The 57,671-nt window shown below is 73.6% G+C and carries 43 protein-coding genes (1 of these 43 running past the window's edge); 32 read left to right on the top strand and 11 right to left on the bottom strand.

The features are described from left to right. From ACGFXC_RS16230 to ACGFXC_RS16180, 11 genes are all read left to right on the top strand, one after another. Positions 1-2,210, top strand: the 3' portion of a protein-coding gene (locus ACGFXC_RS16230; RefSeq protein ID WP_393713264.1) for an ATP/GTP-binding protein. The gene continues 217 nt to the left of window position 1, outside the view; 2,210 of the gene's 2,427 nt are visible here — the last part of the coding sequence; its start codon lies beyond the left edge, outside the window; the stop codon is at positions 2,208-2,210. An 86-nt stretch (positions 2,211-2,296) separates the two neighbouring features. Further along, positions 2,297-3,877: a PucR family transcriptional regulator gene (locus tag ACGFXC_RS16225; protein WP_393713263.1), complete on the top strand. Its 1,581-nt coding sequence runs from the start codon at positions 2,297-2,299 to the stop codon at positions 3,875-3,877. Positions 3,878-4,065: 188 nt separating this feature from the next. Next, on the top strand, positions 4,066-5,511 hold the full coding sequence (locus ACGFXC_RS16220; RefSeq protein WP_393713262.1) for an aldehyde dehydrogenase family protein: 1,446 nt from the start codon (positions 4,066-4,068) through the stop codon (positions 5,509-5,511). A gap of 201 nt (positions 5,512-5,712) precedes the next feature. Further along, entirely contained in the window at positions 5,713-7,674 is a 1,962-nt protein-coding gene (locus ACGFXC_RS16215; protein WP_393713260.1) for an acyl-CoA dehydrogenase family protein, read from the top strand. A 61-nt stretch (positions 7,675-7,735) separates the two neighbouring features. Further along, positions 7,736-9,052 (top strand): hypothetical protein, encoded by a 1,317-nt coding sequence (locus ACGFXC_RS16210; protein WP_393713259.1) that lies wholly within the window; start codon positions 7,736-7,738, stop codon positions 9,050-9,052. A 12-nt stretch (positions 9,053-9,064) separates the two neighbouring features. Further along, positions 9,065-10,327, top strand: coding sequence for a 1-deoxy-D-xylulose-5-phosphate reductoisomerase (gene dxr, locus ACGFXC_RS16205; protein ID WP_393713257.1), 1,263 nt, complete (start codon positions 9,065-9,067; stop codon positions 10,325-10,327). Beyond that, on the top strand, positions 10,324-11,625 hold the full coding sequence (locus tag ACGFXC_RS16200; protein ID WP_393713255.1) for a M50 family metallopeptidase: 1,302 nt from the start codon (positions 10,324-10,326) through the stop codon (positions 11,623-11,625). Before dxr ends, ACGFXC_RS16200 begins: the two co-directional genes overlap by 4 nt. A 175-nt stretch (positions 11,626-11,800) precedes the next feature. Beyond that, the gene (ispG, locus tag ACGFXC_RS16195) at positions 11,801-12,958 is read left to right on the top strand and encodes a flavodoxin-dependent (E)-4-hydroxy-3-methylbut-2-enyl-diphosphate synthase (protein ID WP_351818388.1); all 1,158 of its coding nucleotides are present in this window, start codon (positions 11,801-11,803) and stop codon (positions 12,956-12,958) included. A 148-nt stretch (positions 12,959-13,106) separates the two neighbouring features. Continuing rightward, positions 13,107-13,952 carry a GNAT family N-acetyltransferase gene (locus ACGFXC_RS16190; RefSeq protein WP_393713253.1) on the top strand — a complete coding sequence of 282 codons (846 nt, stop codon included), beginning with the start codon at positions 13,107-13,109 and terminating at the stop codon, positions 13,950-13,952. A 98-nt stretch (positions 13,953-14,050) separates the two neighbouring features. Beyond that, on the top strand, positions 14,051-14,623 hold the full coding sequence (locus tag ACGFXC_RS16185; protein WP_393713252.1) for a GNAT family N-acetyltransferase: 573 nt from the start codon (positions 14,051-14,053) through the stop codon (positions 14,621-14,623). A 42-nt stretch (positions 14,624-14,665) separates the two neighbouring features. Further along, positions 14,666-16,369, top strand: a complete 1,704-nt coding sequence (locus tag ACGFXC_RS16180; protein ID WP_393713250.1) for a proline--tRNA ligase — start codon at positions 14,666-14,668, stop codon at positions 16,367-16,369. Between the two features lie 11 nt (positions 16,370-16,380). On the opposite strand, the gene ACGFXC_RS16175 is transcribed toward ACGFXC_RS16180, so the two are convergent. The 4 genes from ACGFXC_RS16175 to ACGFXC_RS16160 are packed head-to-tail and all read right to left on the bottom strand — an operon-like array spanning position 16,381 to position 19,258. Continuing rightward, positions 16,381-17,277, bottom strand: a complete 897-nt coding sequence (locus tag ACGFXC_RS16175) for a slipin family protein (protein ID WP_393713248.1) — start codon at positions 17,275-17,277, stop codon at positions 16,381-16,383. A gap of 43 nt (positions 17,278-17,320) precedes the next feature. Next, entirely contained in the window at positions 17,321-18,223 is a 903-nt protein-coding gene (locus ACGFXC_RS16170; RefSeq protein ID WP_393713246.1) for an aminoglycoside phosphotransferase family protein, read from the bottom strand. 16 nt (positions 18,224-18,239) lie between these two features. After that, on the bottom strand, positions 18,240-18,698 hold the full coding sequence (locus tag ACGFXC_RS16165) for a DUF4439 domain-containing protein (protein WP_393713244.1): 459 nt from the start codon (positions 18,696-18,698) through the stop codon (positions 18,240-18,242). Then, on the bottom strand, positions 18,695-19,258 hold the full coding sequence (locus ACGFXC_RS16160) for a hypothetical protein (RefSeq protein WP_393713242.1): 564 nt from the start codon (positions 19,256-19,258) through the stop codon (positions 18,695-18,697). The genes ACGFXC_RS16165 and ACGFXC_RS16160 overlap by 4 nt, the downstream gene beginning before the upstream one ends. Positions 19,259-19,414: 156 nt before the next feature. Between ACGFXC_RS16160 and rimP the strand changes: the two genes are divergently transcribed. The 9 genes from rimP to ACGFXC_RS16115 all read left to right on the top strand — a co-directional run bounded on the left by rimP (position 19,415) and on the right by ACGFXC_RS16115 (position 32,635). Continuing rightward, positions 19,415-19,912, top strand: a complete 498-nt coding sequence (gene rimP / locus ACGFXC_RS16155) for a ribosome maturation factor RimP (RefSeq protein ID WP_393713240.1) — start codon at positions 19,415-19,417, stop codon at positions 19,910-19,912. 2 nt (positions 19,913-19,914) lie between these two features. Further along, positions 19,915-21,021, top strand: coding sequence for a transcription termination factor NusA (nusA, locus tag ACGFXC_RS16150; protein ID WP_393713238.1), 1,107 nt, complete (start codon positions 19,915-19,917; stop codon positions 21,019-21,021). Positions 21,022-21,154: 133 nt separating this feature from the next. After that, entirely contained in the window at positions 21,155-21,442 is a 288-nt protein-coding gene (locus ACGFXC_RS16145) for a YlxR family protein (RefSeq protein WP_393713236.1), read from the top strand. A 148-nt stretch (positions 21,443-21,590) separates the two neighbouring features. Then, a complete protein-coding gene (gene infB, locus ACGFXC_RS16140; RefSeq protein WP_393713235.1) occupies positions 21,591-24,707 on the top strand; it encodes a translation initiation factor IF-2 in 3,117 nt (1,038 codons plus the stop codon). A 188-nt stretch (positions 24,708-24,895) separates the two neighbouring features. Next, positions 24,896-25,189 (top strand): DUF503 domain-containing protein, encoded by a 294-nt coding sequence (locus ACGFXC_RS16135; protein ID WP_393713234.1) that lies wholly within the window; start codon positions 24,896-24,898, stop codon positions 25,187-25,189. A 40-nt stretch (positions 25,190-25,229) separates the two neighbouring features. Further along, the gene (gene rbfA, locus ACGFXC_RS16130; RefSeq protein WP_393713232.1) at positions 25,230-25,685 is read left to right on the top strand and encodes a 30S ribosome-binding factor RbfA; all 456 of its coding nucleotides are present in this window, start codon (positions 25,230-25,232) and stop codon (positions 25,683-25,685) included. Further along, entirely contained in the window at positions 25,682-26,590 is a 909-nt protein-coding gene (gene truB / locus ACGFXC_RS16125) for a tRNA pseudouridine(55) synthase TruB (protein WP_351818429.1), read from the top strand. The genes rbfA and truB overlap by 4 nt, the downstream gene beginning before the upstream one ends. A 279-nt stretch (positions 26,591-26,869) precedes the next feature. Continuing rightward, a complete protein-coding gene (locus ACGFXC_RS16120; protein ID WP_393713230.1) occupies positions 26,870-31,546 on the top strand; it encodes a hypothetical protein in 4,677 nt (1,558 codons plus the stop codon). A gap of 129 nt (positions 31,547-31,675) precedes the next feature. Next, positions 31,676-32,635, top strand: coding sequence for a bifunctional riboflavin kinase/FAD synthetase (locus ACGFXC_RS16115; protein WP_393713228.1), 960 nt, complete (start codon positions 31,676-31,678; stop codon positions 32,633-32,635). 77 nt (positions 32,636-32,712) lie between these two features. On the opposite strand, the gene ACGFXC_RS16110 is transcribed toward ACGFXC_RS16115, so the two are convergent. The 3 genes from ACGFXC_RS16110 to eccE form a co-directional block, all read right to left on the bottom strand. Then, on the bottom strand, positions 32,713-35,271 hold the full coding sequence (locus ACGFXC_RS16110) for an SCO5717 family growth-regulating ATPase (protein WP_393713227.1): 2,559 nt from the start codon (positions 35,269-35,271) through the stop codon (positions 32,713-32,715). A 157-nt stretch (positions 35,272-35,428) separates the two neighbouring features. Next, positions 35,429-36,151, bottom strand: a complete 723-nt coding sequence (locus ACGFXC_RS16105) for a hypothetical protein (RefSeq protein WP_393713225.1) — start codon at positions 36,149-36,151, stop codon at positions 35,429-35,431. Beyond that, complete coding sequence (eccE, locus tag ACGFXC_RS16100) at positions 36,148-37,422, bottom strand: type VII secretion protein EccE (RefSeq protein WP_393713224.1); 1,275 nt, start codon at positions 37,420-37,422, stop codon at positions 36,148-36,150. Before eccE ends, ACGFXC_RS16105 begins: the two co-directional genes overlap by 4 nt. A 252-nt stretch (positions 37,423-37,674) precedes the next feature. Between eccE and eccB the strand changes: the two genes are divergently transcribed. The 4 genes from eccB to ACGFXC_RS16080 all read left to right on the top strand — a co-directional run bounded on the left by eccB (position 37,675) and on the right by ACGFXC_RS16080 (position 41,386). Next, a complete protein-coding gene (gene eccB / locus ACGFXC_RS16095; protein WP_393713222.1) occupies positions 37,675-39,255 on the top strand; it encodes a type VII secretion protein EccB in 1,581 nt (526 codons plus the stop codon). 11 nt (positions 39,256-39,266) lie between these two features. Then, positions 39,267-40,487, top strand: a complete 1,221-nt coding sequence (gene mycP, locus ACGFXC_RS16090) for a type VII secretion-associated serine protease mycosin (protein ID WP_393713221.1) — start codon at positions 39,267-39,269, stop codon at positions 40,485-40,487. A gap of 212 nt (positions 40,488-40,699) precedes the next feature. After that, entirely contained in the window at positions 40,700-41,035 is a 336-nt protein-coding gene (locus ACGFXC_RS16085) for a WXG100 family type VII secretion target (RefSeq protein ID WP_393713219.1), read from the top strand. Between the two features lie 42 nt (positions 41,036-41,077). Next, the gene (locus ACGFXC_RS16080; protein WP_393713217.1) at positions 41,078-41,386 is read left to right on the top strand and encodes a WXG100 family type VII secretion target; all 309 of its coding nucleotides are present in this window, start codon (positions 41,078-41,080) and stop codon (positions 41,384-41,386) included. A gap of 88 nt (positions 41,387-41,474) precedes the next feature. On the opposite strand, the gene ACGFXC_RS16075 is transcribed toward ACGFXC_RS16080, so the two are convergent. Together ACGFXC_RS16075 and eccCa are read right to left on the bottom strand one after the other, a co-directional pair. Further along, positions 41,475-41,708, bottom strand: coding sequence for a DUF397 domain-containing protein (locus ACGFXC_RS16075; RefSeq protein WP_351829116.1), 234 nt, complete (start codon positions 41,706-41,708; stop codon positions 41,475-41,477). A gap of 117 nt (positions 41,709-41,825) precedes the next feature. Then, positions 41,826-45,791, bottom strand: coding sequence for a type VII secretion protein EccCa (eccCa, locus tag ACGFXC_RS16070; RefSeq protein WP_393713216.1), 3,966 nt, complete (start codon positions 45,789-45,791; stop codon positions 41,826-41,828). 195 nt (positions 45,792-45,986) lie between these two features. Here eccCa and eccD point away from each other — a divergent pair, with 195 nt between their 5' ends. From eccD to ACGFXC_RS16040, 6 genes are all read left to right on the top strand, one after another. Continuing rightward, a complete protein-coding gene (eccD, locus tag ACGFXC_RS16065) occupies positions 45,987-47,513 on the top strand; it encodes a type VII secretion integral membrane protein EccD (protein ID WP_393713215.1) in 1,527 nt (508 codons plus the stop codon). A gap of 174 nt (positions 47,514-47,687) precedes the next feature. Then, positions 47,688-47,975 carry a 30S ribosomal protein S15 gene (gene rpsO / locus ACGFXC_RS16060; protein ID WP_008737721.1) on the top strand — a complete coding sequence of 96 codons (288 nt, stop codon included), beginning with the start codon at positions 47,688-47,690 and terminating at the stop codon, positions 47,973-47,975. 286 nt (positions 47,976-48,261) lie between these two features. Then, positions 48,262-50,484 carry a polyribonucleotide nucleotidyltransferase gene (locus tag ACGFXC_RS16055; protein WP_393713777.1) on the top strand — a complete coding sequence of 741 codons (2,223 nt, stop codon included), beginning with the start codon at positions 48,262-48,264 and terminating at the stop codon, positions 50,482-50,484. Further along, the gene (locus ACGFXC_RS16050) at positions 50,481-51,860 is read left to right on the top strand and encodes a M16 family metallopeptidase (protein ID WP_393713214.1); all 1,380 of its coding nucleotides are present in this window, start codon (positions 50,481-50,483) and stop codon (positions 51,858-51,860) included. Before ACGFXC_RS16055 ends, ACGFXC_RS16050 begins: the two co-directional genes overlap by 4 nt. A 26-nt stretch (positions 51,861-51,886) precedes the next feature. After that, complete coding sequence (gene dapB / locus ACGFXC_RS16045) at positions 51,887-52,639, top strand: 4-hydroxy-tetrahydrodipicolinate reductase (protein ID WP_393713212.1); 753 nt, start codon at positions 51,887-51,889, stop codon at positions 52,637-52,639. Between the two features lie 15 nt (positions 52,640-52,654). Continuing rightward, positions 52,655-53,122, top strand: a complete 468-nt coding sequence (locus tag ACGFXC_RS16040) for a hypothetical protein (RefSeq protein WP_393713211.1) — start codon at positions 52,655-52,657, stop codon at positions 53,120-53,122. Between the two features lie 40 nt (positions 53,123-53,162). Here the strand turns inward: ACGFXC_RS16040 and ACGFXC_RS16035 are convergent, their stop codons facing one another. Together ACGFXC_RS16035 and ACGFXC_RS16030 are read right to left on the bottom strand one after the other, a co-directional pair. Beyond that, a complete protein-coding gene (locus ACGFXC_RS16035) occupies positions 53,163-53,717 on the bottom strand; it encodes a PH domain-containing protein (RefSeq protein WP_393713209.1) in 555 nt (184 codons plus the stop codon). Between the two features lie 48 nt (positions 53,718-53,765). Next, on the bottom strand, positions 53,766-54,005 hold the full coding sequence (locus tag ACGFXC_RS16030) for a hypothetical protein (protein ID WP_393713207.1): 240 nt from the start codon (positions 54,003-54,005) through the stop codon (positions 53,766-53,768). A 481-nt stretch (positions 54,006-54,486) separates the two neighbouring features. Between ACGFXC_RS16030 and dapA the strand changes: the two genes are divergently transcribed. Both dapA and ACGFXC_RS16020 read left to right on the top strand, forming a co-directional pair. After that, a complete protein-coding gene (gene dapA, locus ACGFXC_RS16025) occupies positions 54,487-55,386 on the top strand; it encodes a 4-hydroxy-tetrahydrodipicolinate synthase (RefSeq protein ID WP_393713206.1) in 900 nt (299 codons plus the stop codon). A 120-nt stretch (positions 55,387-55,506) separates the two neighbouring features. Next, a complete protein-coding gene (locus ACGFXC_RS16020; RefSeq protein ID WP_393713204.1) occupies positions 55,507-57,192 on the top strand; it encodes a ribonuclease J in 1,686 nt (561 codons plus the stop codon). The last annotated feature ends 479 nt before the right edge of the window (positions 57,193-57,671 follow it).

Raw genomic sequence — 57,671 nt, 5'->3', positions numbered from 1 at the left:
CGGTCCAGTCCTCGAAGGCTTCCGACCGCGCCCTGATCAACGGAGCCGTCCTCTCCTTCCTGGGCTGTGTGCTCGTCTGGTCCCTCATGCGCAAGGGTTACATCCCCCTCTGGGACGTCCCCCTGAAGCTCGTCACGCCCGAAGGGTGGTGGGCGCCCGGCGCCGGAAGGTGGTGGATGCCCAGCTCCGGCGAACCCGTCGCCGGGACCGGTGGCGTGAGGGCCAAGCCGATCTACGAACTCCTCTTCGACGCGGCGCTGCTCTACGGGTTCGGCCGCCTCGGGAGCTGGCGCACCGCCTGGAACCGGCTCGTCGTTGCACGGGGCGCCGGCGTGCAACTGCTCGCGGCCGCGCTCCTCGCCGCGTTGACCCTGCTCCTCGTCCATTCGTTCGAACTTCCGCTGCGGAACCTCACTGAATCGTTCCTGATCTTCGACGGGACGACGGAGCAGAACCGAGAGCTGCAGGACAATTCCAGAACGATCGTCGACGCCGTGGTGATCCTCGCCTTCGTCTGGCTCGGCTGTGGGTCACGTCTGCTGCGCCGTTTCTCCGCCTCCTCCCACAGGTCCGGACCGTCGGCCGACGGTCCGGCGGGCGGGGGCCGCCGGAGCGCGCCGGCTGCCGAGGATCCGTCGGATGACGTCGTTCTGTACGGAGAAGTGAGGTCCGCCGGACTGGTGGTGGTGACCGACCGGCTGGAGTCCGAGGTGGCTGCCGGGCGGATGAACGATGTCGACTTCGTGCGGATCCGGCGGGCGTGGAGCGGGGTGCGGGCCGATCCGGCGCGGTTGCGGGCCTTCGGGGCGGCCGTCATGGCCGACGGCGGGGGTGCCTGTGCGCACCCCTCCGGGGACCGGGACCTGCCCGCGCGGGCAGCCCGGCACGATCTGCTCGCCCGGCAGGTGCTCCTCGGCACCGTCGAGGACCAGGAGCGCAACCCCTACGCCCGGCGCGGCACCTCCCTCGCCCTCGACCCCGATGTGCTCGGCACCTCCCTGCTGGCCGTCGGGCCCTCCGGGACCGGCAAGAGCGCCCGGCTGGTGCGGCCCGTCGTGGAGTCCCTGGCGCTGCAGGCGCTGGCCGGGCAGGCCGCCGTCGTCGCCGTCGGCGCGGCGGGGGCGCCGCTCGGCCCCGACGCCGCCTACGACGTCGTCGTCCGCATCGGCGACCCCGCCTCCGTGCACGACCTCGACCTCTACGGCGGCGCCGCCGACCCCGACGAGGCCGCCACCCTCCTCGCCGAGGCCTTCGTCGGAGACGTCCCCGGACTCGACGTGCGCCGCGCCGCGACCGCCCTCGCCCAGCTCCTCGGCCCCTTCCGGGCCGCCCACGGCCGCTTCCCCGGCGTGCCCGAGCTGCGCGAGCTGCTCGACGGGCTGCCGGCCGCCCTCGACGCGCTGCGCCACGCGCTCGACGGCACCGGGCAGCAGGCCATGCTCCGCGAGCTCGACGCGCGGGTCCGCCAGTACGGGGCCCCCGGCGACCCCGGCCCGGCCCTCGCCGACCGGCTCGCCCTGCTGGACCGGCCCGCCTTCGCCGGGTTCTTCGACCCCACCGGGCAGGGCCGGCCCTTCTCCATGCGCGCCCTGGAGCACCCGGTCCGGGTCCGCATCGACCTCCCCGAACGCGGTCACGCCGACGCCTCCCGGATGCTGGCCCGGCTGCTCCTCGCGCAGTTCAACGCCTGCGCCGCCGCCCGCGGCGACCGTTCGCTGTTCGCCTTCCTCGCCCTGGACGACGCCTCGCACACCCTGACCCCGGAGACCGTCCGGGGCGTGCAGCGGCTGCGCTCGGCGAACGCCGGGGTCCTGCTGACCCTGCGCGCGCTGGACGACGTACCGGAGGCCCTGCGCACGCCGCTGCTCGGCGCGGTCGGCTGCCGGATGGCCTTCTCCGGGGTCACCACCTGGGACGGGAAGCGGTTCGCCGAGGCCTGGGGCACCGAGTGGGTCGAGACCCGGGACGTCACCCACCGCACCGTCTTCGCCGACCAGCCGCTGACCCGTGCCATCCACGCCTTCCGCAAGCTGGTCACCGGCAAGGCCGTCACCACCGACGCGGTGACCGTGCGCCAGGTGGAGCGCGAGCGCTGGTCGGCCTCCGAGCTGGCGCACGCCGTACCGCCCGGGTGTGCGGTGCTGTCGCTGACCTCCGTCACGGGGGAGCGGGCGGCCCCGCTGCTGGTCCGGCTGGCCGGATCGGGCTGAGCGGACCCGTACGGGGTGGCAGAATCGAGAGGGGCCGTTCGTACGACACGGCGAAATCCCGATCGACCGAAGGCACCTGGTACCCGATGCCGCTCACCCTCGCCTCCCTCCTCCAGCACTCGGCGCTCAAGCTCAGCGTCCGGGCCGGGGAGGGCCGCCTCGACACCCCCGTGCGCTGGGCCCACGTCAGCGAGCTCGCCGACCCGGTCCCCTACATGGAGGGCGGCGAGCTGCTGCTCGTCACCGCCATGAAGCTGGACGCCGAGGACCCCGAGGAGATGCGCCGCTACGTGCGCCGCCTCGCGGCCGCCGGGGTGGTGGGTATCGGCTTCGCCGTCGGGGTGAACTACGAGGAGGTCCCGCAGGCGCTGGTCGACGCCGCCCGCGAGGAGGACCTGCCGCTGCTGGAGGTGCCCCGGCGCACTCCGTTCCTCGCGATCAGCAAGGCCGTCTCGGCGGCGCTGGCCGCCGACCAGTACCGGGCCGTCACCGCCGGCTTCGAGGCGCAGCGGGAGCTGACCCGGGCCGCGCTCTCCGCCGACGGCCCCGCCGACCTGCTGGCGAAGCTGGCGGCGCACGTGCACGGCTGGGCCGCGCTGTACGACACCTCGGGCGCGGTCGTCGCCGCCGCCCCCGACTGGGCCGCGCGCCGGGCCGCCCGGCTGACCCCCGACGTGGAGCGGCTGCGGGAGCGGCCCGCGCCCGCGAGCGCGGTGGTCGGCGGCTCCGAGGACCGGGTCGAGCTGCAGTCGCTGGGCACCGGACGCCGCGCCCGGGGCGCGCTGGCCGTCGGTACGGGGGCCCCGCTGGGCACCGCCGAGCGGTACGCGGTGCACTCCGCCGTGGCCCTGCTCACCCTCACCACCGAGCGCTCCCGGTCGCTGCACGAGGCGGAGTCCCGGCTCGGCGCGGCCGTGCTGCGGATGCTGCTGGAGGGGCAGGCCGAGCACGCCCGGGCGGTGGCCGGGGACCTGTACGGGGCCCTGCTGGAGGCGCCGTTCCGGATCATCGCCGCCGAGCCGGCGCTGCCGGGGACGGCCCAGCCGGAGGGGCTGGCGCTGCTGGCCGACGCGGTGGAGTCGGCGGCCGCCCGGACCGGGGAGACGCTGCTGGTGGTGCCGGAGGAGGGCCGGCTGGTGGTGCTCGCCGCCGACGGGGGCTCGGCGGTGCAGGCCTGCGCCGACCACGCGGAGGCGCTGGAGTCGCGGCGCGGCCGGGACGCGAGCGGCCCCGAGCCGGACGAACTGGTGGTCGGCCTGTCGGCGGCGGCCGGACCGGCGGGGGTGGCGGCCGCCCTCAAGCAGGCCGACCAGGCCCTCGCGGTGGCCCGGCGCAGGGGGCGGCCGCTGGTCGAGCACGAGGACCTCGCGGCGGGTTCCGTACTGCCGCTGCTGGCCGACGACGCGGTACGGGCCTTCGCGGACGGCACCCTGCGGGCGCTGCGCGAGCACGACGCGACCGGCCGGGGCGACCTGGTGGCCTCCCTCCAGGCCTGGCTCTCCCGCCACGGCCAGTGGGACGCGGCGGCGGCCGACCTGGGCGTGCACCGGCACACCCTGCGCTACCGGATGAAGCGGGTCGAGGAGATCCTCGGCCGCTCCCTGGACGACCCGGACGTGCGCATGGAACTGTGGCTGGCCCTGAAGGCGGCCTCCGCGACCCCGTAGCCCCCGCCTCCGCCCCGTGACGCACCGCGGCCGCACCCCGCGCACGGCCGGTCCCGGCCGCGACAGTGACAAAGCGGCGCAGGGCGGCCGGGCGGTGCTCCACCCCGGCTAAACACCGAAACCCCGGTCGAGTCCTACGGTGGTGGGGACAAGGACCCACCGCACACACTCGAAGGGCCGGGATTCGCATGACTTCCACCCACGCCTTCTGGCTCGCCGGCCGCCTGGCCACCGGCGAGGACAGCTTCGACGTCCACAACCCGTGGGACGGCCGCCTGGTCGGCACGGTCAGCGTGCCGACCGACGCGCAGGTCGAAGAGGCCGTGGCCGCGGCGCACGCCGTGACGGCGGAGTTCTCCGCGACGCCCGCCCACGTACGGGCCGCCGCCCTGGACCACGTGTCCAAGCGGCTCGCCGAGCGCACCGAGGAGATCGCCCAGCTGATCTCCGCCGAGAACGGCAAGCCCGTCAAGTGGGCCCGTGGTGAGGTCGGCCGTGCGGTGTCCGTGTTCCGCTTCGCCGCCGAAGAGGCCCGCCGGTTCAACGGCGGAGAGGCCCAGCGCCTGGACACCGACGCCGGCGGCGTCGGCCGCCTGGCCCTGACCCGCCGCTTCGTCAAGGGTCCCGTGCTCGGCATCGCGCCGTTCAACTTCCCGCTGAACCTGTGCGCCCACAAGGTGGCCCCGGCCATCGCCGTCGGCGCGCCGATCATCCTGAAGCCGGCCCCGGCCACCCCGCTCTCCGGTCTGATCCTGGGCGAGATCCTCGCCGAGACCGACCTGCCGGCCGGTTCCTGGTCGGTCCTGCCGGTCGCCAACGAGAAGATGCCGGCCCTGGTCAAGGACGAGCGCCTGCCCGTCATCTCCTTCACCGGCTCCGACACCGTCGGCTACGCCATCCAGCAGTCGGTGCCCCACAAGCACTGCACGCTGGAGCTCGGCGGCAACGCCGCGGCCGTGGTCCTCGCCGACTGGTCCTCCGAGGCCGACCTCGACTGGGCCGCGACCCGCATCGCGACCTTCTCGAACTACCAGGCCGGCCAGTCCTGCATCTCCGTGCAGCGCGTGATCGCCGACGCCTCCGTCTACGACCGCCTCGCCGAGAAGGTCGTCGCGAAGGTGCGGGCCCAGGTCACCGGCGACCCGTCCGACGACGCCACCGACGTCGGCCCGCTCGTCTCCGAGGACGCCGCCAAGCGCGTCGAGGCCTGGGTCGAGGAGGCCGTCGCGGCCGGCGCGAAGCTGCTCACGGGCGGTGGACGCGAAGGCGCCACCGTCGAGCCGACCGTCCTCGCGGAGGTCCCGGCCGGCGTGAAGCTCGCCACCGAAGAGGTCTTCGGCCCGGTCCTGACCCTGCTGCGCGTCGAGGACACCGACGAGGCCTTCGCCGCCGTCAACGCGTCGAAGTTCGGCCTGCAGACCGGCGTCTTCACCCGCGACGTCCAGGTGGCCTTCCGCGCCCACCGCGAGCTGGAGGTGGGCGGCGTGATCATCGGCGACGCCCCGTCCTACCGCGCCGACCAGATGCCGTACGGCGGCGTCAAGCAGTCCGGCGTGGGCCGCGAGGGCGTCCGCTACGCGATGGACGACTACACCTACGAGCGCGTCCTGGTCCTCACGGGCCTCGACATCTGACCTGCTCGTACGGTCCAGAGACCGACGGCCGGAGCCTACTGTGCGGGGGCTCCGGCCGTCTCCGTTTCCCGGGCTCGGCCGGGGCCTTCGCGGGGCGGCCGCGAAGGCACCCGACCGGACCTTTTCCCGCGGGCCCGAAACGGGTACGACTCCGGGGTAGCACCGACCGGCAGTCCCCCGATGCGGTGAGGTGAGCCCCGGATGTCAGCGACGCAGCCCGCACAGCCCGTACAGCCCAAGGTGACCGAGCGCGAGGCACGGCAGGTCGCCGAAGCGGCCCGGGAACAGGACTGGCGCAAGCCCAGCTTCGCCAAGGAGCTCTTCCTCGGGCGTTTCCGGCTCGACCTGATCCACCCCCACCCGCTCCCCGCCGACGAGGACGTCCGGCGCGGGGAGGCCTTCCTGGCCCGGCTGCGGGTGTTCTGCGAGAACGAGCTCGCCGGCGGCCTCGCCGCCCGCATCGAACGCGAAGCGCGGATCCCCGACGAGACGGTCCGCGGGCTGAAGGAGCTCGGCGCCCTCGGCATGAAGATCGGCACCGAGTACGGGGGCCTGGGCCTGACCCAGGTCTACTACAACAAGGCCCTCGCCCTCGTCGGCTCGGTCAGCCCCGCCATCGGCGCGCTGCTCTCCGCCCACCAGTCCATCGGCGTCCCGCAGCCCCTGAAGATGTTCGGCACGCAGGAACAGAAGGACACCTACCTGCCGCGCTGCGCCACCACCGCGATCAGCGCCTTCCTGCTCACCGAGCCCGACGTCGGCTCCGACCCGGCCCGACTCGCCACCACCGCCGTACCCGACGGCGAGGACGCGTACGTACTCGACGGCGTCAAGCTGTGGACCACCAACGGGGTCGTCGCCGACCTCCTCGTGGTCATGGCGCGGGTGCCCCGCAGCGAGGGCCACCGCGGCGGGATCACCGCCTTCGTGGTCGAGGCCGACTCACCGGGCATCACCGTCGAGCACCGCAACGCCTTCATGGGCCTGCGCGGTCTGGAGAACGGCGTCACCCGCCTGCACCGGGTCCGGGTGCCCGCCGCGCAGCGCATCGGCGCCGAGGGGGCAGGCCTCAAGATCGCGCTGACCACCCTCAACACCGGACGGCTGTCGCTGCCCGCCATGTGCGTCGGGGCCGGCAAGTGGTGCCTGAAGATCGCCCGCGAGTGGAGCGGCGTACGCGAGCAGTGGGGCCGGCCGGTCGCCCGGCACGAGGCCGTCGGCGCCAAGATCTCCTTCATCGCGGCCACCACCTTCGCCCTCGAAGCGGTCGTCGACCTCGCCTCCCAGATGGCCGACGAGGACCGCAACGACATCCGCATCGAGGCCGCCCTCGCCAAGCTCTACGGTTCCGAGATGGCCTGGCTGATGGCCGACGAACTGGTCCAGATCCGCGGCGGCCGCGGCTTCGAGACCGCCGAGTCGCTCGCCGCGCGCGGCGAGCGCGCCGTGCCCGCCGAGCAGATGCTCCGCGACCTGCGCATCAACCGGATCTTCGAAGGCTCGACGGAGATCATGCACCTGCTGATCGCCCGCGAGGCCGTCGACGCCCACCTCTCCGTCGCCGGGGACCTCATCGACCCCGACAAGGCCCTCGCCGACAAGGCGAAGGCGGGCGCCCGCGCGACCGGCTTCTACGCCCGCTGGCTGCCCAAGCTGGCCACCGGCCCGGGCCAGGTGCCCGGCACCTACCGCGAGTTCCACCCCGCCGGCCACCCCGACCTCGCCACCCACCTGCGCTACGTCGAGCGCGGCGCCCGCAAACTCGCCCGCTCCACCTTCCTCGCGATGGCCCGCTGGCAGGGCCGCATGGAGACCAAGCAGGGCTTCCTCGGGCGGATCGTCGACATCGGCGCCGAACTCTTCGCCATGAGCGCGGCCTGCGTCCGCGCCGAGCACCTGCGCGCCACCGGTGAGCACGGCCGCGAGGCCTACCAGCTCGCCGACGCCTTCTGCCGCCAGTCCCGGCTGCGCGTCGAGGAGCTCTTCGGCCGGCTGTGGGCCAACACCGACGACCTCGACCGCAAGGTCGTCGAAGGCGTCCTCGGCGGCACCTACACCTGGCTGGAGGAGGGCGTCCTCGACCCCTCGGGCGACGGCCCATGGATCGCGGACGCCGCCCCCGGCCCCTCCCCGCACGAAAACGTGCACCGCCCGCTGCGCTGACCTGCGATCATCGCCGCACCAGGGGAAAGCGGACGGACGTACGAGCGGTACGGAGCACGGCATGGACGAACAGCGGGACAGCAGACGGCGGGCCTGGTGCGTGGCGCTGGTGCTGCGCCACGCACCCCAGCACATCGCCGCGGACCTGCTCCGGCGGCTCGATCCGGCCACCCGCGACTACCTCTGCCGCGACGAACGCCTGCCCGCGTCCGCGGTGACCCTCCTCGTGCGCGACGGGACCGCCCGCGACCGCCACTTCGTCGCCCGCAACCCCTACGTGCGCGGCCGCCCGCTGCCCGGACTGCCCGGCTCCGCCCGCTACGCGGCCCGCCGCACCCCGCACGCGCTCCTGCCGCTGCTGCGCGCCCGGCTCGGCCGGGACCCGGCGGACGCCCCGCCGGACGCGGGGGAACTCATCGGCCTGCTCCGGGCCCACGGCACGCACCGCCCCAGGGTGCCGCTCGACATCCTCGCGCTCGGCCCCGCCCCCGACCCGGAGCCGCTGGCCGCCGCCCATCTGCGCCGCCCGCTGCCGCCCGGGGCGGTGGAGGCCCTGCTGCTGCGCGGGGAACTGCCCCGCGAGACCGTGCGCACCCTGCTGGGAACCGCCGGCGCCGCCGCGTACGGGAGGAACTGGCACCGGCCGGCCGTCCGCGCCGTCCGGATGGGCCTGCTCACCCCGGCCGAGCTGGCCGGCTGCCTCGCCCCCGCCCACCGGACCCTGCTGCTCTGCCGGCTCACCGGGGTCCGCGGCCTGCGCTGGAACCTGTCCGAACAGGCCGAGCTGCGCGCCGCGGCCGCCCGGGAGCTGGCCCCGCTGGGGGACGACCCGCGGCTGTGGGCCGAACTGCTGCGACAGGCCCCGGCCTTCCCCGGAACGCTGGGCGCCCTCGCGCACGGCGTCGCGCACGGCGCCCTGCCCGGGCCGCCGCCGGGACCGCCGCCGCCCGGCCTCGCCGAGGCGGTCCGCGCGCTGGCCCCCGCACCGGTGGAGGCGGTCGGGGAGGTGGAGCGCGAGCTGGCCCTGGCCAGCCTCGCCGTGCCCATGGAGACCGTCGAGGAGGACATCCGCTGGGTGCGCGACTGCCTGGACCGCGGGCTCCTCACCGGCGCCGACGTCATCCGGCACAAGCTGCCCGCCTGCTGGGCCCTGGACGAGGACCACTGGCTCGGCGACGTCGACCACCCCGACCGCTACGACCGCCCCGAGGCCGTGCTGGCCGCGCGCGCCGAGGCCGGCCGGCTGTTCGCGCTGGCCCTCGGGCAGGACGCGGACGCCTGGTGGCGGGTGGCCCGGACCCTGCCGGACTTCGCCGGAACGCTCCCGCACCTGCTGCTGCGCGTCACGGACGGGGACTCCGTGTCCAAGCGCCCCTGAGTTGCGGCAACAATGGGGGGCATGAGCGACAGTCCAGCCCCCCTCGCCGACCCGCACCTCATCTTCGACGCCGCGGCCGGCCGCCGGGACATCGTCATCCTCGGGTCGACCGGGTCCATCGGCACCCAGGCGATCGACCTCGCCCTGCGCAACCCCGACCGCTTCCGGGTCACCGCGCTGTCCGCCGCCGGCGGCCGCGTGGCGCTGCTGGCCGAGCAGGCCCGGCTGCTGCGCGTCAAGACGGTGGCGGTCGCCCGCGAGGACGTCGTACCGGCCCTCAAGGAGGCGCTCGGCGCCGAGTACGGGCCCGGCGAGCCGCTGCCCGAGATCCTGGCCGGACCCGACGCAGCGGCGGAACTCGCCGCATCCGAGTGCCACACCGTCCTCAACGGCATCACCGGCTCCATCGGCCTCGCGCCCACCCTCGCCGCGCTGCGCGCCGGCCGGACCCTGGCCCTGGCCAACAAGGAGTCGCTGATCGTCGGCGGCCCGCTGGTCAAGGCCCTCGCGAAGCCCGGGCAGATCGTCCCCGTGGACTCCGAGCACGCGGCGCTCTTCCAGGCCCTCGCCGCGGGCACCCGGGCCGACGTGCGCAAGCTCGTCGTGACCGCCTCCGGCGGGCCCTTCCGCGGCCGCACCCGCGCGGAGCTGGCCTCCGTAACGGTCCAGGACGCCCTCGCGCACCCGACCTGGGCCATGGGCCCGGTGATCACGGTGAACTCGTCGACGCTGGTGAACAAGGGCCTGGAGGTCATCGAGGCGCACCTGCTCTACGACATCCCCTTCGACCGGATCGAGGTCGTCGTCCACCCGCAGTCCTACGTGCACTCCATGGTCGAGTTCACGGACGGCTCCACCCTCGCCCAGGCCACCCCGCCGGACATGGGCGGGCCCATCGCGATCGGTCTGGGCTGGCCCCAGCGGGTCCCGGACGCGGCCCCCTCCTTCGACTGGAGCAAGGCCTCGACCTGGGAGTTCTTCCCGCTGGACACGGAGGCCTTCCCCTCGGTCGGGCTGGCCCGCCACGTCGGCGCCCTGGGCGGCACGGCGCCCGCCGTCTTCAATGCGGCGAACGAGGAGTGCGTGGAGGCCTTCCTGGCCGGTCGGCTGCCGTTCACAGCAATCATGGATACCGTCTCTGCCGTGGTCGACGAGCACGGGACGCCGGAATCGGGAACTTCCCTGACGGTGGCGGACGTCCTCGAAGCGGAGACCTGGGCCAGGGCCCGGGCACGGGAGATGGCGGCGCGGGCCGCCGTGGAGGCGGGCGCATGACGCTGGTGCTGAACCTGATCGGGGTGCTCGTCTTCGTCGGCGGGCTGCTCTTCTCCATCGCCTGGCACGAGCTCGGCCACCTCTCCACGGCCAAGCTCTTCGGCATCCGCGTGCCCCAGTACATGGTCGGCTTCGGCAAGACCATCTGGTCGCGCAAGAAGGGCGACACGGAGTACGGGCTCAAGGCCATCCCGATGGGCGGCTACATCCGCATGATCGGGATGTTCCCGCCCGGCGAGGACGGCAAGGTCACCGCGCGATCGACCTCGCCGTTCCGCTCCATGATCGAGGACGCCCGCTCGGCGGCGTACGAGGAGCTCCAGCCGGGGGACGAGACCCGGCTGTTCTACACGCGCAAGCCGTGGAAGCGCGTGATCGTGATGTTCGCGGGCCCCTTCATGAACCTGGTGCTCGCCCTGGCGCTCTTCTTCGGCGTCTGGATGACCTTCGGGATCAACCGCACGACGACCCAGATCTCCGGCGTCTCGCCCTGCGTCATCCAGCAGAGCGAGAACCGCGAGGTCTGCAAGAGCACCGACCCGGTGGCCCCGGCCAAGCAGGCCGGCCTGCGGGCGGACGACCGGATCGTCGCCTTCGACGGGCGCCCCGTCACCGACTGGGCCACCCTCCAGAAGAAGATCCGCGACACCATCGGAGCGGCCACCCTCACCGTCGTGCGCGACGGGCAGCGGGTCACCGTCCCCGTGAATCTGATCGAGAACCGGGTCGCCAAGACCGACGGGCACGGCGGCTACGTCAAGGGCGAGTACGTGACGGCGGGCTGGCTCGGCTTCAGCCCGAAGACCGAGATCGCGGCCCTGTCCTTCGGCGAGTCCGTCGACCACATGGGCGAGATCGTCGACGGCAGCATCCAGGGCCTGGTCAAGCTCCCCGCCAAGATCCCCGCCCTGTGGAACGCGGCCTTCGACGGCGCCGAGCGCGAGCCCGACTCCCCGATGGGCATCGTCGGAGCCGCCCGCATGAGCGGCGACATCGCCGCCCTCGACCTGCCGGGCGAGCAGAAGTTCTCGATCCTGCTCAACGTCCTCGGCATGTTCAACCTGTCCCTGTTCCTGTTCAACATGCTGCCCCTGCTGCCGCTGGACGGCGGACACGTCGCCGGCGCCCTGTGGGAGTCGCTGCGCCGCGGCGTCGCCAAGCTCTTCCGGCGCGCCGACCCCGGCCCCTTCGACGTGGCCAGGCTGATGCCCGCCGCCTACGTGGTGGCCGGAGTCTTCGTCTGCTTCACGCTGCTGGTCCTCGTGGCGGACGTGGTGAACCCGATCAAGATCACTTAGCCCCCGCGCCGGGTACACGACGCACACGGGAGCCGGGCACGCATCGTGCCCGGCTCCCTACGTTCGAGTGGCGCACCCCCTCGGATGCGGGGGGAGCGCGCTGATTGGCGTAATCTCGAAGACTGGAGCCCGCCGATCTCGGGACCTCGATCCACACCTTGGGGTAGCACAGCAGATGACTGCCATCTCTCTCGGAATTCCGTCCGTACCCACGAAGCTTGCCGACCGCAGGGTCAGCCGCAAGATCCAGGTCGGTTCCGTGGCCGTCGGTGGAGACGCACAGATCTCGGTGCAGTCGATGACCACCACCCGCACCTCCGACATCGGCGCCACGCTCCAGCAGATCGCCGAGCTGACCGCCGCCGGCTGCAACATCGTCCGTGTCGCATGCCCGACCCAGGACGACGCCGACGCACTGGCCGTCATCGCGAAGAAGTCGCAGATCCCGGTCATCGCCGACATCCACTTCCAGCCGAAGTACGTGTTCGCCGCGATCGAGGCCGGCTGCGCCGCCGTCCGCGTGAACCCCGGCAACATCAAGCAGTTCGACGACAAGGTCAAGGAGATCGCGCGGGCCGCCAAGGACACCGGCACCCCGATCCGCATCGGCGTCAACGCCGGCTCCCTCGACGCGCGCCTGCTCAAGAAGTACGGCAAGGCCACCCCCGAGGCGCTGGTCGAGTCCGCGCTGTGGGAGGCCTCCCTCTTCGAGGAGCACGGCTTCGGAGACATCAAGATCTCCGTCAAGCACAACGACCCCGTCGTCATGGTCAACGCCTACCGCCAGCTCGCCGCGGCCTGCGACTACCCCCTGCACCTGGGCGTGACCGAGGCCGGCCCCGCCTTCCAGGGCACCATCAAGTCCGCCGTGGCCTTCGGCGCGCTGCTCTCCGAGGGCATCGGCGACACCATCCGCGTCTCCCTGTCCGCGCCGCCGGTCGAGGAGGTCAAGGTCGGCAACCAGATCCTGGAGTCGCTGAACCTCAAGCCCCGCCGCCTGGAGATCGTCTCCTGCCCCTCCTGCGGCCGCGCCCAGGTCGACGTCTACAAGCTGGCCGAGGAGGTCACGGCGGGCCTGGAGGGCATGGAGGTCCCGCTGCGCGTCGCGGTCATGGGCTGCGTCGTCAACGGCCCCGGCGAAGCCCGTGAGGCCGACCTCGGCGTCGCCTCCGGCAACGGCAAGGGCCAGATCTTCGTGAAGGGCGAGGTCATCAAGACCGTCCCCGAGTCGAAGATCGTCGAGACCCTCATCGAAGAGGCGCTGAAGATCGCCGAGCAGATGGAGCGGGACGGGGTCGCCTCCGGCGAGCCCACCGTCGCCATCGGGGTCTGAGCGACCCGGATCCGGACAGCACGGCCCCGGCCCCGTTCCCGCAGTTCGGGGGCGGGGCCGGAGCCTTTTCGTGACCCGTGGGGCAGGGCATCCGCAGGCGACGCCGGGTACAGTGCGGAGATCAGCAGACTTGCATGGTGAGGCCCCAGTGTTGACGCAGACCACCACCCGGGTCCTTGAGCCCAGTGATCTCGACGCCGCGCTCGACATCCTCGGACGCGAGCCGGTCGAGAACGCCTTCGTCACCTCCCGGGTCCAGGTCGCCGGGCTCGACCCGTGGCGCCTGGGCGGGGAGATGTGGGGCTGGTACGCCGACGGCGAGCTCCGTTCCCTGTGCTACGCGGGCGCCAACCTGGTCCCCGTGTGCGCCGGACCCGACGCCGTCCGCGCCTTCGCCGACCGGGCCCGGCGCACCGGCCGCCGCTGCTCCTCCATCGTCGGCCCCGCCGAGGCCACCCGGCTGCTGTGGAAGCTCCTGGAACCCAGCTGGGGCCCGGCCCGCGACGTCCGCGCCCACCAGCCGCTCATGGTCACCGAGCAGCCCTCCGCCGCCATCGGCGCCGATCCGCTGGTCCGCCGCGTCCGCAAGGACGAGATGGACCAGATCATGCCCGCCTGCGTGGCCATGTTCACCGAAGAGGTCGGCATCTCCCCGCTCGCCGCCGACGGCGGCCTGCTCTACCAGGCCCGCGTCGCCGAGCTCGTCGGCACCGGCCGCTCCTTCGCCCGCATCGAGAACGGCAAGGTCGTCTTCAAGGCCGAGATCGGCGCCGCCACCCCGCGCGCCTGCCAGATCCAGGGCGTCTGGGTGGACCCCGAGTTCCGCGGCCGCGGGTACTCCGAGAGCGGCATGGCCGCCGTCGTCGCGTACGCCCTGCGCGACGTGGCGCCGATCGTCAGCCTCTACGTCAACGACTTCAACACCGCCGCCCGCGCCGCCTACCGGCGGGTCGGCTTCCGTGAGGTCGGCGCCTTCATGAGCGTGCTGTTCTGACGATCCCTCCCGCCCCCCGCCCCGCCGCCCGCGCCGCGGCCCGGCTTTCCCCGCCCGGGCCGTACCGGAGCGGCACTACCCCGCAGTAAGGTCGCCGCATGCTGCCTACCCCCGGGGGCGACGACCCCGTACGGCCCGCCGGACTCCGCATCGGGCGCCTCGACCTCGTCGGCCGCGTGGACGAGGCCCTGCGCGTCCAGGCCGTGGCCTTCGGGCTCAGCGAGGAGGAGGTCGGCATCCGGCGCTACATCGTCCAGCGCCACATGACCTGCCCCGGCGCCCGCGCGCTCGGCGCCTACACCGACGACGGGGCCCTCGCCGGCTTCGTCTACGGCATGCCCAACGACCGCGCCCACTGGTGGTCCACCATCGTCGAGCCCCACCTGCGCGCCGACGGCGCCGACCACTGGCTCGACGGCTCCTTCGTGATCACCGAACTGCACGTCCACCCCGGCTTCCAGGGCCGCGGCGTCGGCCGCGCCCTCATCACCCGGATCACCGACACCGCCGCGGAACCCCGCTCGATCCTCTCCGCCATCGACACCGACAGCCCGGCCCGCGGCCTGTACGCGGCCCTCGGCTACCGGGATCTGGCCCGCCGCGTCCACTTCCCGAGCGCGAGCCTGCCGTACGCCGTCATGGGCGCCCCGCTGCCGCTCCTGCGGCCCTGAATCCGGTTCCGGGCGCCGCACGGCCCCGGCTAGGCTCCCGGCATGTCAACGCAACACGTGCAGCGCATGTCCCGCCTCATGGCCAAGACCCTCCGCGAGGACCCGGCCGACGCCGAGACCCTCAGCCACCGCCTGCTGGTGCGGGCCGGCTACGTCCGCCGCAGCTCCGCCGGGGTGTGGACCTGGCTGCCGCTCGGCAAGCGGGTCCTGGACAACGTCTCGCGCATCGTCCGCGAGGAGATGGACGCCATCGGGGCGCAGGAGGTGCTGCTCCCGGCGCTGCTGCCGAAGGAGCCGTACGAGGTCAGCGGCCGCTGGTCCGAGTACGGCGACCTGCTGTTCCGGCTGAAGGACCGCAAGGGCGCCGACTACCTGCTCGGCCCCACCCACGAGGAGATCTTCACCCTCGTCGTGAAGGACCAGTGCACGTCCTACAAGGACCTGCCGGTCATGCTCTACCAGATCCAGACCAAGTACCGCGACGAGGCCCGGCCCCGTTCCGGAGTACTGCGCGGGCGCGAGTTCCAGATGAAGGACTCCTACTCCTTCGACGTCTCCGACGAGGGGCTGGCGGAGTCCTACCGCCTCCACCGCGAGGCCTACGTCCGCATCTTCGAGCGCCTCGGCCTGGACCACCGGATCGTCTCCGCGGTGTCCGGGGCGATGGGCGGCTCGGCGTCCGAGGAGTTCCTCGCCCCGGCCGCGGCGGGCGAGGACACCTTCGTGGACTGCCCTTCCTGCGACTACGCCGCCAACACCGAGGCCGTCACCTTCGCGGCGGCCCCCGTCACCGCCGGACACCCGGCGATCGAGGAGGTGGACACCCCCGACACCCCCACCATCGAAACGCTGGCGGCGTACCTGGGCGTCCCCGCCTCCGCGACCCTGAAGAACCTCCTCGTCAAGGTCGACGGCGAGATCACCGCCGTCGGCGTGCCCGGCGACCGGGAGGTGGACCTCGGCAAGCTCGGCGAGCACCTGGCCCCCGCCGTGGTCGAGCTGGTCACCGCCGAAGACTTCGCCGACCGCCCCGACCTGGTACGCGGCTACGTGGGCCCGCAGGGACTCGACAAGGTGCCGTACATCGCCGACCCCCGCATCGCGCCGGGCACGTCCTGGGTGACCGGGGCCAACAAGCCCGGCACGCACGCCCGCAACGTGGTCTGCGGCCGGGACTTCGAGGTCGACCGCCACCTGGACGTGGTCGTCGTCGAGCCGGGCGACCCCTGCCCCGCCTGCGGGAGCGGTCTGCGCCTGGACCGGGCCATCGAGATCGGCCACATCTTCCAGCTCGGCCGCAAGTACGCCGACGCCTTCGGGCTGGACGTGCTCGGCAAGGAGGGCAAGCCCGTCCGGGTCACCATGGGCTCCTACGGCATCGGCGTCTCCCGCGCCGTGGCCGCTCTCGCCGAACAGAGCGCCGACGAGCGGGGCCTGTGCTGGCCCGCCGCCGTGGCCCCGGCCGACGTGCACGTGGTGGCGGCGGGCAAGGCCGTCCCGCTGGCCCTCGCCGAGGAGGCCGCGCAGGCCCTGGCGGACGCCGGGCAGCGGGTCCTGCTCGACGACCGGCCCGGGCTCTCCCCGGGCGTGAAGCTCACCGACGCGGAACTGATCGGGGTGCCCTGGATCCTGGTCGCGGGCCGCCGCTCCGCCGACGGCGTGGTCGAACTCCAGGACCGCGCCGCCGGCACCCGCGAGGAACTCCCCCTGGCCGAGGCCCTGTCCCGGCTGACCGCCCGGGCCTGACCCGTACGCCGCTACGCCGCCCGCCCCTCCGGCTCCACCGGGGGCGGCGGGGGCGGCGGGGGCAACGCCGGGCCGCCCGGGGCGAGTTCCGGCGGGCCCGGCTCCGCGGCCGGCTGCGCCGGAGCGGCCGCCCCGGGCACTGCCGGTGCGGGGGCGGCGCGCTCCAGGAAGCGCAGCAGCTCCACCGGGAACGGCAGCACCAGCGTGGAGTTCTTCTCCGCCGCCACCGCCACCACCGTCTGGAGCAGCCGCAGTTGCAGGGCGGCCGGCTGCTCCGACATCACCGCCGCCGCCTCCGCCAGCTTCTTCGAGGCCTGCAGCTCCGCGTCCGCGTTGATCACGCGGGCCCGCCGCTCGCGGTCCGCCTCCGCCTGCCGGGCCATCGACCGCTTCATCGTCTCCGGCAGCGACACGTCCTTGATCTCCACCCGGTCGATCTGCACGCCCCAGCCCACTGCCGGACTGTCGATCATCAGCTCCAGCCCCTGGTTGAGCTGCTCCCGGTTGGACAGCAGATCGTCCAGGTCGCTCTTGCCGATGATCGAGCGCAGCGAGGTCTGCGCCATCTGGGAAACCGCGAACCGGTAGTCCTCGACCTCGATGACCGCGCTCGCCGCGTCCACGACCTTGAAGTACACGACCGCGTCCACCCGCACCGTGACGTTGTCCCGGGTGATGCCCTCCTGGGCCGGCACCGGCATCGTCACGATCTGCATGTTCACCTTGCGCAGCCGGTCCGCGAACGGCACCACCATCGTGAACCCGGGGCCGCGCACGCCCTCGCGCAGCCGCCCGAAGCGCAGCACCACGCCCCGTTCGTACTGCTTCACCACCCGGGCCGCGGCCCCCAGGTACACCGCCGCGCCCGCGGCAGCCGCGATTCCCGCTGTCAGCAGCTCTTCGACCATGACGGCCCCCTGCCGGACATACACCTCTTACCTACGGTATGCCCTACAACCAGGCCGCGAACTCCAGCAGCAGCTCCGCGTCCCGGCGCCGCCCGGCGGCCAGCGCCCGCACCCCGGACTCCACCGCCCGGAACACCGTCCAGCCCCGCAGCCGGTCGCGGTCCACCTCCAGCGAGTCCGCGAGCCGGTTCACCCGCCGCCGGGCCCCCGCTGCCCCCGCCGAGGTCGCCACCTGGTCCTCCAGCCGGTCCCTGACCAGCCGGGCCAGGTCGTAGGCCCGCTCGCCGACCAGCGGCTCCGGGCCCACCGTCAGCCACGGCGCCCGCTCGCCGGCCAGCACCTTGCCCTGCCGGAAGTTCCCGTGCAGCAGCAGCTCCTCGCCCGGCAGCGCCGTCAGCTCCGCGCGCAGGGCCAGCGCCGTGTCCGCGAGCGCGCGCACCTCGGGGGGCGCCGCGCGCAGCGCCCCGCCCTGGCGCTCCGTGTGCGCGGCCACCGTCTCGAAGGGGTGCTCCGCCGGCGGCTCCACCCACAGCCGCCGCAGCGTGCCGCAGGCCTCCAGCAGGGCCTTGGCGTCCGGCAGCGAGCGCAGCGACACCTCCGGGTGCAGGCGCTCCAGCAGCACCCCGCCGTCGGCCTCGTGGTGGCGCGAGTCGAGGACCCGTACGGATCCGAAACCGCCCCAGTGGGCGAGCGCGGCCAGCTCCCGGTCCGGCCGGGCCCCCGGCGGCGCCAGCTTCAGGGCGGCCGGGGTGCCGTCGGCGTACCGGACGAGGAGCACCAGGCTGCTGCGGCCGCCCGGGGCCTGGACCCGCTGGGCCACGACCTCGCGCCGCTCCAGCGCCTCCTCGGCGAGCCCGGGCAACCGCCCCAGCCAGTCGGTGTCCTGCGCCGTCGCCGGCAGCTCCCCGAGCGCCCGTACGAGCCGCTGAGGCGGTTCGAAAGCCATGCGTGCGTGGTCCCTTTCAGCTGGTCGGGGCTCGGTCGGAGCGTTCAGCGAGCCCAGGGAAGGCTACGCCGACACCCCGCCAGCGTGCCGCGCGCACGGCCGCGGCGCTGAGTGCGTCGGCCGCCTCGCGGCGCAACTGGCCGTCCGCCGCCCGGACCAGATCGGAATAGGCCCCCGCCACCCGGTCCTCGATCACCGCGGCCAGCCGCTCCGTGTCGTCGGGGGTGCGCAGCTCGAACGGCAGGGCGTACGCGGCCTCGGCGGCCACGGGCGCGCCGCCGAGCTCGCGCACCTTGCGGGTGAGCGCGTCGCGCCGCGCCAGGTGGCTGCCGTACGCCTCGCGGGCCTCGGTCGCGCGCTCCGCCGCCACCCGGGCGCCGATCACGCCGTACCCGTACGCGGCCGCGTGCTCGGCGGCCAGGGCGGCCTGGGCGGCCTGCAGCGAGCGGCCGGCGGGGGAGGGTTCGGGCTTCACGAGGCGGCTCCGGGGTTCGTGGTCAGCAGGTACGCGTGGACGGCGCCGCAGGCCGCGACGGAGGCCAGCATCCGGGCCAGCTCCCCGGGCGCCCCGGCCAGCGCGATGGTCCGGGCCTGCGACAGGCTCCGCTCGGCGTCGGCGAGCGCGCTCAGCGCCTCGGCGGGCTGCGGCGGGACGGCGTCCCGGGCGGCCGCCGACGCCCCGGACGGCGCGGGGGCCGGAGCCGACGCCGACGCCGAGGGGGAGGGGGAGCTCCCGCCGCCGGCGGGCTCCGCGAGGGCCAGGGCCGGCGAGTGCGCCGCGACGGCCGCGCGCAGCGGCGCGAGGCGCTCCGCCAGGGCGGGGTGCGCGGCGGCGGTGGCGTCGTAACGTTCCAGCAGCCGTGCGGTGTCACGAACGGCGTCCTCCCGCATCCGCCGTTCGAGTGGTACGCCGCTGCCGGCGCCGGCGGAGTCACCGCCACCGGTGCACCCGGTGAGCAGGGCGGCCCCGGCCGCTCCGGCGGCTCCGGCGAGCAGGCTCCTTCGCGAGGGCCTCACGGGCAGGGTCCAGGGCACGGCGCCGTCCTCGGGGTGGTGTCGGGGCAGGGTGTGATCACGGTACCCGGGGGCCCCGTCCACGGCGCGGACGGCAACACCCTCCGCGACCGGATACCCTTTGACCTGACACGCGACGAAAACCACAACAGCACACGCGGCCGAGGAGTCACCCGGATGAGCACCAACCAGAGCGACAGGCTGCGCGGATTGCTGGAGCCGCTCGTCGCTGCCAAGGGCCTGGACCTCGAGGAGATCGAGCAGTCCAAGGCGGGCAAGCGCCGCATGCTGCGGATCGTCGTGGATTCCGATGAGGGCGTGGAGCTGGACGTCTGTGCCGAGCTGAGCCGTGAGGTCTCCGACCTGCTCGACGAATCGGACGTGATGGGCGAGGACGAGTACGTCCTCGAAGTCAGTTCCCCGGGTGCGGACCGCCCGCTCGGCGAGCACCGTCACTACGTTCGGGCGACGGGCCGCCTGGTGAAGTTCCAGCTGGCCGAGGGCGGGGAACTGATCGCCCGCATCCTCGACGTCGACGACGAGGGCATGGACCTGGAAGTACCGGGCGTGAAGGGCCGCAAGGCGACCGCCCGCCGCATCGCGTTCACCGACATCGCCAAGGCGCGTGTCGAGATCGAGTTCAACCGCAAGGACAAGAAGGAAGAGGAGGCGTAGTCGTGGACATCGACATGAGTGCCCTGCGGGGTCTGGTCCGGGAGAAGGAGATCTCCTTCGACCTGCTCGTCGAGGCGATCGAGTCGGCCCTCCTCATCGCGTACCACCGCACCGAGGGCAGCTTCCGGCGTGCCCGTGTCGTGCTCGACCGCACCAACGGTCACGTGGTCGTGTGGGCGACGGAAGACCCGAGGGACCTCGAAGAGGGCCAGGAGCCCAAGGAGTTCGACGACACTCCGTCGGACTTCGGGCGGATCGCCGCGACGACCGCCAAGCAGGTGATCCTGCAGCGTCTGCGCGACGCCGAGGACGATCTGACCTTCGGCGAGTTCGCCGGCCGCGAGGGCGACGTCATCACCGGCGTCGTCCAGCAGGGCAAGGACCCCAAGAACGTCCTGGTCGACATCGGCAAGCTGGAAGCCATCCTGCCGGTGCAGGAGCAGGTCCCGGGTGAGGAGTACACGCACGGCCTCCGCCTGAAGGCGTACGTCGTGCGGGTGGCGAAGGGCGTGCGCGGTCCGTCCGTGACCCTGTCGCGCACCCACCCCAACCTGGTGAAGAAGCTGTTCTCGCTGGAGGTCCCCGAGATCGCCGACGGCAGCGTCGAGATCTCGGCGATCGCCCGTGAGGCCGGTCACCGCACCAAGATCGCCGTCCGGTCGACCCGCTCGGGCCTCAACCCGAAGGGCGCCTGCATCGGCCCGATGGGCAGCCGCGTGCGCAACGTCATGGCCGAGCTGCACGGCGAGAAGATCGACATCGTCGACTGGTCGGACGACCCGGCGGAGATGGTCGCCAACGCCCTGTCACCCGCCCGGGTGAGCAAGGTCGAGGTCGTCGACTGGGACTCGCGCTCCGCGCGGGTGACCGTGCCCGACTACCAGCTGTCGCTGGCCATCGGCAAGGAGGGCCAGAACGCCCGCCTCGCCGCGCGGCTCACCGGCTGGCGCATCGACATCCGCCCCGACACCGAGGAGACCTCGGACCGGGACGGGGAGGGCTCCGGCGGCCGCGATGGCGACCGCGGTCAGGACCGGGACCGCGGCCAGGACCGCGGCCAGGACCGCGATCGTGGTCACGACCGCGGCCAGGGCCGGGGACGGGAATAAATCGGTACCGGCCGGAGGTTTCCGGCCGGTAGACAGGGACCTGAAACACGGGAAGGTCCCTGTGGATCACAACGACATCCGTTCGATTTTTCACCTGAAGGGGTGAGGTCGCTACGGGGAGGTAGACTTAAGCGTGTCTGGCCGGACGCAAGCCCGCGCATGCCCCGAACGCACCTGTGTGGGGTGTCGGGAGCGAGCGGCCAAGAGCGATCTGCTGCGCATCGTGGCGGTCGGAGACGAATGCGTCCCCGATCCGCGCGGTACGCTGCCCGGCCGGGGTGCCTACGTGCACCCCGCCGTGGTCTGCCTCGACCAGGCGGTCCGCCGCAGAGCGTTCCCCCGGGCCCTCAGGTCCGCAGGACCGCTCGACACGGCGACACTGCACACGGCCCTGGCCGCACAGGCCGAGGCCACACCGTAAGTAGTAGTACGGCACGGATACCCCGTGCGGTCAGGTACCTCGCGAGTTGGAAGTAGGTCGAGATTGCGATGAGCACTCGATGAGTACGCGATGAGTACGCCCATGAAGTAGCGACGGTCCGGCGTAACCCGGACCTAAAAGGAGCGAAGTGGCTAAGGTCCGGGTATACGAACTCGCCAAGGAGTTCGGGGTCGAGAGCAAGGTCGTCATGGCCAAGCTCCAAGAACTCGGTGAATTCGTCCGTTCGGCGTCCTCGACGATCGAGGCGCCGGTTGTACGCAAGTTGACTGACGCACTGCAGGGGCCCGGCGGCAACGCCGGCAAGTCCGCTGCCAAGCCCGGCGCGCCCCGCAAGGCCGCGCCCGCCAAGCCCGCGGCGCCCTCCCCGGCCGCCGCGGCACGTCCCGCTGCCCCGAAGCCCGGTGCGCCGGTGGCCCCCAAGCCGCCCGTCGCCGAGGCTCCGGCCGTCAGCGCCCCGGTGACTCCGGCCGCCTCCGGCCCGCGTCCCGGTCCCAAGGCTCCGGCCGCCCCGAAGCCCGCTCCGGCGGCTCCCGTGGCGACCGAGTTCTCCGCGCCCCCGGCGGCTCCGGCCGCCCCGGCCCGCGCCGAGCGCACCGAGCGTCCCGCCGCGGCCCCCGGTCCCCGTCCGGCGCAGCAGCGTCCGGCGGCCCAGGGCGGTCAGCCCGGCGCCCGTCCCGGCGCCCCGCGTCCGGCCGGTGCCCCCGGTGCCCAGGCCCCGCGTCCCGGTGGCCAGGCCCCGCGTCCGCAGGGCGGCCGTCCGGCGGGTCCCCGTCCGGGCAACAACCCCTTCACCTCTGGTGGCTCCACCGGCATGGCGCGCCCGCAGGCGCCCCGTCCGGCCGGCGCTCCCCGTCCCGGTGCCCCCGGCGCCGGCGGCGGCCAGGGTGCTCCGCGTCCGCAGGGCGGTCCCGGTGGCGCTCCGCGTCCCCAGGGTCCCGGCGGCGCCCGTCCCACCCCGGGCGGCATGCCCCGTCCGCAGGGCGGCGCCCCGCGTCCGGGCGGTGCTCCCGGTGGTAACCGTCCCAACCCGGGCATGATGCCGCAGCGTCCCGCTGCCGGTGGTCCCGGTCCCCGTCCCGGCGGCGGCCCCGGTGGCCGTGGTCCCGGTGCGGGCGGTGCCCGTCCCGGTGGTGCCGGTCGTCCCGCGGGCGGCGGCTTCGCCGGCCGTCCGGCCGGTCCGGGCTCGCGTCCGGGCGGCGGCGGCTTCGGCGGCCCGCGTCCGGGTGGCGGCGGCTTCGGCGGCGGTCCGGCCGGTGCCGGTGGCGGCGGTCGTCCCGGCTTCGGCGGGCGTCCCGGTGGTCCCGGTGCCCGTGGTGGCACGCAGGGTGCCTTCGGCCGTCCCGGCGGTCCGGCCCGTCGTGGCCGCAAGTCCAAGCGTCAGAGGCGCCAGGAGTACGAGGCCATGCAGGCCCCGTCCGTCGGCGGCGTGATGCTGCCGCGCGGTGGCGGCGAGACCGTGCGCCTGTCGCGCGGTGCCTCCCTCACCGACTTCGCGGAGAAGATCAACGCCAACCCGGCGTCGCTCGTCGCCGTGATGATGAACCTCGGCGAGATGGTCACTGCCACGCAGTCCGTCTCCGACGAGACGCTCGAAATGCTGGCCGGCGAGATGAACTACGTCGTCCAGATCGTCAGCCCGGAGGAAGAGGACCGCGAGCTCCTCGAGGGCTTCGACATCGAGTTCGGCGAGGACGAGGGCGGCGAGGAATACCTCATGCCGCGTCCGCCGGTCGTCACCGTCATGGGTCACGTCGACCACGGTAAGACCCGTCTGCTCGACGCCATCCGCAAGACGAACGTCGTCGCGGGCGAGGCCGGTGGCATCACCCAGGGCATCGGCGCCTACCAGGTGGGCACCGAGGTCAACGGCGAAGACCGCAAGATCACCTTCATCGACACCCCCGGTCACGAGGCGTTCACCGCCATGCGTGCCCGTGGTGCCAAGTCGACCGACATCGCGATCCTCGTGGTCGCGGCCAACGACGGCGTCATGCCGCAGACGATCGAGGCGCTGAACCACGCCAAGGCCGCCGGCGTCCCGATCGTCGTCGCGGTCAACAAGATCGACGTCGAGGGTGCCGACCCGGTCAAGGTGCGCGGTCAGCTCACCGAGTTCGGTCTGGTCGCCGAGGAGTACGGCGGCGACACGATGTTCGTCGACATCTCCGCCAAGCAGGGTCTGCACATCGACTCCCTGCTGGAGGCCGTCGTCCTCACCGCCGACGCCTCGCTCGACCTGCGCGCCAACCCCGAGCAGGACGCTCAGGGTATTGCGATCGAGTCCCACCTCGACCGTGGCCGCGGTGCCGTCGCCACCGTCCTCGTCCAGCGCGGTACCCTCCGCGTCGGCGACACGATGGTCGTGGGCGATGCCTACGGCCGCGTGCGCGCCATGCTCGACGACAAGGGCAACAACATCGAGGAAGCGGGTCCCTCGACCCCCGTCCTGGTCCTGGGTCTCACCAACGTCCCCGGCGCCGGCGACAACTTCCTCGTCGTCGACGAGGACCGCACCGCCCGTCAGATCGCCGAGAAGCGTGCTGCGCGTGAGCGCAACGCCAACTTCGCCAAGCGCGTCCGCCGGGTGTCCCTGGAAGACCTCGACTCGGTCCTCAAGGCCGGTCTGGTCCAGGAACTCAACCTCATCATCAAGGGCGACTCGTCCGGTGCGGTCGAGGCCCTGGAGTCCTCGCTGCTCCAGCTCGACGTCGGCGAAGAGGTCGACATCCGCGTCCTGCACCGCGGTGTGGGTGCGGTCACCGAGTCCGACATCTCGCTGGCGATGGGCTCCGACGCCATCGTCATCGGCTACAACGTCCGCGCTGTCGGCCGTGCCGCGCAGATGGCGGACCGCGAGGGCGTCGACGTCCGCTACTACTCGGTGATCTACCAGGCCATCGAGGAGATCGAGGCGGCCCTGAAGGGTCTCCTCAAGCCGGAGTACGAAGAGGTCGAGCTCGGTACGGCGGAGGTCCGCGAGGTCTTCCGCTCGTCCAAGCTGGGCAACATCGCCGGTGTTCTCATCCGCTCCGGCGAGGTCAAGCGCAACACCAAGGCGCGGCTCCTGCGCGATGGCAAGGTCATCGCCGAGAGCCTCACCATCTCCGGTCTGCGCCGCTTCAAGGACGACGTCACCGAGATCCGCGAAGGCTTCGAGGGCGGTATCAACCTCGGTTCCTACAACGACATCAAGATCGACGACGTCATCGCGACGTACGAGATGCGCGAGAAGCCCCGCGCGTAAGCGCGAGGCGCACCGCGGTGTGTCGTAGGCAGCTGTGACACCGGGGCCGGTCGGCGGAATATCCGTCGATCGGCCCCGGCCGTTGCGTGTACGGTTCTGATGACCCGGGCGCGCGGCGGCCGGGAGAACCCTCCGGGTGACGGCCCGGCGGGCCACCTAACCCGAACCGGCGGGACATCCGGAACTGCATGTACGTGGGGACCTTGTCCTTCGACCTGCTCCTCGGCGACGTCCACTCGCTGAAGGAGAAACGCTCCGTCGTCCGGCCCATCGTCGCCGAGCTCCAGCGCAAGTTCTCCGTGAGCGCGGCCGAGGTGGGAGACCAGGACCTGCATCGCAGGGCCCGCCTAGGGGTGGCCCTGGTGAGCGGGGACGCGGGGTTCGTATCGGACGTGCTCGACCGCTGTGAACGGCTGGTCGCGGCGCGTCCGGAAGTGGAACTGCTGTCCGTGAGACGGCGGTACCACGGTGATGAAGACTGACTTAGAGCTTGTCTGCAAGACAGAAGAAGGAGACGGACCAGTGGCCGACAATGCGCGGGCGAAGAAGCTGGCGGACCTCATCCGGGAGGTGGTGGCCGAGAAGCTGCTGCGCGGCGTCAAGGACCCCCGCCTCGGTACGCACGTGACCATCACGGACACCCGGGTCACCGGCGACCTGCGGGAGGCCACGGTCTTCTACACGGTCTACGGCGACGACGAGGACCGGGCCAGCGCGGCAGCGGGCCTGGAGAGCGCCAAGGGCGTGCTCCGTTCCGCGGTGGGCCGGGCGGCGGGAACCAAGTTCACGCCCACCCTGACCTTCGTCGCGGACGCCCTGCCGGAGAACGCCAAGACGATCGAGGACCTCCTCGACAAGGCGCGTTCCTCCGACGCCCAGGTGCGGGAGGTCTCCTCCGGCGCCCAGTACGCCGGCGAGGCCGACCCGTACAAGAAGCCGGGCGAGGACGAGGACGACGAGGACGCAGCCGCGGAATGAGCACCGAAGCAGGGAAGACTCCGGACGGCCTGGTCATCGTCGACAAGCCGTCCGGTTTCACTTCGCACGACGTGGTCGCCAAGATGCGCGGGATCGCCAAGACCCGTCGCGTCGGCCACGCAGGCACCCTCGACCCGATGGCGACGGGCGTCCTCGTCCTCGGCGTCGAGAAGGCCACCAAGCTTCTCGGCCACCTCGCGCTGACCGAGAAGGAGTACCTCGGGACGATCCGTCTCGGGCAGTACACCCTCACGGACGACGCCGAGGGCGAGATCACCTCGTCGGCCGATGCCTCCGGGGTGACCCGGGAGGCCGTCGACGCGGGGATCGCCAAGCTGAGCGGCGAGATCATGCAGGTCCCGTCGAAGGTCAGCGCCATCAAGATCAAGGGCGTGCGCTCCTACAAGCGCGCCCGTGACGGCGAGGACTTCGAGATCCCGGCCCGGCCGGTGACCATCTCGTCGTTCCAGGTCTACGACATGCGGGAGGCCGAGGCCGAGGACGGCACCAAGGTCGTCGACCTCGTCGTCTCCGTGGTCTGCTCCAGCGGTACGTACATCCGCGCGCTCGCCCGCGACCTGGGCGCCGACCTCGGCGTCGGCGGCCACCTGACGGCGCTGCGGCGCACGCGGGTGGGCCCCTACAAGCTCGACCGGGCGCGGACGCTGGACCAGCTCCAGGAGGAGCTGACCGTCATGCCGATCGGCGAGGCCGCCGCGGCCGCGTTCCCGCGCTGGGACCTGGACTCCCGGCGGGCCTCGCTGCTCGCCAACGGAGTGCGGATCGAGATGCCGGACGCGTACCAGGAGGGCCGGACGGTCGCCGTGTACGGGCCGCAGGGGCAGCTGCTCGGGCTCGTGGAGAGCAAGGGCGGCAAGGCGAAGTCGCTGGCGGTCTTCGTCTGAGGCGACGGCGGGCCCTGCCGCTGCGGCGGGCTCTGCGCCGCGGAGCCTCGGAGTTTCGACGTGGAGCGGTGAGGACACATGGACTGCTGTTCACCGCTCCACGACCCCCCTCGGGTAGGTCTTTGTCCACCCGGAGCTCCGTATTCACCCGTCCGTGCAGGCGCTCGGAGTGAATGGAGGGAGCGTAGGGGGGCGCGTTCGCCCCGCGTGCTTTTCGCGCTGATCTTCACTTGCCTACCGTCATGACCACGGGTCCCGCGGCAGGGGAGTGGTGCGGCGATGACGGACGAGGTCACGAGCGGTGAGCGCGGTACCGGGGCGGAGCCCGGTGGTTCCGGCGCGGGCGCGGGTTCCGGCGGGGGCGGGGACCGCGCGGGTGCGGCGGAGCTCGTACGGGTCTGCGACGAGGCCGGGCGTCCGCGCGGCGGCGGGTTCGTCGCCGACGACCGCGGCACGGTGATCACCAGCCACGCGGCCGTCGACGGACCGGCCCCGGTGGTGCTGCACGGCCCGGGGGACCGGCGCTGGCCGGCGCGCCCGGCCGACGTCACCGCCCTGCCGGAACTCGGACTGGCCCTGGTGCGCACCGACGGGCTGGGGCTGCGGCCGCTGCCCGTCGCGATGCGCGAGGTGATCGCTCCGGGCACGTACGTACGCCTCCCCGCCCGGGGCTGGCGCCAGGCGCGGGTGCTCATGGCGGGCGCGGAGGTCACCTACACCGCGGCGGACCGCGCCCACCTGCTCCCCGCCACCGTCGAGCTGGCGATCGGCACGGACGGCCGGGACGCCCTGAGGCACGGCGGCGGTGCCTGCGGGGGGCCGGTCCTCGACGCGGACACCGGAGCGGTGCTCGCGGTCCTCGGCACCGCTCTCGCCCCGGAGCACCGCTCCGGCAGCTTCGCCGTCCCCCTGCGCGCGGCCGCCGCGGCCGCGCCCGGCGGTCCCCTCGCCGACCTCTTGCAACGCAACTCCGCCACCGTGCCGGGCTACGGGGCCGACCTCAACCTCGCCGGCGCGCTGGAGCTGACCGCGATCACCCTCGGCTCGGCGTTCCCCGCGGCCGTCGGGGCCGGGCCCGCGCCGCAACCCGTCCACCGTCCCGGCATCGCCGCCGGACTGGCCGCCTTCACCGCCGGGGACCGCCCGGTGCTCGGCCTGGTCGGCCTTCCCGGCACCGGCCGCACCACCGCCCTCGCCGCCCTGGCGGCCGACCGCGCGCGCGGGCCCCGCCCCGCGCCCACGCTCTGGCTGCGCGGGGCGGACCTGCGCGCGGGCGACGCCTCGCTGGCCGACGCCGTCACGCGGGCGCTCGCGGCGGCGGCCCGCATCGTCGGCGCCGGGGGAGGGGGGCCGGTGGAGCGGAGCACGGCCGAACGGGTCGCCGGGCTCGCGGGCGCCGCCGGGCGGGCGCTGCTGGTGGTGCTGGACGGCCCCGAGGAGATGCCGCCGGAGCTCGCGCACCGCCTCGGGCCGTGGACCGCGGCCACCGCCGGGTGGTTGCGCGGGACCGGGACCAGGCTGGTCGTCGCCGCCCGGCCCGAGTACTGGGAGGGGGCCGGGGCGCTGTACCCGCCCGGGGCGCTGCACACCCCGGACCGCCCGGCCCGGCGGCTGCCGCCCGCGCTGCCCGTCGCGGACCTGACGCCGGCCGAGGCGGCCACCGCCCGCGCCCGCCTGGGGATTCCGGACGACGCCGTGCGGGCGGCGGACGCCCGGCACCCCCTCACCCTGAGCCTGCTCGCCGGGATCCGTGCCGCCGAGGTCACGGCGGGGCGGCCGGGGCGCGACGAGGTCTTCGCGGCGCACCTGGACCTGGTGGCCCTGCGTGTCGCCGTCCGCATCGCCGCCGCCGCCGACGACGACCGGCGCCCCCCGACCGGGGCCTGGCCGGGGGGCGGGGTGGGCCGCGCAGGCACCCCCCGGCCGGGCTCCGGGGCGTCGGCCGGCGGCGCCGCTCCCGGCGGGCCGGGGGACCTCGGGCACCCCGGTGGGCCCGGTGCGGCCGCGTCCCGGGGCGCCGGGCGCGGCGACCCCGACCCGGGTTGCTCCCGGGGCCCCGGGGGCGCCGCGGGCTGTGGCGGCACCGGGGGTGGGGGGTGCGCGAGCGAGGGCGGCGCGGGGTGCGCGGGCCCGGGCGGCCCCGGGCACCGGGGTGCCCCGGATCCCGAGCCCGCCGGGGAGTCCGGCGGCGCTGCGGGGTCCTGGGGTCGGGTGGCCTCCGGGGCTCCCCGGGATCCCGCTGCCGGCGGTGCGGGTGCGGGGTCCCAGCGGAGCGACCGGGCGGGACACGAGGGTGGCGCCGGAGCCGGCGGTGGCGGCGGGGGCGCCGAGGACCCCGGCGGCGTTGCGGGATTCTGGGACACGGCGGCTTCCGGGGCTCCCCGGGATCCTGCGGGTGCCGGTGCCGGTGCCGGGAACTCCGGCGGTACTGCGGGGTCCGCGCGGAGCGACCTCTCGGGGTACGCGGCAGCGGCGGGCGCGCGGGGTGCCGAGGGCGTCGGCGGTGCCGGGCGTGCCTGGGGTGCCGGGCGTGACGGAGGTGCCCTGACGGTCGGCGGTACCGGGGGCGCCGGGCGGGCCGGGACCGGTGGGGGTGCCGAGGGTGTCGGGTGGGCCGGCGGTGCCGGGTGCGCAGGGACTGTCGGGGGCGCCGAAGACGTCGGGCGGGCTGACGGTGACCGGAGCGTCGGCGCTGCCGAGGGTGCCGGGTCCGCTGGGACGGGTCGGGGTGCCGAGGGCGCCGGGGCCGACACGGAGTCCGAAAGTGCCAGGGGGCGCGTGGATGCGGGTGGCTCCGGTCGCACGGGGTTCCAAGACCCGGCGGACAGGGGGTCCCCCGGCGAGGCGGGCGCCATGTCCGAGGGGCCAGGCGCGGGCTGGGACGGCGGGTTCGACGGAGCGGGCGCCGGGTCCGGGATCGCGGGCTCGGGAGCCGGGTGCAACGGGCTGGGCGCGAGCGAGGGTGGCGGGTTCGAGGGCTCGGGAGCGGGCGCCGGGGCCGGGTTCGCGGGCTCGGGTGCCGGGTGCAACGGGCCGGGCGCGGGTTCGGGCGGCGGGTTCGTGGCGGCGGGCGCGGGCCGGGGCGGGGGGTTCGAGGAGGTGGGTGGTGGGCGGGTGTACGGGCCCGGGGTGCGGCGGTTGGCGGTGCGGGTGGCCGGGCGGGTGCACGAGGCCGCGCGGCGCTGCCTCGGTCCCGGGCAGGGGCAGCTGGACCGGGCCGCCTTCGAGGAACTGTTCCCCTGGCGCACCGGCTGGGCCTCCGCCGTGCTCACCGAGGGCCTGCTCGTCCCCGCCGGCGCCGGCTACCGGTTCGCCCACGAGGAGTTCGCCGACTGGCTCCAGGCCGGCCACCTCGACGTCCCCACCGCCCTGGACGCCCTCGTGCACCACGGCCCCGCCACCCCCGGCCCGCCGGTGCCCCGCCACCGTGCCGGGCCCGTCCTGGAGGCCCTGCGGCGGCTCCCGGCCCCCGAGGTCCGCAGCTGCCTGACCCGCCTGGTCGGCGCCCTCAACGCCTTCACCGAACACGGCCCCGTCCACCCCGACCGCGTCTGGTGGGCCGCACGGCTGCTGCGCGGCACCCTGCTCGGCGCCGCCGACGCCGCCCCCCAGCTGCCCGTCCTGCACGCCCTCGCCGAGCACGTGGCCCGGGCCGGCCCCGGCGCGTTCGACGGCCGGTTCTGGAACCGGCTTAGGCTGCCCGAGTCCGACCGCCTCGACCTGCTGCGCCGCCTGCTGCCCTCCGACCACCACTACCTGGAGGCCGCGGCCCGCCGCCTCGCCCGCTCCCCGCAGCTCGTGCTGCCCCTGATCTGCGCCTGGTTCACCGACGAACGCAGGCTCCGCGGCCGCCCCGGAGCCACCGTCGCCACCGCCGCCCAGGCCCTCCTGCACACCCACCGCGCCCTCGCCGTCGACGACCTCGCCGAGGCCCTCGTACGCGCCGCGCACCCCCGGGCCGACGAGCTGCTCGCCGTCCTCGCCGAGGACGAGCCCTCCGCCCTCTCCCGCGCCGTCGACCGCTGGGCTCACGACGAACGCCCCGGCCGGCGGGTGGCCGCGGCCGCGTACGGACTGGCCACCGCCCCGCACGTGCGCACCCCCGCCGACCGCGAGCTGCTGCGCCACGCCGCCCAGGCGCTCCTCGCCCGCCCCGGGGACGTCACCCTGCACGGCAGCGCCCTCGCCGTGCTGCTCCGCGACCCCCAGGTACGGGCCCGCTACCTGCCCGAAGCGCTCGACTGCTTCCGCGACCCCGCGCACGGCAGCCGGCTGCCCGCCACCGCGCTGGTCGCCGCGCTGCCCGTACTGCCCGACCAGGACGCGGTGTTCGCCGCGCTGCGGGCCCGGGCCGACGGGGAGGTGCTCCGCGCGCTGGCCGCGCTCACCACCCCCGGCCTGGCCCGCCGCGCCGCCGACCTCGTACGGGAACACCTCGCGGCCCGCCCCGAGGACGCCCCGCACGCCGCCGCGTTCGCCGACCGGCGCCTGGAGCAGGGCCCGGCCGCCGGACCGGTCCTGCGGCCCCTCGTACTGGACTGGCTGCGCACCGCCCCGCCGCCGGTCCGGGCCGAGCTGGCCCGGGTCCTGGCCGCACCGGGCGGCGAACCCTCGCGGACGCTGCGGGGCGAGCTGGCCGGCGTACTGCTGCGCGAGGAGCCCGATCCGGCGGTCCTGGGCGCCTTCCTGGAGGCCCTCGCCGCCGCGACGCCCGCACGCCCGGAGGAGCGCACGCGCGAGCTGCTGCGCCGCACCGGTCGGCGGCTGCTGTGCCTCCCCGGCGGGCCCGCCGTCTTCGAGCACCGCACGGTCGGGCTGGCCCGGACGGAACCGGCCTTCGGCGCCCTCGTCGGCCGCTGGCTCGCGGACGCCGGGGCGGAGGCCGCGGCGCTGCTCGGGCCCGGAGCCCGGCGCACGCTGGAGGGACTCAGCAGGACCGCACCGGAGGTCACATGAGTCCTCCCGCGGCCCATCGGCGCCCCAGCCGGACGCCGATGCGGGGCCCCGGCCACGGACATGGCAGTCTTAGACCTGCAATCGGCAAGCAGTTCAGGGACTCAACGGTTCGGGCGAGGAGCGGTCACAGTGCAGCGCTGGCGTGGCTTGGAGGACATCCCCCAGGACTGGGGACGCAGCGTCGTCACCATCGGCTCCTACGACGGTGTGCACCGGGGACACCAGCTGATCATCGGACGGGCCGTGGCGAAGGCGCGGGCGCTCGGCGTGCCCTCGGTCGTCGTCACCTTCAGCCCGCACCCCAGCGAGGTCGTCCGGCCGGGCAGCCACCCGCCGATCCTGGCCCCCTACGACCGCCGCGCCGAGCTGATGGCGGGCCTCGGGGTGGACGCCCTGCTGATCCTCCCCTTCACGGCGGAGTTCTCCCAGCTGTCCCCGGCCGACTTCATCGTGAAGGTGCTGGTCGACAAGCTGCACGCGCGGGCCGTCATCGAGGGCCCGAACTTCCGCTTCGGCCACCGGGCCGCCGGGAACGTCGACTTCCTGCGCGAGCTGGGCGCCACCTACGACTACGAGGTCGAGGTCGTGGACCTGGTGGAGCGCGGCGAGGCGGGCGGCGGGGTGCCGTTCTCGTCCACTCTCGCCCGCAAGCTCGTAGCCGAGGGCGACATGGAGGGTGCGGCCGAGATCCTCGGCCGTCCGCACCGGCTCGAAGGCGTCGTGGTGCGCGGAGCGCAGCGCGGCCGCGAGCTCGGCTACCCGACGGCGAACGTCGAGACGCAGCCGCACACCGCGATCCCGGCCGACGGGGTGTACGCGGGCTGGCTGACGGCGGACGGCGAGCGGATGCCGGCGGCGATCTCGGTCGGGACGAACGTGCAGTTCGACGCCACCGAGCGGACCGTGGAGGCGTACGCGATCGACCGCGTGGGGCTGGACCTGTACGGGATGCACGTATCGGTCGACTTCCTCGCCTACGTGCGGGGCATGGCGAAGTTCGAGTCGCTCGAGGGGCTGCTGGAGGCCATCGCGGACGACGTGAAGCGGGCGCGGGTGCTGACGGAGACGTACGACGACGCCGAGCGCTGAGCGCTGAGCCGGGCACCCACGAACGAGAGGGCCCGTACCGTCCCCGGGGACGGTACGGGCCCTCTCGCGCGCGGCCCTCAGCCGAGGCGGGGGTCGCGCGGGGGCTGGCCCGGGGGCTGCTGCCAGGGCTGTCCGGGCTGCGGGTAGGGCTGGCCGCCGCCGTACGGGGGCTGCTGCGGCTGCTGGTAGGGACCTGCGGGCGGCGGGGCCTGCTGGGGGTAGGCCTGGGGCGGCTGGGGCGCCTGCTGCGGGTAGGGCTGGGGCTGCTGGGGCTGCTGCGCCTGCTGGGGCGCGCCCCAGTGGGCTTGCGCGGCCTGCTGCTGGGCGCGTCCGAAGTCCTCGGCGACCAGGGCGGAGAGGGTGAAGTACGCCTCCCGCGTCTTCGGACGCATCAGGTCGAGGTCGACCTCGGCCCCGGCCGCGAGGTGCTCGTCGAACGGCACGACGACGACGCCGCGGCAGCGGGTCTCGAAGTGCTGCACGATGTCCTCGACCTTGATCATCTTGGCGGTCTCGCGGACCCCGGAGATCACGGTGAGGGAGCGCGAGACGAGGTCCGCGTAACCGTGGGCGGAGAGCCAGTCCAGGGTGGTGCTGGCGCTGCTCGCGCCGTCCACGGACGGGGTCGAGATGATGATCAGCTGATCGGCCAGGTCCAGGACGCCGCGCATGGCGGAGTAGAGGAGCCCGGTGCCCGAGTCGGTGAGGATGATCGGGTACTGGCGGCCGAGCGTCTCGATGACGCGGCGGTAGTCCTCGTCGTTGAAGGTCGTCGAGACCGCCGGGTCCACGTCGTTGGCGATGATCTCCAGGCCGGACGGGGCCTGGGAGGTGAACCGCCGGATGTCCATGTACGAGTGCAGGTACGGGATCGCCTGGACCAGGTCCCGGATCGTGGCGCCGGTCTCGCGGCGGACCCGGCGGCCGAGGGTGCCGGCGTCGGGGTTCGCGTCGATGGCCAGGATCTTGTCCTGACGCTCGGTGGCCAGGGTCGCGCCGAGGGCAGTGGTGGTCGTGGTCTTGCCGACACCGCCCTTGAGGCTGATGACGGCGATGCGGTAGCAGGACATCACCGGGGTGCGGATCAGTTCGAGCTTGCGCTGGCGGTCGGCCTCGGCGGCCTTGCCGCCGAAGCGGAAGCCGGAGCGGGCGGGCTTGGGCTTCTGCTTCGCGCGCAGCAGGCGGTCCGAGGACAGCTCGACGGCGGCGGTGTAGCCGAGCGGTGCGCCGGGGCCCTGGCCGGGCTGCTGCTGGTACGGGCCCTGCGGCGGCTGCGGCTGAGCCTGCGGCGGCTGCTGGGGGGCCTGCGGCTGCGGGGCCCAGGCGGCGGCGCGGGGGTCGGCGGGGGCCTGCTGAGGGGGGAATCCGTAGCCCTGCGGGGGTTGCTGCTGCTGCTGGCCGGCGGGCGGGAACCCGTACCCCTGGGGCGGCCCCGAGGAGGGGAACGCGGGCGGCAGCGGCGGCAGTTCACCCCCGGGTCCCCCGAACGGAGGATCCGCGGGAGCGGGCGCGGCGGCGTACGGTCCCTGCGGAGTCCCTTCCGGGGGAGCGGGGGGAGCCGGTACGGGCGCACCGGCATCCGCCGGCCCCGGGAACGGCGCCGGGGCGTCGGCCGCCCCCGCCGGGCCCCGTCCGGCGAACGGCGCGGGGGCTTCGCCCTGGGCCGGGTACGGCGCGGGGGTGTCGGCGGTGGGCGGGGGCGTCGGCGCGGCGGCCGGGCCCGGGAACGGCGGCGCGTCGGCCGGGCTCTGACCCTGGCCCGGGAACGGGGGCGCGTCGGCCGGGGCCGGGCCCTGTCCCGGGTACGGCGCGGGGGCTTCGGCGTCGACCGGGCTCTGACCCTGGCCCGGGAACGGCGGGGCGGCTTCGCCCTGCCCCGCTCCAGGGAACGGCGCGGGGGCTTCGCCCTGGGCCGGGTACGGCGCGGGGGTGTCGGCGGTGGGCGGGGGCGGCGGCGCGCCGGCCGGGTTCTGACCCGGGCCCGGGTACGGCAGGGCGTCGGCCGGGGCCGGGCCCTGTCCCGGGTACGGCAGGGCGGCTTCGCCCGGGCCCGCTCCGGGGAACGGTGCGGGGGCTTCGCCCGGGCCCGGGTACGGCGGGGCGGCTTCGCCCTGGGCCGGGTACGGCGGGGCGGCTTCGCCCTGGGCCGGGTACGGCGGGGCGGCTTCGGCCTGCCCCGCTCCGGGGAACGGCGCGGGGGCTTCGCCCTGGGCCGGGTACGGCGCCGGGGCTTCGGCGGTGGGCGGGGGCGGCGGTGCGGCGGCCGGGTTCTGACCCGGGCCCGGGGGCGGCGGCGCGTCGGCCGGGTTCTGACCCGGGCCCGGGGGCGGCGGCGCGTCGGCCGCGTCCGGCAGGACGTCGGCCGGGGGGCGCGGGGCCGGCGGGGCGATGCGCATCGTCGGCGGGGACACCACGTCCGACGGGCGGTGGGGCTCGAAGCCGCTGCCCTCGGGCAGCCCGGGCAGTCCGGGAACCCCCGGCACCGGCGCGGCCGGCGCGGGCGCGCCCTGCGTGTACCAGGCCGGCGGGGTGTAGTCGATGGTGAACTCGCCCGTCACATCGGGCTCCGCGTCGGACTGATCGTCCGTCGGGACGTCCCACGTCCCGCCGCGCCTCTCGTTCCGATCGCCGCTCACTGGTCCTCCTGGTCTGTCGAACACCGGTCGGCGCCCACCTCGACGCCGCGCCCGCGCTCAGCCTAATCGCGCCCCGCGCTCCGCAAGCCCCGAGGTCGCGCCCCCGCACTCCTGCCTACAGGCCGCCCGGTCCCTGAGCAACCGTCATTCCCGTCCCTCAGTCGATCCGCCGCGCGGCGCCCAGCAGGCCCGTCTCCGTTTCCGTGCCGCGCGTCATCACGAACGTGCGGTCCCGCCGCGTGCACCACAGCGTCACCCCGTCCCCCAGGGTCGGCAGGGACTCCACCGCCGCCCCCGGCAGCCCCATCAGCGCGCCGATCCGCTCCGCCTCGTCGGGGGACACCCGCTGCACCCCCACCAGCGAGGAGTTCCGCAGCAGCCGCGGCGCCGTCGGGCTCAGGTACGGCAGCAGGGTCAGCACCGACTGCCACGGCCCCGCCACCACCCGTCCGCGCGGCGGCCGCATCCCGCAGTCCCGGATCACCAGGACGGGGCTGCCCGCCGACGCGCCCTGCGGCGGCACCCGCCCCACGTCGTGCAGGGTCACGCACTGCTGTCCGCCGCCGGCCGCCTGGGCCAGGGCGGACCACACCTGCCCGCGCCCGGTCTCCACCGCGACCCGGGCCCCCGTCGCGGCGGTCCGCAGCGCCAGCACCTGGGCCGTCCACAGACCACCGATCAGCGTGACCTCGTACGGCGTCGGCCGGTTCACGCCGAGCACCGCCGGACGGCCCTGCGCGTCCACGCCGATGACGACCCCGTCGTCCCCGACGGGCACCGCCAGCGCGTCCAGATCGGCCGCCGCCACCACGTGCCGCTCCCGGCGCGGGCCGGCCAGCCCGAAACCGCCCCGCAGCGGGCCCCTCAGCGGGCTCCTCACCGTGCGCCTCCCAACGGCAGCGAGGCCAGCAGCCCCGGCACCTGTTCCCGGTCGAGCCGGACCAGCCCGGTCTTCACGCCCCGCGCCGTGCGCTCCAGTTCCCGCCGGGCCGCGACGAGCTCCTCGTCGCTGCGCCCGGTCACCCGTACGTGCCCGGTCAGCGTCACGCCCCGCCGTTCGGCAGGGGCCATCGTGAGGCTGAAGTTGGTCGCCAGCGCCGGCAGGGACGTCAGCAGCGCCACGAACTGCGGCAGCCCGGCGTCGCCGCCGCCCAGCTGCGGCCAGCGGGCTATCCAGTACGTGGTGTGCCGCCGGTCGTCGCAACGCCAGGTCCGCGGGGTCTCCTGCGTGCGCCGCCCCGTGCCGGCCGCCCGTCCGGCCTGGGTGATGGCCATCGGGTTCGCGCAGGACGAGGTCGCCAGCGCGCCCGTCAGCTCCTGCTCGGTCAGGACGGTGGCCAGGAACCCGGCCCCGGCGAGCCGGCTCGCCAGCTGGTCCGCCACCCGCACCAGGCAGCGCTGCGCCCCGGGCAGACCGCCCCCGCGAGCGGCGACGGCCTCCGGACACAGCTCCGGGTCCAGCTTGAGGGCGATCCACGTCAGCCGGACCGCGGGAGCGCCGGTCTGCGCCTGGAGCGGGCCGTAGTTGCGGGCCGCCATCGACCGCTCGGGCAGGTGCGGGGCCGGGGCGGGCTGGGTGTGCTGCACCAACTGCGCCGACTCCAGCCGGATCCCGTCCACTTCGAGGACGTCCCGTACGGCGGACAGCGGCAGCGGCCGGTCCGTCCGCCCGGGGCGCAGCGCGGTGGCGTCGGTGTCCACCTGGACCACCGCCGTCAGGAAGGTGCCGTCCCCGACCATCCCGACCGGGCGCCGGTCACGGTCGTTGAACGTCAGGGTCCGCAGCGCCGGATCGGCCTCGACCAGCGGCGCCAGCCCCGGCTCGGTCCCGGCGGGCACGGCGAGCGCGGCGCTCCTGCGCCGCCGGGCGCGCAGCGCGAGCGCGCCGCCGATCCACTCCGGCAGGGAGCGCTGGTGGCGGCGTACGAGGGCCAGCAGGACCAGCACCAGCGCCGCCGCGCCGGCGGGCACCAGCAGCAGCGGCTCCACCACCCACGCCACGAGCAGCGCGCCCGCGGCGAGCTGGAGGAGGACGAGCTGTTGCAATCGGAACGGGCCGAAGCGGCCCGGACCCGACCTCGGTTGCGGCGTCACACCGCCCCGCGCGGGTGCGGTCGCGGCCGCCCGCGGCTCCGTCGCGGTGGCACTCATGCGCGCCCTCCCCCTCTCGGGGGCGGACCGCCGGCCCCGGTGCCCCGCGGCAGCCGCCGCCAGGCCCCGGGCCTCCCCGATCCACCCCAACACGCCCTGATGTCCCCGGTCCGGCCGGGAGCCCGGCGGCTGTCCCAGCCCACCCGCCCCCTGCCGACCCTCCGTCAAGAGGCATAGTAGGTCCCCGGTCCGACGACGAAGGCCCGGGGAGCGGCCCCACCGACCGGGCCGGGCGGGGAGAAGCAGGCGGTCATGGCATCACGACGTGATGAGCTCAACGCGTACACCTTTGCGAAGCGGCGCACGGTGGCCGCGTTCCTCCAGCCCTCCGCCACCGGCTCGGAGGAGGGCGCCCCCCGGCCGCTGCGCGCCGTGGTCCCCTCCGTGGTGATCGGGGCGCTGGTGGTGGCGGGCTTCGGGGCGTGGGGCATGTTCAAACCGCAGGCCCCCAAGGGCTGGGCCGAGCCCGGCACCGCCGTCATCGTCGGCAAGCAGTCGACGACCCGGTACGTGGTGCTGACCACCAAGACCGGCGGCAAGGAGCAGACGCGGCTGCACCCGGTGCTCAACCTGGCTTCCGCGCGGCTCCTCCTCGACCCGCAGAAGTTCAAGGTCATCCAGGTCGAGGACAAGGTCCTCGACGCGGGCGAACCGCCGCGCGGCCCCATCATCGGCATCCCCTACGCCCCCGACCGGCTCCCCGCCCGGCAGGACGCGGGCAAGGCCAAGCGCTGGGCCGTCTGCCAGCAGCCCGGCGGCAACGGGCGCGGGGTGCAGACCGCCGCGTTCGTCCTCGCCGACCGCGAGGCGAAACTCCTCGACGACGGGCGCCGCACCACCGAGGGCCAGGTGCTGTACGTGCAGAGCACGGGCGGGGCCAAGGAGCGGTACCTGGTCGACCCGGCGGGCACCAAGTACCGCTTCCCGGAGGGCAAGCCGGACTCCGGGACGCTCACCACCGCCCTGGTCGGCACCGGCGCCACCCCCCAGCCCGTCACCGAGGAGTGGCTGGCCACCCTCAACGCCGGCGACGACCTGGCCTTCCCGCAGCTGCCCGGCACGCCGGGCGCGAACGCCGCCGTACAGGGGCTGGGCAGCGCCGACGCCAAGGTCGGCATGGTGCTGACCGCGCAGACCGGCTCCGGGACGCAGCACTACGTCGTCCTGCCCGACCGGGTCGCGCCCGTCTCGGAGTTCGTGGCCTGGCTGCTGATCTCCTCGCCCGCCACCGACGTCCTCAACATGCACGGCAAGCCCCACGAGACCGACCTGCAGTCCCTGAACCCCGACACCCCCCCGTTCGAGGACGACGCCCGCTGGCCGCGCCGGCGCGGCCAGCAGGTCAACCGGGTGGCCGACGTGCCCGGCGCCCCGCAGGGCGGCGAGCGCCGCGACACCGTGTGCAACGTGCTGCGTTCCGTCGACGGGCAGGGCGGCCAGACCCTGAGCACCTGGGCCGGGACGGGCTTCCCCGTCGACATCGCCGCCAGCGGCACCAGCTCCTACGTCACCCCCGGCACCGGCCTGCTCTACACCCAGGTCCAGGGCCGCCAGAGCACGGCCGGCGGCGCGCTGTTCCTGGTCACCGACACCGGCCTGCGCTACGCCGTCCAGGCCAACGGCGACAGTGACGCCGCGCAGTCGAAGATCGGGGCTCCCGACCCCCAGGCGCCCGGCGGCGCCGGAGACGGCCGTCCCGAGGCCAGCCAGGCGCAGATCCGGCTCGGCTACGGTGGCGTCGTCCCCGTCAGGGTGCCCATCGCGTGGTCGGAATTCCTCTCCAAGGGGCCGCGCCTGGACACCAACGCGGCGCGTCAGCCCCAGGGTTCGTGAGGAGAGCGGCCGTGCCCCCGACCTTCCGCGCCGTGCTGGTGAGCACCGCGTTCGCCCTCGTCGCGCTGAGCGGCGCCCCCGCCGCGGCCGCCCCCGCGCCCGGGTCCCCGTACGGGCTGGGGCTCGACGGGGCGGGGGAGTGCACCTTCCCCATGAAGAAGCAAATCGCCGACCGCCCCTGGGCCCTCCAGCGGCTCATGCTCGACGCCCTGTGGGCGCGGACCAAGGGCAAGGGCGTACGGATCGCCGTCATCGACACCGGTGTCGACCGGGCCAACCCGCAGCTCTCCGGCGCCCTCGACACCGGCGCCGGACGGGACTTCCTCGACCCCAAGGGCGGCGACGGCACCAACGACACCGTCGGCCACGGCACCAAGGTCGCCGGACTGATCGCGGCCCGCCCCCAGGAGGGCACCGGCTTCGTCGGCGTGGCCCCGGAGGCCACCGTCATCCCCATCCGTCAGAACGACGGCCAGGGCAACGGCAACGCGGCCACCCTCGCCCAGGCCATCGACCACGCCGTGGCCAAGGGCGCCCAGGTCATCAACATCTCCCAGGACACCGACGCCCCGCTGACCCCCGACTCCGAACTGGCCAGGGCCGTCCAACGGGCCCTGGACGCCAAGGTGGTGGTCGTCGCCTCCGCGGGCAACGACGGGCTCTCCGGGCAGAAGCACCGGACCTACCCGGCGGCCTTCCCCGGCGTCCTCGCCGTGGCCTCCTCCGACCGCAACAACGAGCGGGCGGCGTTCTCCCAGCCTGGCGACTTCATCGGCGTCGCCGCCCCCGGGGTCGACATGGTCTCCACCGTCCCCGGCTTCGGGCAGTGCGTGGACAACGGCACCAGCTTCTCCGCGCCCTACGTCGCCGGAGTGGCCGCCCTGCTGCGCGCCGAGCACCCGCAGTGGACCCCGCAGGAGGTGGTCTGGCAGATCCAGAACACCGCCGAACGGTCCGTCAAGGGCCGCGACGACTACGTCGGATGGGGCGTCGTGGACCCGGTGCGGGCGGTCACCCAGGACGCCGAGCCCCCCCGGGCCCCCGTCCCGGACCCGGGCCCGCCCCCGGCGGCCGCCCCCCGCGCCGCCGAGCTGGCGCTCACCGAGACCGCCCAGGAACGCGAGGAGCGGATCGGTACGTACGCCCTCGGCATCGGCGCCGTGCTCATCGCGGTGATCGCCGCCACCGCGACCGTGGTCCGCGAAGCCCGCTCCCGCCGCCGTTTGCAGTGAACGGTCATGGTTCGTCGGCGCAAGCGGGCCACCGGTGTTGGGCGTGTGACCCGAACTGACTAGAGTGACCGCAGGCTTCACGACTGTGACCGGGGGACGCGTGAAGCGGAGGGGGAATCGCGGCGCGTGTGGCTCCGGTCCGCGCCGCGCGGGTCCGCTCCGCCACGCGATCCCCCGGCTCTGCCGGGGAATTGAGAAGTGAGGAGCTTCGGATGACGAACAATTTCGGACTTGCGGACGATCCGGTCGTCAAGGCGGCCAACAAGATCTCCGAGACGGCGAGCGCCGTGACCACCCAGGCCCGCGAGCTGGCCGACATCCTGGCCACCGTCGGCGCGGGCTGGACCGGCGTCGGCGCCGACGGCTTCGCGAAGGCCCAGTCGGACCTCAACATCGACCACGACGAGATCCGCCGGCTGCTCGGCGTGCTGCACCACGCCGTCTCGCAGACCAAGAACCTGACCAACGCCCAGGACGACGAGGTGCGCGCCGCGTTCCAGTCGATCGGTGCCGGCGGCGGGGGCCGTTCCGCCCTCGACGGCATCTGATCGCGGCGTAGTCCCCAGCAACCCAGCGCGAAGGAGAAGAACATGTCGGGCAACGACGGCCACACCCGGGTACGGTACGAGAGCGTCCAGCAGATGGCGGACCGCATCCGCGTCGTCTCGAAGAACATCCTCAAGGACCTCGACGAGATGGAGGCGGCCGTCAAGGTCGTCACCGACACCTGGGACGGTGAGGCGCACATGGAGTACGTCAACCTCCAGACCAAGTACCACCGCAGCGCCGACCACATGCAGCAGGAGCTCGAGAAGGTCGCCCGGATCATCGAGCAGGGCAAGGGCGACTACCGCGCCACCGACGTGAAGGCCTCCCGCCTGTTCACCGAGGCCTACTGAGCCCCGGTCCGCCCGCGCGGACACGCGCAGCGCGAAGGGGGCGCGCCCGCACCGGGCGCGCCCCCTTCGCGCGTGCGCGGGCTCAGCCTCAGGTGAGGTCGAACTCCCCGTCCCTGGCGCCGAGCACGAAGGCCTCCCACTCGGCGGCCGTGTACCGCAGCACCGTCTCGCGGTCCAGCGAGGACCGCATCGCCACCGCGCCCTCGGGCAGCCGGGCGATCTCCACCCGCTCCTCGTCCGGACTGGTCCCGGGCGGCCCCTGCCACTCGACGCCGCTGATGTCGAGCGCGTACAGCTCGTCCTTCTCCTGCTGGGTGCCCATGTGCGGCCCTTCCCTCGGTCGTGCGGTGCTGCGTCGGTCTTCGCTGCCGATTATCGGCACAACGCGCGCTCCGGGGGCCCGTTCCGCCGGAAACGGCCCCCGGTGTGCGGGCGCCGCCTACAGGCCCGGCATCCGGCCCAGCTGCACCAGCGAGGTGCCCCGGCGGCGCGAGACGAAGTAGCCGCGGCCCGGCGGCATCGGCCGCGGCCGGACCGTACCGAGCAGATCGCCCTCGGACGGATCGCCCGACAGCACCACGCCCTGGGCGCCCAGCTCCTTGAACCGCTGCATGAACGGCTCGTACAGGGCGCGCGAGGCACCCGCCGAACCGCGCGCCACGATGAAGCGCACCCCGGTGTCCCGGGCGAAGGGCAGGAACTCCACGAGCTGCGCCAGCGGATTGCCCTGGCTGGTGGCGACCAGGTCGTAGTCGTCGATCACGATGAACACGTCCGGACCCGTCCACCAGCTGCGGTCCCGCAGCTGCTGCGGCGTGACGTCCGGGGGCGGCTGGCGCCGCGAGAACACCCCGCCCAGCGCCTCCATGTGCATCTGCAGCGAGCTCGCCATCGGCGCGTACTCCAGCAGGTACTCCTCCGGCAGCGCCCCGAGCAGCCCGCGCCGGTAGTCGCCCACGACCAGCTTGGCCTGGTCCGGGGTGTAGCGCTCGGAGATCTGCCGGGCGATGAGCCGCAGCAGGTTCGTCTTGCCCGACTCGCTCTCGCCGAAGATCATGAAGAACGGGTCCGTCTCGAAGTCGACGAACACCGGCTCCAGCGCCGTCTCGTCGATGCCGATCGCGATCCCCCGCTCCGGGAACTCCCCGCCCTTGGGCAGCCGGTCGGCGTGCAGCAGCCGCGGCAGCAGCCGTACGCCCGGAGCCGCCGGTCCCGCCCAGCCCGCACGCACCGCCGCCACGAAGGCCGCCGTGGCCTCCGAGAGGCTCTCCGCGTCGTGCGAGCCGTCCACCCGCGGCAGCGCGCCCAGGAAGTGCAGCTTCTCGGGGACCTGCCCGCGCCCCGGCATCCCCGTCGGCACGTTGGCCGCCACCCGCCGGTCGAACTCGGAGTCCATGACGTCCCCGAGCCGCAGCTCCAGGCGGCTCAGCATCTGGTCCTTCAGCGCCGCCCGCACCTCCATGTACCGGGCCGCCGTGATCACCACGTGGATGCCGTAGCCCAGACCCCGGGCCGCGAGGTCCGTGACCACCTGCTCCAGACCCTCGTACTCGCCCCGGAAACCGCCCCAGCCGTCGACGACCAGGAACACGTCGCCCCATGCCTCGCCCGGCAGGTCGCCCGCCGCCCGCCGGCGCCGGTAGGTCCCGATCGAGTCGATGCCGTTCGCCCGGAAGAACTCCTCGCGGCGGGTCAGCACCCCCGCCACCTCCGCGACCGTACGCCGCACCCGCTCCGGATCCAGCCGCGAGGCGATCCCGCCCACGTGCGGCAGCTCCGCCAGCGACGACAGGGCGCCACCGCCGAAGTCCAGACCGTAGAACTGCACCTCGCGCGGGGTGTGCGTGAGGGCGAACGAGGAGATCAGCGTCCGCATCAGCGTCGACTTCCCCGACTGCGGACCGCCCACCACCATCATGTGGCCCGCCGCACCCGAGAAGTCCCGGTACAGCACCTCGCGCCGCTGCTCGAAGGGCTTGTCGATCAGACCCAGCGGAACGACCAGCCCCCCGGGCCGCGTGTACCCCTGCGCGTGCAGCCCGCGCTCCGCGCCCGTCGCCAGCGCCGGCAGCAACTGGTCCAGCGGCGGTGCCTGGTCCAGCGGCGGCAGCCACACCTGGTGCGCGGGCACCCCCTGCCCCTCCAGCCGGCCCACGATCACGTCCAGCACCGTGTCCGCGAGCGCCTCGTCCTCCCGGGCCGGCCGCGCCGCCGGGTACGCCGGGTCCGGGGCCGCGTACACCACCGGCACCGGCGCCGCCGTGAACAGCACCGGCCGCCGCTCCACCGGGAACGGCCCCACCGACAGCTCCGGACCGCCCGAACGGTAGGTGCCCGAGACGTACGCCGCCTTGAACCGGGTCATCTCGTCCGTACCGAACTTCAGGTAGCCCGAACCGGGCACCGAGGGCAGGTGGTACGCGTCCGGCACGCCGATCGCCGTCCGCGACTCCGCCGCCGAGAACGTCCGCAGACCGATCCGGTACGACAAGTACGTGTCCAGCCCGCGCAGCTTGCCCTCCTCCAGCCGCTGCGAGGCCAGCAGCAGGTGCACGCCCAGCGAACGGCCGATGCGGCCGATCTGGATGAACATGTCGATGAAATCGGGCTTCGCCGTCAGCAGCTCGCTGAACTCGTCGATCACCAGCACCAGGGACGCCAGCGGCTCCAGCGGGGCGCCCGCCGCGCGCGCCTTCTCGTAGTCGTGGATGTTCGCGTAGTTGCCCGCCGAACGCAGCAGCTCCTGGCGGCGCTGGAGCTCCCCGCGGATCGAGTCGCCCATCCGGTCCACGAGCGTCAGGTCGTCCGCCAGGTTGGTGATCACCGCCGCGACGTGCGGCATCTGCCCCATGCCGGTGAAGGTCGCACCGCCCTTGAAGTCGGCCAGCACGAAGTTCAGCGTCTCCGAGGTGTGCGTGACCGCCAGCCCCAGCACCAGCGTCCGCAGCAGCTCCGACTTGCCCGAACCCGTCGCGCCCACGCACAGCCCGTGCGGGCCCATGCCCTCCTGCGCGGCCTCCTTCAGGTCCAGCATCACGGGCGCGCCGTCCTCGCCCACTCCGATCGGCACGCGCAGCCGCTCCCCGGCGGAACGCGGCCGCCAGGTCCGCGACACGTCGACGGCGGCCGCGTCGCCCAGGTTCAGCAGATCGGTGAAGTCCAGGTTCGCCAGCAGCGGCTCGTCGTCGTCACCGCCGCCCGTGCGCAGCGGCGCCAGCTGCCGCGCCAGCGCCTCCGCCGCCGGCAGCGACAGGGTGTCCGGAACGCCCTCGTACACGAGGCCCGCACCCGACTCCAGCCGCAGCCGGCCCGGCCGCACCACGACCGACAGCCCGCCGCGCGGCTCGTCCAGCTCGCCCGCCACCACCTCGACGACGGTCACGCCCTGCAGGCCCTCCGCCGCCGCGAACACCGAGTCCGGCGGTACCAGACCCCGCCGGGAATCGGAGTCCAGCACCACCACCAGGTGCGGCTGGTCCAGTACCGGGGACACCTCCCGGCTGAACCGGGGCCGCCCCTCCAGCCGCGGACCCAGCAGCCCCTCCAGCTCGGCCAGGTCATCGCCGAACAGCCGCTTCGTACCCGCCCCGTCGACCTGCCCCGGCACCTGCGCGTGCGGCAGCCACTTCACCCAGTCCCACGAAGGCACCGCGCCCCGCGCCGCCACCACCGCCACCACCAGGTCCTCGGGGGAGTGCAGCGTCGCCAGCTGCGCCACCAGCGCCCGCGCCGCACCGCGCGCCGACTCCGGCTCCCCGGACACCGTCACGTGGTAGAACGCCCGGACCGACACCGCCACCGGCAGCCCCTCCAGCGAGGAGTGCACCTTCAGGAAGCGCTGCATCGCCCCCGCCGTCAGCGGCTCCAGCTCGTCCACGGGAGCCGTGTCCGGGGCCACCAGCGCGGTCGCCAGCCGCTGCGCGCCGAGGCCCAGCCGGGCCTGCCCGAAGTCCGCGTCGCCGACCCGCCGCTCCCACAGCCGCGAACCCTCCGCCACCACCGACCACAACTGCTCCGGAGCCGGGTGCAGATAGAGCTGCGCGTCGCGCTGCGCCCGCGCCGTCCTGCGCACCTGACGGCGCGTCTGCGCCAGGTACTTCAGGTAGTCCCGGCGCACGTCCGCCATTTGCCCCTGCGTACCGCGCCGGAACCGCACCAGCTGCGCGATCACCATGCCCACCGTCGACGCCAGCATCAGCACGCCCATGATGCGCATGAACGGCGCGGCGCCCGGCATGAAGAAGAAGACGACCGACGAGCCCATGCCGAGCATCGGCAGGAGCTGCATCAGCATGCCCTCCTGCTGACCCCGGGGGAGTTCCGGCGGAGCCTCCAGCCTCAGCTCGTCCGAAGGCACTTCGGGCGGCAGGGACCGGGGCGGGCGCTTGACGACGATCTGGCTCACCGGAGCATCAATCCCTCGAAAACGGACGGGACATCGCAACCGGCGCCCCCAACTCCCGGGCGCGGAGGGGGTCTCCTCCGCGCCCGGCGATCCTACTTGCCGACCGCCACGGCCCCGCCGGGTAGGGTGACGCGCGCAGTATGCGCATCCGCGAATCGGCCGCCGCCACCGGCGCCAACCAGGGGGGTCACACAGGTGAGTACGGCCGAGGCGACGGGATTCTGCAGGGTGACCGTCGTGGCTCCCGACAGCCGCATCGACGTCGCCCTCCCCGAGGACATCGCCGTCGCGGACGTCTACCCCGAGCTGCTGCGCCTCACCGGCCAGACCCAGCCCGTCGGCGCCCCCACCGGCTTCCACCTCGTACGCCGCTCCGGCGCCGTCCTCGACGGCGCCCGCACCCTCGCCGCCCAGCAGGTCCTCGACGGCGAGGTGCTCAGCCTGCGCCCCTTCGCCGAGTCCCTGCCGCCCGCCGTCTTCGACGACGTCTCCGACGCCGTCGCCGCGGCGGTCGTGCGCGACCGGCACCGCTGGAGCGACGGCATGCTGCGCGGAGCCGGCCTGGCCGGAGCCGCGCTGCTCCTCGTCCTGCTCGGCTTCGTCCTCTGGTACGCCGACCCGCTCCGCCACGACATGCACGGCCTGCCCGGGATCATCGCCGGGGCCGTCGGCGTCCTGCTCACCGCCGCCGCCGGAGTGCGCGCCCGCGTCTACCGCGACCGCGGCTCCGCCGTCGCCCTCGGCCTCGGCGCCCTCCCGCACCTGCTGATCGCCGGCTCCGGCATCGTCGCCGCCGCGGCCGGCCAGGGACCGGGCCGGCTGCAGTTCCTGCTCGGCTGCGTCTGCGTCCTCGTCGCCTCCGTCGCCCTGGTCGCGCTCACCCCGCACGGCGACGCCCCCTTCGTCGCGGCCACCTTCCTCGCCGCCACCGGGACCCTGGCCACCTTCGCCGCCATCGCCGCCGACGGCTCCGCCACCGCGACCGCCGCCGTCTGCGCCCCCGTCGCCATCGGGCTCGTCGCCTTCCTGCCCGGCCTCTCGGCCCGCTTCGCCCGGCTGCCCATCGGATACGCCGCCCCGCGCAGCGCCGTCGACGACTACGAGACCCCGGACCGGCACGAGGGCACGGCCCGCCGCGACCCCGACGCCGCCGAGGGCGCCGCCGGCACCGACCCCGGCCACGACCCGGCCGCCCGGCTGGACGCCGAACAGATCGCGGCCCAGGCCCGCCGCGGCCACGAGATGCTCCTCGGCCTGGTCGGGGGCTGCGCCGCCGTGGTCGTGGGCTCCGCCGCCGTCCTCGGCTTCTCCGGCAACACCTGGGGCCGGCTGCTGGCGCTGGCCGCCGGGCTGGCGATGCTGCTGCGGGCCCGTCTCTTCCGCTACACCTCACAGGTGGTCTGCGCGCTGGCCGCCGGCCTGGCCGCCGTCGCCCTGCTGGTCCTCGGCCTCGCCCTGCGCCCGCCCGCCCCCCTGGTGGCCGAGCTCGCCCTCCACCACGACCGCGGCGGCCTGGACCTCCGTACGATCTGGCTCTCCGCCGCCGTCGCCGCCGGCGCGGCCCTCCTCGCGGGAATTGCGCTTGTCATTCCCCGCAAGGGCCTGTCACCCTTCTGGGGAAGGCTGCTCGACCTCACCGAGGCCGCGGTGCTGCTCAGCCTGGCCCCGCTCGCCCTGGCCGTGCTCGACGTCTACGTCCGCGCCCGCTCTCTCACCAGCTGAGACTGCCGGGACCCGGCAGCCTGGTACGCTGTGTGACGGCCGTTTGTGTACGCGCCCCCGGAAATCCTCTGGAGGCTGCGCTCAGCGGACCCCGCCTCCCGAGTAACGGAAGCTCCCCAGAGAATTCGACCTGGGGCACTCGGTGGCAACGAAGACCTATTACGAGGAGTACGCGTGCCGCTCGACGCCGCAACGAAGAAGCAGCTCATCGCAGAGTTTGGTGCCAAGGAGGGCGACACCGGCTCCCCCGAGGTCCAGGTCGCCATGCTGTCCCGCCGCATCTCGGACCTGACCGAGCACCTCAAGACCCACAAGCACGACCACCACTCCCGTCGTGGTCTGCTGATCCTGGTCGGCCAGCGCCGCCGCCTGCTGCAGTACCTGGCCAAGAAGGACATCCAGCGCTTCCGTACGCTGGTCGAGCGCCTCGGCATCCGTCGCGGTGCGGCCGGCGCCAAGTAAAGACGCTGTGAAGGGAGCGGTTCCCACATCGAGGGGGCCGCTCCCTTTGCTGTACGTGCGCGACGCACCCGACGCTTTGTAGTGTGGGACACAGCGCACAACTGAAGAGGAGGAGCGCCCTCCCTACGCCGCCGGTCCTCGGTAGTGGCATCCGGAAAGCCCCGCGACGGGGACAGGAACCGGGTGCTTCGATCGAAGACCGGCCCGCACGCCAGGAGCGCTTCTCCGCCACCGTCCCCCACCACACGGGTGGTGGACGGAGACGACGAATATGGAGAAAACGCTAGTGGAGAACGAGACCCACTACGCCGAGGCCGTCATTGACAACGGTTCCTTCGGCACCCGCACCATCCGCTTCGAGACGGGCCGTCTGGCCCGCCAGGCCGCCGGCTCCGCCGTTGCCTACCTGGACGACGACACGATGGTGCTGTCCGCCACCACCGCGTCGAAGAAGCCCAAGGACCAGCTCGACTTCTTCCCCCTGACGGTGGACGTCGAGGAGCGCCAGTACGCGGCCGGCAAGATCCCCGGTTCCTTCTTCCGCCGCGAGGGCCGCCCCTCCGAGGACGCGATCCTCACCTGCCGCCTGATCGACCGCCCGCTGCGCCCGTCCTTCAAGAAGGGCCTGCGCAACGAGATCCAGGTCGTCGCCACGATCATGGCGCTCAACCCCGACCACCTGTACGACGTCGTCGCGATCAACGCCGCGTCCGCGTCCACGCAGCTGGCCGGCCTGCCCTTCTCCGGCCCGATCGGCGGCGTCCGCGTCGCGCTGATCCGCGGCCAGTGGGTGGCCTTCCCGACGCACACCGAGCTCGAGGACGCCGTCTTCGACATGGTCGTCGCGGGCCGCACCCTCGAAGACGGCGACGTCGCGATCATGATGGTCGAGGCCGAGGCCACCGAGAAGACCATCGCCCTCGTCAAGGGCGGCGCCGAGGCGCCGACCGAGGAGATCGTCGCCTCCGGTCTGGACGCCGCGAAGCCCTTCATCAAGGTCCTCTGCAAGGCCCAGGCCGACCTGGCCGCCAAGGCCGCCAAGCCCGAGGGCGAGTTCCCGGTCTTCCTGGACTACCAGGACGACGTGTACGCGGCCCTCGAGACCGCCGTCAAGGGCGAGCTCACCCAGGCGCTGACCATCGCGGGCAAGCAGGAGCGCGAGGCCGAGCTGGACCGCGTCAAGGAGATCGCCGCCGAGAAGCTCCTCCCGGCCTTCGAAGGCCGCGAGAAGGAGATCTCCGCCGCCTACCGCAGCCTGACCAAGGCCGTGGTCCGCGAGCGCGTCATCAAGGACAAGGTCCGCATCGACGGCCGCGGGCTCACGGACATCCGTACCCTCGCCGCCGAGGTCGAGGCCATCCCGCGCGTGCACGGCTCGGCGCTGTTCGAGCGTGGCGAGACCCAGATCCTGGGCGTCACCACCCTCAACATGCTCCGCATGGAGCAGCAGCTGGACACCCTCTCCCCGGTGACCCGCAAGCGCTACATGCACAACTACAACTTCCCGCCGTACTCGGTCGGCGAGACCGGCCGCGTGGGTTCGCCCAAGCGCCGCGAGATCGGCCACGGCGCGCTCGCCGAGCGCGCGATCGTGCCGGTCCTGCCGACCCGCGAGGAGTTCCCCTACGCGATCCGTCAGGTGTCCGAGGCCCTCGGCTCCAACGGCTCGACGTCCATGGGCTCGGTCTGCGCCTCCACCATGTCGCTGCTGAACGCCGGTGTGCCCCTCAAGGCCCCCGTCGCCGGCATCGCCATGGGCCTGATCTCCCAGGAGATCGACGGCAAGACCCACTACGTCGCCCTCACCGACATCCTCGGTGCGGAGGACGCCTTCGGCGACATGGACTTCAAGGTCGCCGGCACCAAGGAGTTCGTCACCGCGCTCCAGCTCGACACCAAGCTCGACGGCATCCCCGCCTCCGTCCTGGCCGCGGCCCTGACGCAGGCCCGTGACGCCCGCCTCCACATCCTCGACGTGATGATGGAAGCGATCGACACGCCGGACGAGATGTCCCCGAACGCCCCGCGGATCATCACCGTCAAGATCCCGGTGGACAAGATCGGTGAGGTCATCGGCCCCAAGGGCAAGATGATCAACCAGATCCAGGAGGACACCGGCGCCGAGATCACGATCGAGGACGACGGCACCATCTACATCGGTGCCTCCGACGGCCCGGCCGCCGAGGCCGCCCGCGCCACGATCAACGCGATCGCCAACCCGACCATGCCGGAGGTCGGCGAGCGGTACCTGGGTACGGTCGTCAAGACCACCACCTTCGGTGCCTTCGTCTCCCTGATGCCCGGCAAGGACGGCCTGCTGCACATCTCGCAGATCCGCAAGCTCGCCGGTGGCAAGCGCGTGGAGAACGTCGAGGACGTTGTCGCGGTCGGCGCCAAGGTGCAGGTCGAGATCGCCGAGATCGACCAGCGCGGCAAGCTCTCCCTGATCCCCGTGATCGACGGCGAGACCGCCGACGCCGAGGCTGACAAGGACGACTCCGACAAGTGATGTCGCGTAGTTCCCGTGTGACGGCCCGCCCCTCTTCGGAGGGGCGGGCCGTCGCCCGTACCCAAACCCTGCTCACGGGGCAGAACGGCATCGGCACCGTCCGGCGCACCGTCCTGCCCGGCGGGCTCCGCGTCGTCACCGAGACGCTGCCCTCCGTCCGCTCCGCCACCTTCGGCATCTGGGCGAACGTGGGCTCCCGTGACGAGACGCCCACGCTCAACGGCGCCACCCACTACCTGGAGCACCTCCTCTTCAAGGGCACCGCCAAGCGCAGCGCCCTTGACATCTCCTCCGCGATCGACGCGGTCGGCGGCGAGATGAACGCCTTCACGGCGAAGGAGTACACCTGCTACTACGCACGGGTGCTCGACACCGACCTGCCGCTGGCCATCGACGTGGTCTGCGACATGCTCACCGGCTCGCTGATCCGCGAGGAGGACGTGGACGCCGAGCGCGGCGTCATCCTCGAAGAGATCGCGATGACCGAGGACGACCCGGGCGACATGGTCCACGACCTGTTCGCGCAGACCATGTACGGGGACTCGCCGCTCGGCCGCCCCGTCCTCGGCACCGTCGACACGATCAACGCCCTCGGCGCCGACCGGATCCGCCGCTTCTGGAAGAAGCACTACGACCCGACCCGCCTGGTCGTGGCCGCCGCGGGCAACGTCGACCACAACAAGGTCGTGCGCCAGGTCCGCGCGGCCTTCGACAGGGCCGGCGCCCTGCGGCACACCGACGCCGTCCCCGTCGGCCCGCGCACCGGCACCAAGCGGCTGCGCACCGCCGGCCGCGTCGAGCTGGTCAACCGCAAGACCGAGCAGGCCCACGTGGTCCTCGGCATGCCGGGCCTGGCCCGCACCGACGAGCGCCGCTGGGCCCTCGGCGTGCTCAACACCGCCCTCGGCGGCGGCATGTCCTCCCGGCTCTTCCAGGAGGTCCGCGAGAAGCGCGGCCTGGCCTACAGCGTGTACTCGTACACCTCGGGCTTCGCCGACACCGGCCTCTTCGGCGTGTACGCGGGCTGCCGTCCCAGCCAGGTCCACGACGTACTGCGGATCTGCCGCGACGAGCTGGACAAGGCCGCCTCCGAAGGACTCACCGACGAGGAGATCCGGCGCGCCGTCGGCCAGCTCTCCGGCTCCACCGTCCTCGGCCTGGAGGACACCGGGGCGATCATGAACCGCATCGGCAAGAGCGAGCTGTGCTGGGGCGACCAGATGTCCGTCGACGACATGCTGGCCCGCATCGCCCGGGTGACCCCGGACGAGGTCCGCGCGGTCGCCCAGGATGTACTGGCACAGCGGCCCTCGCTCGCGGTGATCGGCCCGCTGAAGGAGAAGCAGGCCGCCCGCCTCGGCGAAGCGGTCGCCTAGTTCCGTACGGACACGAAGGAAGCAACATGAGCAAGCTGCGCGTGGCAGTCCTCGGGGCCCAGGGCCGCATCGGCTCCGAAGCCGTCAGGGCGGTCGAGGCCGCCGAGGACATGGAGCTGGTGGCCGCCCTCGGCCGGGGCGACAAGCTGGAGACGCTCGCCGAGGCCGGTGCCCAGGTCGCGGTCGAGCTGACCACCCCCGCCTCGGTGATGGGGAACCTCGACTTCCTCGTCCGCCACGGCGTCCACGCCGTGGTCGGCACCACGGGCTGGACCGAGGACCGCCTCGCCCAGCTGGAGACCTGGCTGGCGGGCTCCCCGGAGACCGGGGTGCTCATCGCCCCGAACTTCTCCATCGGCGCCGTCCTCACCATGAAGTTCGCCGCCCAGGCCGCCCGCTACTTCGAGTCCGTCGAGGTCGTCGAGCTGCACCACCCGAAGAAGGTCGACGCCCCCTCCGGTACGGCGACCCGCACGGCCCAGCTCATCGCGGCCGCCCGCGCCGAGGCCGGCCTCGGCACGCAGCCCGACGCCACGGCCACGGCGCTGGACGGCGCCCGCGGCGCGGACGTCGACGGGGTCCCGGTCCACGCGGTCCGCCTGCGCGGCCTGCTGGCCCACCAGGAGGTCCTGCTCGGCAGCGAGGGCGAGACCCTGACCATCCGTCACGATTCCCTGCACCACAGCAGCTTCATGCCGGGCATCCTGCTCGGCGCCCGCCGCGTGACGCAGACCCCGGGCCTCACCTTCGGCCTGGAAAACTTCCTCGACCTCGGCTGATGAGGCAGTAGCAGCATGCGCGCGAAGATCACGTACTTCCTCACGGCCGCCGTCCTGGTCGTCTACTTCGTCCTGGTCGGCAGCCGGGGCCTGATGCTGCTCCAGCAGGGCACCTGGCTCACCGTCACCTTCGGTGCGGCCGTGCTCGTCCTGCCGGTCATCGGCATCTGGTTCCTCTGGATGAACACCCGGTTCGTCACCCGGGCCAACCAGCTCGCGACCGAGCTGGAGGCCGAGGGCGGCCTGCCCGTCGACGAACTGGAGCGGGACCCGTACGGCCGGATCCTGCGGGATTCCGCCGACGAGGTCTTCGCGCGCCGCAAGGCCGAGACGGAAGACGCGCCGGGGGACTGGCGCAGCTGGTTCCGCCTCGCCGTCGCCTACCACGACGCCCGCGACACCCCGCGGGCCCGCAAGGCGATGCAGCGGGCGATCGCCCTGCACGCCGGGCGGCCGACCGCAGAAGGGCCCGTACGGGTCTGATCCCCGTACGGGCCCTCGCGGACGGCTCGCCGCCGCCGGATCAGGCGGGCACGGCCCGGTACTCCTGGGCCCAGGCCTCGACCTGCCCCGCGGCGCGGTCGAAGGCCTCGCCGCGGGCCAGGAAGTCGGCGCTGTGGTCGGTCAGCAGGACCGGCAGCTCGGCGCCGCCGCGCCCGGCCAGCGTCAGGGCCTGGCCCTGCACGGTCCTCGGCAGGCCCAGCCAGCGCACGGGCTGCTGGACCGTGCGGACCCCGTCGATCTCGCTCCAGGCGATCGAGCGGGTGGTGAAGAAGCCGACCCGGCGCAGACCCGAGGGGCTCACCCAGACGCCGGTGCGCAGCAGGCGCAGCGCGGATCCGATCACGGCGAGCGAGGCGACCGCTGCTGCGGCGGCGCCACCTGTGGTGCCCGCGAAGGCGATGATCACCGTCGCCAGCAGCATGAAGGCGGATACCAGGAGCAGTACCGCCGCACCCGCCACCCGCCAGGGTCCGGGCCGGTAGGGACGTCGCCAGCGTTCGGGATCCGCGTGCGGGAGGGCTTCGTCCTCGTGAGCGTCGAAGACGCCGTCGGCCGTCAGGAAGGGCAGGGGCACGGCAGGACCTCACTCACATGCACGTTCGATGGGGCTGTGCCCGTGAGGCTACCGCCCCTGGGAGGCCTCCGACTGCTGGCCCTTCTCGGTGGCCTTGTACGGCTGCAGTGCGGGCATCCCGAAGAGCAGCGAGCCGACGAGCCCCGCCACCACGGTCAGGCCGACCAGACTACGGGCGGTGATCTGGGTCATGCTCAGACTCTCGCGCGGCGGCGGAGTGACGTTACTGCGGAATCGGTCGGCCTCGGCGACGAAGGCGAACGGGACGGGTTCGCGCCGGCGAAACATGGGAGCGGATCTCCTTGCGGTCAGGCCCCTGGGGGCGGTCGGGACGGGACGGGCAGCGTTCTCCTTGTAGGACGAGCGGGCGGTCCAATCGGTGCCTGAATTCGGGACATTAACCAAAATTTATGGCGACCCGTCAGCTGAACGAGTGATACCGGGCGCGCCCCCGGGTCGGCTCCGGCAGGCCCGCGCGGGAGCGTTTGCGCGAGCGCCGGAGCGGGTGGGTCAAGCCCGCACCGCGGACCCGGGCGATCTTCGAGGGCGGTGGTCGCGTTGCCCCGCAAGGTCCGATGCACGCCCGGCGTACAGATGTACGGAGACAAGTCCCAAGTGTCCGTATTGCGGCGTTTCGGAAAGTTCATCTAGGCTGATCAAACGGACCCGGCACTGCTTGAACCCCCGAGCAGGCAGTGCCGGGCTCCAACCCAGTGTTGACGTCCCCCGAGGGGACACCGCGAGCGTGGCAGCGAGTAGCGTGTTACCCATGGCTCCGATCTCGACTCCGCAGACCCCCTTCGGGCGGGTCCTCACCGCCATGATCACGCCGTTCGCGGCTGATGGCGCACTTGACCTCGACGGCGCGCAGCGGCTCGCCGTCCACCTGGTGGACGCAGGCAACGACGGCCTGATCATCAACGGCACCACCGGTGAGTCGCCGACGACCACCGACGCGGAGAAAAACGACCTCGTACGAGCCGTACTCGAAGCGGTCGGCGACCGCGCCCACGTCGTGGCCGGCATCGGCACCAACGACACGAGGCACACCCTCGACCTGGCCCGCCAGGCAGAGCGCACCGGCGCCCACGGCCTGCTCGCGGTGACCCCGTACTACAGCAAGCCGCCGCAGGAAGGCCTCTACCAGCACTTCAAGGCCATCGCGGACGCCACAGAGCTGCCCGTGATGCTCTACGACATCCCGGGCCGCAGCGGTGTTCCGATCAACACCGAAACCCTGGTACGGCTCGCCGAGCACCCCCGTATCGTGGCCAACAAGGACGCCAAGGGCGACCTCGGCCGTGCCAGCTGGGCCATCGCGCAGAGCGGCCTGGCCTGGTACTCCGGCGACGACATGCTGAACCTGCCCCTCCTGTCGGTCGGCGCGGTCGGCTTCGTCTCCGTCGTGGGCCACGTGGTCACCCCCGAGCTGCGTGCCATGCTCGACGCCCACCAGGGCGGCGACGTGCAGAAGGCCACCGAGATCCACCAGAAGCTGCTGCCCGTCTTCACCGGCATGTTCCGCACCCAGGGCGTGATGACCACCAAGGGCGCGCTGAACCTGCAGGGCCTGCCCGCGGGCCCGCTGCGCCTCCCGCTCGTCGGCCTGAGCGACGAAGAGACCGCGCAGCTCAAGATCGATCTTGCCGCCGGCGGGGTACAGCTCTGACAACAGACTTCACAACTGAACAAGCAAGAACGAAACAGACAAAAGCAAGTGCACGAATGACATGCGCGCGCCGCCGCGTGCCTCCAGGGGTACGTGGCGCGCGTGGTGAAGGAGAGACTTTTGAGCCATCCGCACCCTGAACTGGGCCCGCCGCCGAAGCTCCCGAAGGGCGGCCTCCGGGTCACCCCGCTGGGCGGCCTCGGTGAGATCGGCCGCAACATGACGGTCTTCGAGTACGACGGCCGTCTGCTCATCGTCGACTGCGGCGTCCTCTTCCCCGAGGAGGAGCAGCCGGGCATCGACCTGATCCTGCCGGACTTCACGTCGATCCGGGACCGCCTCGACGACATCGAGGGCATCGTCCTCACCCACGGCCACGAGGACCACATCGGCGCCGTCCCCTACCTCCTCCGGGAGAAGGCGGACATCCCGCTGATCGGCTCCAAGCTGACCCTGGCCCTCATCGAGGCGAAGCTCCAGGAACACCGCATCCGCCCCTACACCCTCGAGGTGAAGGAGGGCGAGCGCGAGAACCTGGGCCCCTTCGACTGCGAGTTCGTCGCCGTCAACCACTCCATCCCGGACGCGCTGGCCGTGGCCATCCGCACCGGCGCCGGCATGGTGGTGTGCACCGGCGACTTCAAGATGGACCAGCTGCCGCTGGACAACCGCCTCACCGACCTGCACGCGTTCGCGCGTCTGAGCGAAGAGGGCATCGACCTCCTGCTCTCGGACTCGACGAACGCCGAGGTCCCGGGCTTCGTCCCGCCGGAGCGCGACATCTCCAACGCGATCCGCGGCGTGTTCGCGAGCGCGCAGAAGCGGATCATCGTGGCCTCCTTCGCGAGCCACGTGCACCGCATCCAGCAGATCCTGGACGCCGCCCACGAGTACGGCCGCCGGGTCGCCTTCGTCGGCCGTTCCATGGTCCGCAACATGGGCATCGCCCGTGACCTGGGCTACCTCCGGGTCCCGGCCGGTCTCGTCGTCGACGTCAAGACCCTCGACGACCTGCCGGACGACGAGGTCGTGCTGGTCTGCACGGGCTCCCAGGGCGAGCCGATGGCCGCGCTGTCCCGCATGGCCAACCGTGACCACCAGATCCGGATCGTCCCCGGCGACACCGTGATCCTGGCGTCGTCCCTGATCCCGGGCAACGAGAACGCGGTCTACCGCGTGATCAACGGCCTGACCCGCTGGGGCGCCAACGTCGTGCACAAGGGCAACGCCAAGGTGCACGTCTCCGGCCACGCCTCCGCCGGTGAGCTGCTGTACTTCTACAACATCTGCAAGCCGCGGAACCTGATGCCGGTCCACGGCGAATGGCGCCACCTGCGCGCCAACGCCGAGCTCGGTGCCATGACGGGCGTCCCGAAGGACCGCATCGTCATCGCCGAGGACGGCGTGGTCGTCGACCTGATCGACGGCAAGGCCCGGATCTCCGGCAAGGTCCAGGCGGGCTACGTGTACGTGGACGGCCTCTCGGTCGGCGACGTCACCGAGGCCTCCCTCAAGGACCGCCGCATCCTCGGCGACGAGGGCATCATCTCGGTCTTCGTGGTGGTCGACAGCACCACGGGCAAGGTCGTCAGCGGCCCGAACATCCAGGCCCGCGGCTCCGGCATCGAGGACTCGGCGTTCGCCGCGATCCTGCCGAAGATCGAGGAAGCCATCGCCCGCGCCGGCGCGGACGGTGTGGCCGAGCCGCACCAGATCCAGCAGCTCATCCGCCGCACCATGGGCAAGTGGGTCTCGGACGGCTACCGCCGCCGCCCGATGATCCTCCCGGTCGTCGTCGAGGTCTGACCTCGTCCTTCGCGGTGACCACACGGAGCGGGGCCCCTGGATTTGCATCCAGGGGCCCCGCTCCAGTACGTTTACCTCTCCACCCCCGCACGGACCCGAGCACACACGTGTGTCCGGCCCCCGGGCGCGAGCGGGTGGGATTCCAGACCAGGGAAACCTGATAAAGTCTGGCTCTCCCGAAAGGGAAAGGCCCCCCGAAGGCCATTGGAATTCGAATCCAGCCGGAAACGGCACGGAAGAGAATCTGATAGAGTCGGAATCGCCGGAAAGGGAAAGCGCGAAAGCGCGGGACCTGGAAAGCACCGAGGAAATCGGGCCCGAAAGAGTCTGATAGAGTCGGAAACGCAAGAACAGAACAGAACGAAAGCCCGGAGGAAAGCCCGAGAGGGTGAGTACAAAGGAAGCGTCCGTTCCTTGAGAACTCAACAGCGTGCCAAAAATCAACGCCAGAAGTTGATACCCCGTCCACTCCGGTGGAT

The organism is Streptomyces sp. NPDC048507 (assembly GCF_043199995.1).
Taxonomy (GTDB): domain Bacteria; phylum Actinomycetota; class Actinomycetes; order Streptomycetales; family Streptomycetaceae; genus Streptomyces.
Note: the sequence above shows the minus strand (reverse complement) of the source record. Positions and strands in the feature narration are given on the sequence as shown.

Bases quoted from the DNA above. Each gene is read 5' to 3' on its own strand.
- ACGFXC_RS16225 (WP_393713263.1), top strand. From the start codon at position 2,297: ATGCCGCTCACCCTCGCCTCCCTCCTCCAGCACTCGGCGCTCAAGCTC.
- ACGFXC_RS16220 (WP_393713262.1), top strand. From the start codon at position 4,066: ATGACTTCCACCCACGCCTTCTGGCTCGCCGGCCGCCTGGCCACCGGC.
- ACGFXC_RS16215 (WP_393713260.1), top strand. From the start codon at position 5,713: ATGTCAGCGACGCAGCCCGCACAGCCCGTACAGCCCAAGGTGACCGAG.
- ACGFXC_RS16210 (WP_393713259.1), top strand. From the start codon at position 7,736: ATGGACGAACAGCGGGACAGCAGACGGCGGGCCTGGTGCGTGGCGCTG.
- dxr (WP_393713257.1), top strand. From the start codon at position 9,065: ATGGGGGGCATGAGCGACAGTCCAGCCCCCCTCGCCGACCCGCACCTC.
- ACGFXC_RS16200 (WP_393713255.1), top strand. From the start codon at position 10,324: ATGACGCTGGTGCTGAACCTGATCGGGGTGCTCGTCTTCGTCGGCGGG.
- ispG (WP_351818388.1), top strand. From the start codon at position 11,801: ATGACTGCCATCTCTCTCGGAATTCCGTCCGTACCCACGAAGCTTGCC.
- ACGFXC_RS16185 (WP_393713252.1), top strand. From the start codon at position 14,051: ATGCTGCCTACCCCCGGGGGCGACGACCCCGTACGGCCCGCCGGACTC.
- ACGFXC_RS16180 (WP_393713250.1), top strand. From the start codon at position 14,666: ATGTCAACGCAACACGTGCAGCGCATGTCCCGCCTCATGGCCAAGACC.
- ACGFXC_RS16175 (WP_393713248.1), bottom strand. From the start codon at position 17,277: ATGGTCGAAGAGCTGCTGACAGCGGGAATCGCGGCTGCCGCGGGCGCG.
- ACGFXC_RS16170 (WP_393713246.1), bottom strand. From the start codon at position 18,223: ATGGCTTTCGAACCGCCTCAGCGGCTCGTACGGGCGCTCGGGGAGCTG.
- rimP (WP_393713240.1), top strand. From the start codon at position 19,415: ATGAGCACCAACCAGAGCGACAGGCTGCGCGGATTGCTGGAGCCGCTC.
- ACGFXC_RS16135 (WP_393713234.1), top strand. From the start codon at position 24,896: ATGTACGTGGGGACCTTGTCCTTCGACCTGCTCCTCGGCGACGTCCAC.
- truB (WP_351818429.1), top strand. From the start codon at position 25,682: ATGAGCACCGAAGCAGGGAAGACTCCGGACGGCCTGGTCATCGTCGAC.
- ACGFXC_RS16120 (WP_393713230.1), top strand. From the start codon at position 26,870: ATGACGGACGAGGTCACGAGCGGTGAGCGCGGTACCGGGGCGGAGCCC.
- eccE (WP_393713224.1), bottom strand. From the start codon at position 37,422: ATGAGTGCCACCGCGACGGAGCCGCGGGCGGCCGCGACCGCACCCGCG.
- eccB (WP_393713222.1), top strand. From the start codon at position 37,675: ATGGCATCACGACGTGATGAGCTCAACGCGTACACCTTTGCGAAGCGG.
- ACGFXC_RS16085 (WP_393713219.1), top strand. From the start codon at position 40,700: ATGACGAACAATTTCGGACTTGCGGACGATCCGGTCGTCAAGGCGGCC.
- ACGFXC_RS16080 (WP_393713217.1), top strand. From the start codon at position 41,078: ATGTCGGGCAACGACGGCCACACCCGGGTACGGTACGAGAGCGTCCAG.
- ACGFXC_RS16075 (WP_351829116.1), bottom strand. From the start codon at position 41,708: ATGGGCACCCAGCAGGAGAAGGACGAGCTGTACGCGCTCGACATCAGC.
- dapB (WP_393713212.1), top strand. From the start codon at position 51,887: ATGAGCAAGCTGCGCGTGGCAGTCCTCGGGGCCCAGGGCCGCATCGGC.
- ACGFXC_RS16040 (WP_393713211.1), top strand. From the start codon at position 52,655: ATGCGCGCGAAGATCACGTACTTCCTCACGGCCGCCGTCCTGGTCGTC.
- ACGFXC_RS16030 (WP_393713207.1), bottom strand. From the start codon at position 54,005: ATGTTTCGCCGGCGCGAACCCGTCCCGTTCGCCTTCGTCGCCGAGGCC.
- dapA (WP_393713206.1), top strand. From the start codon at position 54,487: ATGGCTCCGATCTCGACTCCGCAGACCCCCTTCGGGCGGGTCCTCACC.